Source organism: Anaerolineae bacterium (assembly GCA_016931895.1).
Classification (GTDB): Bacteria; Chloroflexota; Anaerolineae; order 4572-78; family J111; genus JAFGNV01.
This window is the reverse complement of record JAFGDY010000133.1, coordinates 1-40995: the sequence shown is the minus strand read 5'-3', so window position 1 is coordinate 40995 and position 40995 is coordinate 1. Positions and strand designations below refer to the sequence as shown.

Below are 40995 nucleotides of genomic sequence, written 5' to 3'. Positions count from 1 at the left end.
CGGTTGAGGGGGAGGGCGAAGTGGAGCCGGAGACTCCTCCCTGGCTGGCCGAATGGCCGGAGGCAGAACAGGCTGAGCCACTGTCCCCTGAAGCCGCGTCCGAAGAAGAACTGGAGATGCCAGATTGGTTGAGTGGGATCCAAGAGACGCCGGTTGAGGAGAAGGGTGAAATGGAACCCGATACTCCCCCGTGGCTGGCCGAATGGCCGGAGGCAGAACAGGTTGAGTCAGCGCCAACTGAACCTGCTGCTGAAGTGGAACCGGAGACCCCTGCCTGGCTGACTGAATTGCCTGAAGCGCCGGATACCGGCTTACTCTCATCACTCCCGGAACCCAAATCCGCTACTAAGGCGGAACCGGAAATGCCGGACTGGTTATCTGATTTACCCAAAGCGCCTGATACCGGGACCTTATCGCTTCGCCAACACGATACGCCTGCCCCGTTGTCTGAGGCTGAGGAGTCACCCGGCGGCGAATTCTCTACCGAGCCTGCTGCCGAGGAAGAACTTGAATTACCCGCTTGGCTATCTGAACTGCCGGAAGTAGAGGCAGAACACCCCCCGGCGGCCCCGGTTACGCCTGCCACCGGCGGTGAAAGGGAAATGCCTGAATGGTTGTCTGAGGTAGAGGAAACTCCTGCTGAACCGTCGCTTGAACCTATCCCTGAAGAAGAGCTTGAATTGCCGGCGTGGTTGTCTGAATTGCCCCAAGAAGTGACAAAAGAGCCGCCAGCTATTGGCCAGGTTGAAGCGGTTGACGAGGCAAAAACTGAAGAGACTGGTTGGCTGTCCGACATCAAGATTCCGTCCGTTGAACAGCCGCCGGCAGCCTCTCCTGCTGAAGACACTTTCGATCTTGAATGGTTATCTGAAACAACACCGGCCGGGATGGAACAAGTGCCTGCGGCTGAGATAGAATCAGATACCCCCTGGTTGGCTGATGAAGATGAAGATGAAGAGCCGCCGCTGCCGCCCTGGTTAGCTGAAGATGAAGAGCCGGAAACATCCCCTCCAACAGTATCACCCGCCTCATCACCCGGTAAAAGTACAGATAAAGAAGAACCGGCCTGGCTGTCTGCGTTAGACGAGCCAATGGTTTCAGAAAAGCAGCCAGCGACCCCGGAAAAGGCGGAAACGGCAGAGGAAGAAGCGGACCTCCCGGCATGGTTATTCGACTCCCCCGAAACAACATCTGCCGATGAAACCGGAGAGGATATGGCCGGCAAGCCATCTTCTGGCGAAGATTGGTTGGCCGGCTTGCGCGAAGCCACAGAAGCCGTGGAAGCCGTTTTGCCCTCAGAAGAAAGCAAGCCCGCTACATCCCCCCCTCCTATTTCGCCTCCCCCCACAATTGATAAGGCCGACCCGCACAAATCAGACGAGCCAAAGCCGGGCGGCCCTAAAGCAAGTCAAGCGTTGCCTCCCTCGTCCGGGGCAGACTCACCTGTCCGGGGACAGGCCCCCGGCTGGCTGCAAGCGTTAAAACCGGCTGAAACTGTCGAAATGGTGCTTGAGGCCGAAGATGGGCAGGCCGTCGAGTCGACCGGCGTTTTGGCCGGTTTAACCGGCCTGCTCCCCGCCGAAAAAATGGTAACGGCCATCCCCACTATCACGCCCAAACCGGCTAACGGCCACGCCGACGCCACGCTGCAAGCCGCCCAGGATTTTTACGCCATTGCCACCCAACCCCCTCAACCGGCCGTGCTGCCTACCTTGCCGGGGCAACTACATAAACGTTTTATTATAAATAATGTCATTCGCACGGGGCTTTTTATTCTGTTCATTATTTTGTTAGCCTTACCCCTGTGGCCGGGTTGGTCCAAAACAACACCCTGGACAGAACCCCCGCCCGAAGTCAGTGATGTTTTGGGCGACCGGCGGCGTCAGATGATCAGCGAGCAGTTGGGCATTATTGACCGGCAACAGCCGGGCGCGGTGGCCCTGGTTTCTTTTGATTTTTCAACAGCCACCCAGGGCGAAATGCAACCGCTGGCCGAGGCCATCATTGGCCGGCTGCGAGGGCAAGGGATGCGCGTTATCCTGGTCAGCCTGGAGCCGGAGGGAGCAGCCCTGGCCCAGACCCTGTTGGATAACCGTGATGATGCGTATGGCGTTGAGGTGATCAACCTGGGTTATCTGCCGGGCCAGGTGGTGGCTGTGCGCGAGCTGGCTACCGGCCGGAAACAGCTTTCCACCATCAAGGATTTTAAGGAGGGCGTATCCCTTGAGAATCGAAGCGATTGGGGCAACGTCCATAACCTGCATCAGATTGACCTTTTGGTGACTCTGGCCGACAACCCGGCCACGGTTAAGTGGTGGGTTGAACAAATGGAAATAGTCTCTTCCCTCGGCCAGGATAAACAATTTTTATTGGCCGCCACCAGCGCCACCGCCGCGCCGTTTTTGCAGCCCTATCGCCACAGCGGCCAGTTAGACGGTTTGATAGCGGGGATCAACGGGGCGGCAGCCATTGAGGCCAGCCGCCAGCAGTTTGGCCCGGCCCGCCAAATGTTAGACAGCCAGAGCATTGCCCATTTGCTCATCATCGTCTTGATTGTGGCCGGGATTGTGGCCGGCTGGATGCCCCGACTCTCTTCCCCTGAACCGGAAAAGCAAGCAGAGGAGACCACTTAATTGCCGGAAATACTCTTCTCCGTTATTGCCGCCGTGCTTACCCTAATGGTGTTTAGCTATATTTTTGGCGACAACGCTCTTTTTAAGCTGGCGGCTCACATCTTTGTGGGGGTAGCCGTGGGATACGCCCTCCTGGTTGTCTGGCATCAGGTTTTTATTCCCACCTTAACTTCCGGCCATATTGTCAGCGTATTGCCCGCCTTGTTTTTGTGTTTTTTGCTCATATTTAAAATTCGGCCGGCTCAGGGGGAGGTCGGCAATGTGTTGGGCAGTATAACCCTGGCTTTTGTGTTAGGGGTAGGGGTGGCCCTGGCTGTTGGCGGCGCGTTGTTTGGCACGTTGTTACCCCAGGTGGCGGCCACGGCCGGCCTGTCGCTCAACCCTAACCATTACCCCAATACCGAAACCGAAGTGGGCCTGGTGCAATGGTTAAATAACATCATCATTATCTTGGGCACGTTGGGCGTATTTTTTTACTTTACCTTTGCTGTAAGAGCGTATGGTTTTTGGGGCGGCCTGCGTGAGGGCCTGGTCAGATTTTTGGCGGGCATGGGGCGTCTGGTGATTATTTTTACTCTGGGCGCTTTATTTGCCAATACCGTCAATTCGCGGGTGGCTTTGCTTATCTCCCGTTTACAGTTTTTGGCCGATACCGCCAACTTACTGGCCAATTTTTGGGGACAGGGCGGATAACGCCCAGGTTAGTTAGGCCGGTGACAATTGTTTTAGCCGTGATAATCACTTAAAAATCTTTTTTCTGCTACGCCTAGCCAAATGACCGTTTCAAAAATAGAAAGCATTCTGGCGGCTGATTGTGGCAACACCACCACTACAACGGCGCTTATTGAAGTTGTTGATGGCCAACATCGCCTGCTGGCTACGGGGCAGGCGACCAGCACCTATGGCCCACCCTGGCGGGATATTACCCTGGGCATCCAAGAAGCAACCCGCCAAATAGAAAAAGAAACAGGCCGCACCCTGCTGGCTCCCGGCGGCTGGCCGATTACGCCGCGCGGCGCGGGCCGGCAGGGCGTAGACGTTTTTGTGATGGTGTCCAGCGCCGGCCCGCCGTTGGCGGTGGCCCTGGCCGGTTTAATGCAGGATATTTCCCTGGCCAGCGCCCGGCGGGCCGCAGCTACCACCTACACCCACATTACGGCCGAATTATCCCTGGACAGCGACCGCCGCAGCCGCCGGCGCAGCGCCGAAGCCCAGGTGCAAACCCTCCAGGCCGACCCGCCCGAAGTTATTCTGCTCACCGGCGGTACGGATGGCGGGGCCGAACGTCCGGTTATTGAGATGGCCAACGTTATCTCCATGGCCCTGCAAGTGCTGCCCGGCAAACGCAAGCCGGACATCCTTTTTGCCGGAAATATTGATACCCACGCCCGCGTGTCCGAAATTTTGGGCGCGGTGGCCTGGCTCAGAACCATTGCCAACATCCGCCCCACGTTGGATGCCGAAAACCTGGCGAGCGTTCAGGTGGAGTTAGAAAATCTTTACCTGCAACGGAAACTGTTCCAATTGCCCGGCTTTGAGAAATTACAGAATTGGTCCCGCTTGCCCCCAGCCCTGGCCAGCAAATCGTTTGAAAAAGCAATCACCTACATTGGCCAACACAATCACCTCAACGTGCTGGGGGCCAACATTGGCAGCGGCGCAACCATGATTTCCACCCAGGCCCAAGACGTTCGAGGCTCTACCGTTCGCAGCGACGCCGGCGTGGGCCATAGCCTGGCGTCTCTCTTGAATATTGTCCCCCTGGAAAAAATTCGGCGTTGGCTGCCCTTCGATCTGCCCCTGGCAGAATTGCGCCATCAATTGTTGAATAAATGTTTACAGCCCGCCAGCATCCCCACCACAGAGGAAGAATTATTTATTGAACTTGCTGTGGCCAGGGAAGCTTTGCGGTTAGTGGTAGAGCAGGCCAGGGCCGGTTGGCCCTTGCAGCCCTCAACCGGCCGGCGCGATGTGCAGTGGAATTTGCTGGTGGGGGCGGGCCGTCCCCTGACCCAAACGCCTCAGGTTTACCAGGCGGCGCTGGTATTGTTAGACGCGCTTGAACCCTGGGGTGTGGCCAGCCTGGCCCTGGACGCCAACGGCCTGGCCAATATTTTGGGCGCTGTGGCCGTAGCGCAGCCGGTGGCGGCGGTGGAAGTGATGGTCCGGCATGCCTTTTTGAACCTGGGCACGGTGGTAGCGCCGGCCGGCCACGGTTCCCCCGGCAAACCCGCGCTGAATCTTAAAATTGATTACGGCGAGGGCGACCCGCTGGAAACAGAAATACCTTACGGCTCTATCAAGGTGCTTGACCTGCCGGCCGGTCGCAAAGCCACCCTGGAGATACGGCCCACCAATAATTTCAACATGATCGGCCAGCGGGGGCGAGGGGCGCTGGCCGAAGTGGAAGGAGGCGTTTTAGGCATTATCATTGACGCCAGGGGACGCCCGTTACGTTTACCCCGGGATGATACTATGCGGCAGGAGCGTTTGAAACAATGGTCGGCAGAAATAGGAGGGCGGCATGCAGCTTCCGGGCAGAACAATTAATGCCGATAGCAGCATCATGATTAATCGCACCCTCCCCGCAAACGGAGAGGTATTGGCGCAGCGCGGCCAGCAGGTAGAGGCCCTTGATGTGGTGGCCCGCGTTGAGCTGCCCCACCGTTACCGCATCATTGACGTGGCCCGACAACTGGCCCAGCCCGAGGTGGATATGAGCCGGGTAATGCTCAAAGCCGTGGGCGACTGGGTGAAGGCAAAAGAAGTTATGGCCGTGGCCGGGGGTGGTTTGCCCTTTTTGCAGCGCAGCGCCCGCGCTCCGGCAGCCGGTTACATTGCGGCAGTTGGTCCCGGCTGGGTTCTTTTGGAAACAGAACGCACCATCATCGAGATACAGGCGTTCATTAACGGGGTAGTGACCAAAATCATCCCCTACCGGGGAGTGGTTATTGAGGCTCACGGGGCCATGATCCAGGCCGCCTGCGGTTTTGGCGGCGAAGCCTACGGCCGGCTGCACCGGCTGGCCGCCTCGCCTTTTGAGTCGCTCCCGGCCGGGGCCTTGAACCAGGGTGTTGAGCAGACCATTCTGGTAGGCGGGCGTTCGGTGGACGAAACCCTGCTGCGCCGGGCCGAAGCCATGCAGGTGCGGGGCATTATAGTGGGCAGTATCAATGCCGCGCTCCTAAATTTAGACCCGCCGGTTAAAGTGCGGGTGGTGGCTACGGAAGGTTTTGGCCACGCGCCAATGTCGGCTTACACCTTTGCCTTGCTCACTGCCTTAAACGGGCGGCACGTCTCCATGCGGGGCCAAACCCCTGGCCTGGCTTCATCAGTTCAGGGCCAACCGGCAGCGCCCCCGGTTATTTTAGCCACCACCAGTGGCCTGGCCTTGCCCAACGCAACCGGCGCGCAGCCGGCGCGGGAGATTAAGGTAGGCAGCCGGGTGCGCATTACGCGGGGAAGCTTATTGGGCGTCACCGGCCATATTGCCTCTATGCCGGCAGAACCGCAGCCTGTCCCCGGTGGGGTGGTTGCGCCGGGGGCTTATGTCACCATAGATAAGCAAGAGCATTTTGTTCCCTGGGCTAATCTTGAGCAAGTGCAGTAGGCTCCTTTTTACCAAAAAAGCCTATAGCGTTTTAACTCAAAAACCGATATAATAAGATAAATTACCAAACCCCAACCGTTGGTAAAGGCAGAGGCATGAGAGTAAAAATTTGGGGAGCGCGGGGGTCCGTTCCCACCCCCATCCGGCCGGAGGAAGTGCGGGAGAAAATTGTTTCGGCCATCCTCAATATCTCCAAAGTGGAAAGCGGCACATTTAGAGAAGAACTCATTGCCGCGGTATTAGATGACCAAATGGTCATTGCCCCCACGCACACTCACACGGGCTTATTGCGGTTGCAACAGGAACGTCGCCAAATTATTGAAACCTACCTGGATGGTTTATCGCCGTTGGGCAGCATGACGGCCGGGGGCAACACCCCCTGCATCGAAATCCGTTCAGACGACGACCTGTTCATCATTGACGCCGGTTCCGGTATCCGCGAATTGGGCCGGGAGTTGATGCAGGGCGTGTGGGGCCAGGGCCAGGGCGTGATCCACCTGTTCTTCAGCCATCCCCATTGGGACCATATCCAGGGGTTTCCCTTTTTCCGGCCCGCCTTTATCCCCGGCAACAAAATCTTTATCTACGGCGTGCATGATCTGGAAGCGGCTTTGCGCCGGCAGCAAGAGCCACTCAGTTTCCCGGTGTCGCTGGACTACATGCAGGCCGAAATAACCTTTATCCACCTGGAGCCGGGCGAGCCGCTTGAGTTTGGCGACCTGCGCCTCCACACCATCCGCAACCATCACCCCGGCGACGCCTACTCTTTTCGCTTTGAAAAAGGAGACAAGGTATTTGTTTACGCCAGCGATGCGGCCTACCCCAGCGGGGCCGACCTGCGGCCCTATCTTGACTTTTTTGCCGGGGCCAACGTGCTTATTTTTGACGCCCAATTTACCCAGCGCGAGTCTGACGAAAAAGAGGATTGGGGCCACAGTTCCTCGTTTATGGGCGTGGAGATGGCCCAGGCGGCCCGCGTTGAAAACCTGCTGCTCTTCCACTACGATCCCACCTACACCGACCAGGACCTGGAAAAAATTTTGGCCGACACCCTCAAGTTCCAGCAAAATCAATATCCCGGGCAAAAGCCGGTCAACGTGATGATTGCCCAGGAAGGCCACATGTTTGACCTCACCCCCACCCAAAGCGCCCAACTAAAACAGGTACCCGGCGGCAAAGCCGCCATCTTAAAAGCCACCGGCATTTTTGACGAGCAGGTGGTGGCCGAATTGAAACAACAGTTGGCCGAATTGGTGGAAAACGGCTGGCCCACTCAACTGATCATTGACATGTCTGAGGTGGAATTGATGCAAGTGGCCGGACTCAGGGCGCTGGTCAGGTTTCGCAAAGAAACCAGGGGCGCGCACCTGGCTTTGGCCGGCCCCTCCATCAACGTGCAGCAGCTCATTGAACTGGCCGGCTATCTTGACTTTTTTGCCATCTACCCCTCGGTCCATTCCGCCCTCAACGCTCTGCGCGTGCGCGAAACCCTGAACCTGCCCGGCCAAACCTTAAAAAACCGTTACTACATTGAAGACAAAATTGGCGAGGGTATTTTGGGCACGGTGTTCAGAGCCACCGACACCCGCCTTAACCAGCCGGTGGCCATTAAAATTCTATCGGCCTCTTTTAGCGAGGAAGCCATTGAGCAATTTTTGGACCAGGGCCGCCAGATAGTTGAACTGGATCACCCCAATATTGTTAACGTTTATGATTGCGACGAAGAACACGGCCTTTCGTTCATGGTTGAGGAGTTGGTTGAAAGCAAACTACTGCGCGACTTGATTGACGAGGGCGGCGGGCAGCCGGTTCCCTTTGACCTGGCCCTGAGCATTGCCCAAGACATTGCCCTGGGCCTGGAATATGCCCATAACCACGGCGTTATTCACGGCGACCTCAAGCCCAAAAACGTGCTGCTGGCCGGCCGGGTAAAGATCAGCGATTTTGGCCTGGGCCGCCTGGAAAGCGGCAAATCGTTGCTTAATTTTGACGTGCCCCTGGCTTTGGTCACCGCCCACTACCTGGCCCCGGAGCAAGTGCTGGGCCACCCCATTGACGCCCGCACCGATTTATACGCCCTGGGCGTGATGATGTACGAATTGTTCACCGGCGTGCGCCCCTTTGAAGGCAGCGATGAGGAAGTGCTGGAACACCATCGCCGCAGTATTCCCCAATCGCCCCGCGCCCTCAACCCCAACCTGTCCTGCTCGTTGGAACACCTCATCCTGAAACTGTTGGATAAAGACCCCACCAAACGTTACGCCACCGCCCGCCGGGTGCGCAGTATCCTGGCCGCCCTTGTGTCGCCCGTTAGCCGGGAACCCCTGGCGCGCCACTCCCGGCCGGCCCTGGTTGGCCGGGAAAAACCGCTCCGGCGTTTGGCCGAATTGTGGGCCGAAACCCAACAGGGCCGGGGCCAGCTTGTGTTCATTACCGGCGAGCCGGGCGTAGGCAAAACCCGGTTGGCCCAGGCCCTGGTCCAGCAGGTTGAGCAGACGACCATCCTGATCGGCCATTGCTGCCGGTCAAAAAAATATTCGGCCTACCAACCTTTTATTGACGCCCTGAAAAGTTATTTGTCCTGTGCCCCGGCCGATCATGATCCGGTAAAACAGGTGTTAGCCGAGATCTGCCGGTTTGTGTCCGAAATCCCTCAATTGATTCCGGCCGCAGCAACAGCCGATGCCCAATCCCCGCCGGCCGAAATTACCGGCGTGGCCGGCATCATTGCCCGGGCCGCCCAAAAACAGCCCTGGTTGTTTATTTTGGATGATTTGCAGTGGGCCGACCAGAGCAGCCTGCAACTCTGGCACTACCTGGAGCGTCACTGCGCGCAGATGAGCCTGATGATGGTGGGCCTTCATAATGAAGACAAAGCAGGCCGGAACGATGATCCGGCCCAAAATCAGTGCCTGGTCCAACTGCTGGCCGACCTGCCGCGTTATGTTACGTTCCACTCTATTTCTTTAGAGCGACTGCCTCAAGGCAAGGTCAAGGAAATGTTGGAAAATATCTGGCAGCAGCCGGTGCCCCTGGACCTGGTGGCGGCAATTTATCGCCGCACGCAGGGCAACCCCCTGTTTGTGGACGAGGTGGCCCGGGGTTTGTTGGAGGAGGGGGTAGTGGCCCGGCGTGACGCCCGGCGGCGCCTGGCCTCAGTGGTGGAGAGCGACCTGCCCAAAAATATTCACGAAGCCGTCCATCGCCGGATTGATCGTTTGAGCAAGGAAACCCAAACCCTTTTGTACCAGGCCGCCATCCTTGGCCCCACCTTCCGCTTTGCCGACCTGCACGAGATGAGCGACCTTTCGGAATGGGATGCGCTGGAAAACCTGGATATTGCCCTGGAGCGGCAATTCATCAGAGAAACGCCGCACGAGGGCGTGCTGCGCTTCAAACACCCGGAGATCCGGCAAGTATTTTATCAAAATCTGGGCGGGCTTAAACGGCGGTTGATGCACCGCGAGGCCGGCGAGGCCCTGGAACGGCGTTACGCCGCCGAAACCGAAACCATTGCCCCCGCCCTGGCCGGCCATTTTCACCAGGCCCAGGAATCTGAAAAAAGGTTAAAGTATAGCTTACAAGCAGCCACACAAGCCGAGGCCCGCTATGCCGGCCCCATAGCCTTGTTCTGGTATACGCAGGCCCTCGAAGCCCTGGATCACCTGGAGCGGAATGACAAAACTGAGCAGCAGCAATTTGAGTTGTTGTTGGCCAGGGAACAAATCTATAGCCGGCAGGGCCAGCGCAAAGCCCAAGCCGCCGATTTGGTGACTCTACAAACGTTGGCCCAAACGTCTGGTGATCCGGCCCGGCAGTCCGCCGTGCATAACCGGCGGGCGGCTTACGAACGGGCGGCCAGTCGTTTTGTCCAGGCCACTACCGAGGCCGAAGCAGGCTTGCAGACGGCGCGCCAGGCCGGGAATCCTGTTTTAGAGGGCGAAAGTCTGGAGCAAATGGCCCAGATTGCCATTAACCGGGGCGATTTTAAGGCGGCGCGCGAACATCTCCAGGCTGCCCAAAATATCTTTGCCAAAGCTGAATGTCAACATGGCCAGGCCCGGTGTCTCAATGCGTTGGGCACCGTCCACCGGCAATTGTATGATTACGCCCAGGCAGAAGATTATTACCAGCGCGCCCTGACCATCAATCGGGCGGTGAGCCATTGGCCGGGCCAGGCAGTTTGCCTGAGTAATTTGGGGGCGTGGTATCAGGAGACGGGCGATTACGCCGGCGCTAAAACGTTAGGCCAACAAGCTCTGGAAATCAACCGTTTGATCGGTTATCGGCGCGGAGAGGCCATTTGCCTGCACCGCCTGGCCTTGATTTATAAAGCGTTGGGGCATTATCAAACGGCTCAAACGTATCTCCAACAGGCCATGACCATCCGGCGGCAGATTGAGGATAACCAGGGGGAGGCCGAAGATTTAAGGGCTGTCGGCTTTATTCACCTGGATAACGGGGAGTATGCTGCGGCCCGGGAACACATTGGCCAGGCGTTGGAGATATTCCAGAGCCTCAAAATTCGCGCTTTTGAGGGCGATACATGGTTGGTGTTGGGGCTGGCTTTAGAAGGATTGAATGACCTGGTGAAAGCCAGGCATGCTTATCAGCAGGCGCAAACCATCCATACCCAGGCCGGCAAAGAGGCCGGCGTTATTGAGGCGCGAGCCGGTTTGGCCCGCTGTCTACTGGCCAAAGGCGAGGTGGGCCAGGCCCAAACCGAAATAGATGTCTGTTTGACCTGGCTCAAGCCCCACGCCACCCTGGGCATTCACGATCCCATTCGCCTTTATTTGACCGTTTACCGGGTTTTGCAAGCCGCCGGTAATACCGAGGCCGCCGCCGAAGTTTTGCAAACGGGCCTGGCCCTGCTCCGTCGCCATGCCGATAATATTGACGACCCCGAGTTGCGCGCTTCGTTTTTGGAAAACGTGCCGGAAAATAAAGAGCTTTTGGGGCTTAATAAATCACACTATTCAACGGATATTCAATAATCCCCTCGGCCCCGGCTTTTTTGAGCCTGGGAATGACATCTCGCACGGTTTGTTTGTCAATCACCACTTCCAGGGCCACCCAATCGGCGTCAGTCTGATTAGAAATGGTGGGGGTGTGCAGCGCCGAAAGCTGGCCGGAAACCTGTTCCAGTTTGGACTTGGGCACGTTCATCTTCAGCCCCACCTTGCCCTCGGCTTCCAGCGCGCCCTTGAGCAGCATAGCCACTATCTCTATTTTTTCACGCTTCCACCGGTCGGCCCAGGCTTGCTGATTGGCAATAAGTTTGGTGTTTGATTCCACCACCGTATCCACAATCCGCAGGCGGTGCGCCCGCAATGAAGCGCCGGTTTCCGTGCCCTCAACAATGGCGTCAACCAGATGCGGCACTTTAATCTCTGTTGCGCCCCATGAATACTCCACTTCTGCCGAAACGCCATGCCGTTCTAAATATCGCCGGGTGGCCTGCACCAGTTCGGTGGCAATGCGTTTGCCTTCCAGGTCTTTCACGCTGTGAATATCCGAAGCCTCCGGCACAGCCACCACCCAGCGATAAGAATCCGAGGTGGATTTGCTGTAAACCAAATCTTCCACTTCAACCACGTCCGCGTTGTTTTCGGTAATCCAGTCTTTGCCCGTTAAGCCCACGTCCAGCACGCCGCGTTCCACGTAGCGGGCCATTTCCTGGGCGCGGAACATCAAACACTCAATCTCCGGGTCGTCAATTTGGGGCACGTAAGAACGGCCCGACAGCGATATTTTATAACCGGCCTTGCCAAAAAGTTTTATGGTTGATTCTTGGAGACTGCCTTTAGGCAAGCCCAGTTTCAAAACACTCATTCTGTTAAAGATCCCTTTCTTGTTCAGTTACAAATTCCAGTTGCCCCTGCTTGATCCGGCGGTAGTAACAACTCAGCCGCGCTTTTCCGGCAGCGTTTTTGGTATGACATGCGCCCACGCCCAGAGGTTTGACCAGGTACAACAAAGAATTTTGTTCGCAATTCACCCGTATCTCCACAATGGCCAGGGTGTCGCCGGAGGTGGCCCCCTTGATCCATAACTCATCCCTGGAAGTGCTCCAAAACGCAGCCACCCTGTGCGCCAGCGTATAATTTAGCGCCGTTTCATTGGCGTAGCCTATCAGCAGCACCTCGCGCGTGTCGGCGTGCTGCACCACTACCGGCAGCACCGCCGCCCGCGCCTGGGCCACTTTTTTCAATTTGTTGAAGTCAAGCAATAGCTCGCTGCCCTCTTCCAGGCGTTGAGGCTCTATTTTTTGTTGGATCATTATTTAACGCTCTCCAATATCCTGGGCAGTTCCGCTAACGTTTGTATTTCAAACGTAGGCAGTATTTGGCCGTTTATTTGTCTGTGCGGGTTGAACCAACACGTATCAATCCCGTAATTGCGCCCGCCCTGAATATCCGAGGTCAGGCTGTCGCCGATGATCAACACCTCATTTTTGGCCGGATGGCGCATGCGGGCAAAAGCAAGGCTAAAAATTTGCGGGTCCGGTTTGGCCGCGCCAACTTCTTCGGAGATAATGATTTCTTTGATGTGCCTATAAATGGCTGAACCTTTGAAGCGGGGCCTTTGCACTTCGGCCAGGCCGTTGGTGATGATGAGGATATTATATTTTGGCGACAGTAATTCAACGGTTTCCTCTGCCCCTGCCATCAAAAAAGAGGCTGCGGCCAGGTTGGCCAGGTAGGCGGCGCTAAAAACTTGCGGGTTATAAGTAATGTTAACCGTTTCAAAAAGCAATTCAAAACGTCGCGTTCTGAGGCTGGCCTGATCTATTTTGCCCTGTTCAAACTCAAGCCAGATGGCGTGGTTGATGCGGCGATACGCATGCAAATACCGCTCCTCAAACGGATAGCCGAGTTGCCCAAAGGTATGTTGCAGGGCAAATTGTTCAGCCCGGTCGTAATCAAATAAGGTGCCGTCGGCGTCAAAAAGTAGCCATTTGTATTTCATCCCGGTACTCCATAACCTAACCGCTTCTGCGGGATTAAAGCAACCGGCCTACTGTACTATAGCCCGTCTCATTTCGCAAGCATAGCGCTGTTAAATTTCGGCAAAAGCCAAGGTAGGGATTGCTACGGCTAGCAGCCTGTCGGAGAGAAAAGATTTCCAACAAACGAGATCAATGTTAAGCTAAAGGCCATCAGCAAGAACACTGTGCTGGCTACTTAACTCATCCGTCAGGGCAACGAGGGTTTTCGCCGTAAAATTACCAATCTGAGTAGAGATTTATTCTTGACAAATGACCCTTTTCGCCGTATCATATCTGCATATCCCCCCTATTCTTTTGAGAATAGGGCGCGAGGCCGTAGCAGATGCTGCGGCTTCTGCATTTATACCCCACCATTGTTTATGTAGACGGATTTAACCTCTATTACGGTTCGTTAAGAGGAACACCTTACAAATGGCTTAATCTGCAACGGTTATGTGAGCTATTGCTACCCCAAAACGAGACTATCGCCATCAAATATTTCACCGCCAAAGTCAGCGCTCGGCCTCACGATCCTGACCAACCAATTCGCCAGCAAACCTATTTACGGGCGCAGAAAATAACCTTGATTTTTTACCCCCCAAAAAATAAACCGTTTAGACGTTATCCCCAAATAACTTCCTGGTTCTTCCAGAATTTCCGTGGTGTAGGGGCAGGTCTTGTGCCTGCCCAGGGCGACCACAAGGATTCGCCCCTATATATTGGGGTATGCCACGGAAAATCCCAAAGAGCCAACTTCCTTTGTCATCACCACCAGTACCAAGTAATTGGCAAACAAAGCCCTAATCCAGAAACCCTGGCCGAACCGCCAATTTGGCCAGGCCGCGTGCATTGGACAGCACGGTTCGTGCATCACCACAGCGTGGGGTCTTGAGAGGTTCAAGCAAATCAGAGTCGTTGGTGATGAGCACCGCGACATCAAAACGTTGCTTATGCCCACATTGACGAGATGAGCCGCAATGTTCACACCCGAACCTTTTTCTTCGGTTTTGATGACCTTAACCGATTTGGCCGGATTGCTTGCCAGAGGCATACTAATCTCGTGGGCCAGAAAATAACTTTTTATGGTATAATAATTGCCATATATCCTAACCTGGACAAGCCAGAACCAAAAAGTTTCAGACCTGCACTACGATTGGAGTGATGTAAAATACCTCAACTCCCCAAGTCGAGACGAGGTGATCGAGATGGCAACCATGCTGATGACAGAAAAATAGCGTGGTGATCATCCTGGCAATGTACAAGAAGTTAGTTGTTAAGGTAGTACTAATGTGCTTTATTCCTGGCTAGATTGAAATGGAGGAATTTGATGACTAGAATTTTCAGCATGTCCCGCCTCAAGGTTGTTGTTTTATTGATTACGCTCACCACTCTGGCTTGCAGCCTTAGTTCTGGGTTAGGTCAAAGTGGTGGTAAGCCAAATGCTGTCATTACCTATCCACAAAATGGTGTCAATGTGGTGATGGGTCAAGTAGTGGTAGTAGAATTTGGCGCAACCGATGTTCAAGGTGTGGCGCGAGTGGAGTTGTTGATTGATGGTCAGCCCGTTTACAATAAACCGGTTGAGCCGCCTGTCAATGTGCTACGCGATAGTTATCGCTGGACTCCGCAGGCTGTTGGCAGCCACGCGCTTGAGCTTCGCGCGTATAATGTAAAAAACCAGGCAAGCGACCCCCACGTGGTCACGGTAAGCGCCTCCCAGTCCGTCCTCCCCGAACAACCGTCTGCGCCGGGAGAGGGCGCGGTTGCGCCTACCCCTACCCTGGTTGCCCCTCCCAGCCTGGTCGAGCCGAGCCAGGCCGTCAGCGGCGCGCAACCGGTCAGCATTGTCAGCAGTAGCCCGCGCGCCACGATTATTGTGAAGGGGTTGTATGTCCGGGCCGGGCCGGGCACCAATTACCCGATTCTGGGCGTGCTGGCGTATGGTCAATCTGCGCAGATTACGGGCAAAAACCCGGAGGGAACGTGGTGGCAGGTTGTTTATCCCTCCGACAGCGACAGGCGGGGTTGGATTTCGGCCAATGCTCAATATTCCTCGCCCAGTAATGTGGCGCAACTGCCAATTGTGAATGTGCCGCCCCCACCTTCGCCCGGCGCTCCACCGACGCCACCGCCGCCGCCTCAAACCAAGCCGGTCATCTATAAATTCGTCGCCGACCGCACTATCATCAATCCTGATGAGGAGGTGGTGTTGAGTTGGGATTTAGAGGGCGGTCTGAACACGGTGGCCTATCTGGTCTATGAAGACCACCGCGACCCTCTGGTTTCTCCGGGTAAACAGGTTATTAAACTGAAACGTACGACCGACTTTACGTTATACACCAAAAATCCGGCTGGCGAAACCACGGCCGGGCTGCGCGTCGAGGTGATTCCTGGACTGAGCACGCCCAAATTACTCTATCCGGCCGACGGCGCCGTCTTTAATCATACCTCTCGCCAGACCATCCTGGAGTGGAAATCGGTGGCGAACGCCAGAAAATACCGGGTGGAGATTGATGCTCACGACATCTGCCAGGCCGGTAAATGGTGCAGCAATGTGGGGGGCAAAACCAAAATCGCCGAAACGAGCGACACCTGGTATGTTGACACCGCCCCCAATAATCTCACTTTATTCCGATGGCGTGTCTGGGCGGTAGATGCTCAAAATCGAGAAGGCCCCAAAAGCGAGTGGCGACACGTGTTCTATCAACCCTGTCCCACCCCCAACTGCGTTGACCCGCCCCGACCGCCGGTACCTATCACCCTCGACGGCACCATTTTTAGCGATAAAACCGTCCCCATCAACCTGCAATGGCAGTCGGTGCCGAATGCGAATGTGTTGCGGTACGGCATTCAAATTCAGCGGTACGAAAATGGGACGTGGCGCGACCTCGTTCTCGAAGGGGTGACGACGACCAGTTACCAACTGGCTGTAGGCAAATTTGGCTTCAATCTCAAAGAAGCCTATCGCTGGCAACTCTGGATAGTCAACACCGATGGCGTTTCCAGCTCCAGAACCGATTGGTTGTCTTTCTCTTACCAGGCCCCTCCTGTACCCCCTGGGCCGCCGACCCAGCCGCCGAAAATTACTATCCAACTGCCGCCGGTGCCGGCCAATCAGCCGATCAAATTGACCTGGGAGCCGCTCCCCGGCGAGAATATCCGGTACGTTATCGAAATCAAATCCAGCAGCGGCAAATCTAAAACGTTTGAGGTGACGACACCGGAGTTTATCTTTATTCCCGTGCAACTGATGGCGGAACTGGCGCAAGCGCCATTGCAATTGAGCGACCTCTTTGCCAGTCTGACCGGCGCGCCTCTTTTGGCCCAACAACCCGTAGAAACATGGCAATGGCGCGTGTGGGGCAGGAACAACGATGGGGATGGACCGCCCAGTGATTGGCAAACGTTAACGGTGCTGCTTGAGGGTGGAGACCCCGACACCCCTCCTGGCCCTGGCCCAATGCCGTCTACACCTCTTCCTGCTCCCGTCCTCAATAGTCCGGCCAACGGCTTTGTGTCGAATACGCCCCAGTTTAGCCTGGCCTGGTCAGCGGTGGACCAGGCTGTGGGCTACGTGGTTGAGGTTGACTTCTTTGACAAGTGTGGGCCGGGTAAATGGTGCGCCGACTCCGACCCCGGTAATCTGCAAGTCATCGGAGTGACTGAAACGACCTACGTGTTGAACTGGGACCCGAATCTGCAACGGGGTCGCTGGCGCGTAGCGGCGGTTGACGCGGCCAATAATCCCGGCGCGAAAAGCGATTGGTTTGAATTTGCTTACCAATCACAAGTGACCCCTCCCAATCCAAACGTCCTGCCCGCGCCTGGCAACCCTTACCCGGCCGATGGAGCCACGGTCAACGGCACCACCAATATCATTGCCCTGCAATGGGATGCAATCCCCAATGCCGCCGGATATAACTTTGAAATTGAGGGCGTAGGTGGAATTGCCTGCCCGGTTAATGCCTGTTCGATGGAGTGGAATGGAACCAATCCAATTCGCTGGCGAGCGTGGGCAATAGATGCCGCCGGCGCCGCGGGGACTCAAAGTCCCTGGTGGCAGTTTACCTATGTTTATACCCCACCGGAACCGCAGCCGCAACCAACCACCGAACCCACTACCGAACCGCAACCTCAACCAACCACTGAACCTGGCCCAACCATTCTCCCCGTCACCGAGACTCCCGGCAATCCCTTCCCGGCCGATGGCACCCAGATTGATGCCACCACCTCCCGTGTCGCCTTACAGTGGGGGTCTGTAGCCAATGCGGTGGGCTATGTGGTTGAGATTGAAGGAGTAGGCCAATTCTCGGTGGTTGACCCGGTGTATGCTTTTGAGTGGAATGGGGCAGCGCAAGGCCGCTGGCGAGTCTGGGGTATGGACGCCGCCGGCAATCCCGGCCCGCAAAGCCCCTGGTGGACATTTTTCTATGTCTTAAGCCCACCACCAACCCAGGAACCGCCGGCACCGCCAACCCAGGAACCACCGCCACCGACCGAGGAACCACCGCCCCCACCGACCGAGGAACCACCGCCACCACCGACCGAGGAACCGCCGCCGACCGAGGAACCGCCGCCGCCAACCCAGGAACCACCACCGCCACCAACTCAGGAACCATCGGCGGGGGGTGGAGGTGGATAGCCTCCTGACCCGGAATGGTTGATAGACAAATTTAATAATAATGAACCGTTCCGCAATTCATATTATCATTACTGGGGAGCAGGTTTTGAACTTACTCCCCAGTTTTGTATATTTAGTGCCAATGTCAGCCTGATGCTTTGAGATTGGGCCAGTCTTTGAGACTGGCCCAATCTAGCCACATTCAAACAATCAGCGTGCCAGATGCATTAGGGAGATGTCCATTCTGAATAGACTATCGGTTGCCTTAAATATTCGCCCCGGCGAGGGGCAACTGGTCATGCTGCTGCTGGTGCATTCGCTTTTCATAGGGATTGCCAAAGTTTTTACCAGCGCCGCGGCCAGCGCTTTATTCATCAATGCGTATAGCGCCCAGGCCTTGCCCTATGTTTATATCGGCGTAGCTGTCGCGGTCAGCCTGGTTGGATTCGTCTATACCAGGCTGGAAGAACATCTCTCCTTTAAGGCGCTGCTGGTGGCTAACTTGAGCATGTTATTGATGGGACTGGGCGCCTTTCGCTTGGTACTGGGGCTAACCGGGGCCAGGTGGCCAACGTTAGCCCTGATGATTTGGTTTGAAATGTTGTGGGCCCTGACCGGCCTGGAATTTTGGGGCTTGGCCAGCCGGCTGTTCAATTTACGCCAGGGCAAACGCCTGTTTGGCCTGGTCGGTTCTGGAGAGGTAACGGCCACGATTATCAGCGGCTTTGCCATGAGCTACCTCGTGGCCCTCATCGGCACACCCAACCTGCTGCTGGTGGCGGCCGGCGGCGTGGCCGGTTCGCTGGGGATGCTTCTCTATATTGCCCACCTGTACCACGACCAGCTTGCTGCCCCCGTTGATACCCTCCAACGTCAACGGTCTCAACCGGCCAAAGAGCAAAAATCATACCTGGATTTCTTCAAAAATCGTTACATCGTCTTAATTTTTGCCCTGTCTGCCACGGCCTTGCTCAGCTATTATGTTGTTGACAACGCCTTTTTTGACCGCGCCCAGGTTCGCTATACCAACGCCGACCAACTGGCCGCTTTTATAGGCAACTTTTTGGCGATGGCCGGAATACTCTCACTGGTCAGCCGGATTTTCATCTCAGGACCGTTTATGGAACGATACGGCTTGTTGGGTGGGCTACTCTCGCTGCCGACAATGGTCGCTATCGGCGCCATATTGGTCATCATCATTGGCACCGGCTGGGGACCAATTGCGTTTATTTTCTGGCTGACCACCGCCGCCAAGTTATTTGACAGTAGCCTCAGATATTCGATTTACCGCTCCGGTGGACTGGTTCTCTACCAACCCCTCCCGGCTCAACAACAATTACAGGTTCAAACGGCGGTGGAGAGCGTCGTCGAACCCATGGCCGGGGGGGTGGCCGGCATTCTCTTGCTGGTTTTAACCAACTATCTGACGTTTGGGGCCATCCAGCTTTATTATATTTTGCTCGTCATCCTGGTAGGCTGGATTATCCTTATCTTTTTATTAAACCGGCAATACGCCGTCGTTCTGACCCAAGCCCTGACCCGGCGCCGGCTGGAGGGTGATTTGCTGGCCCTGGCCGATGGGTCCAGCCTGGCCGTGTTGCAGCAAGGACTTAATAGTCCGCACGTGGGCCAGGTTCTCTACGCTTTGGATGTCCTGGAAGAAATTGAGCACGAGTCGCTTGACACATTTCTGCGTCGAGCCTTGCGCCATCCTGCCCCGGAAGTGCGGCTGGAGGCGCTGCGGCGTATTGAACGCCGGCAGGCGACCTCGGCCCTGCGCGCTGTCAGGTTGGTTGTGACGTATGAACAGGTGGTCCTGGTGCGAGCGGCGGCTCTGCGCGCTCTGGCCGCCCTGGGCGGCGCAGACGTGGTGGAAAATGTAAAACCTTATCTGGATGACGCCAACCCTCAAATCCGGCAAGGCGCGCTGATTGGCTTGCTCCGCAGCGGCGGCATTGAGGGCGTGCTCATCGCCGGGCAACAATTGTTGCAAGCCGTCGCCGCGCCTGATAGCGCGGAACGCGCCTTTGCCGCCCAAGTTTTGGGAGAAGTGGGCATTAGTAGTTTTTACCAACCCCTCCAGAATTTACTGCAAAACGAAAACGTCGTGGTTCAACGGGCCGCCCTGGTGGCAGCAGGTAAACTGCGGGCCCCGCAATTGTGGCCGTTGGTCATTCAAGCTTTATCTACGCCTAACCTGTCCACCGCGGCGTTTTCGGCCCTGGCAGCCGGAGGCGAGGCGGCGCTGCCACAAGTGCGGGCCGCTTTTGACCGCCCCGGCCAATCCCGCCAGACCTTGATCCGGCTGGCCCGGGTCTGCGGCCGTATGCGGGGAAACCAGGTCATCGCCCTGCTGCGCGATAAGCTGGATTATCCTGACCGGGATGTTCGTCTACAGGTGTTAAAATCGTTGAACGGGTGCGGCTATCGCCCTGAGCCGGAAGAGGCGGCCTTGATTCGTGACCGTCTCAAGCAAGAAGTCGCCGACACCACCTGGCTGCTGATGAGCCTGACCGACCTGGGTGAAGACGAGATCTTAAAACCCCTCCGGCGCGCCCTGCATCATGAATTGGCGCAAAACCAGGCCTGTCTTTTTTTGCTGCTTTCTTTTGTACACGACTCGGCCTCAATTCTACAGGCTCAAGAGGCCCTGCGGGATAGCTCGGCTGAAAAAAGAGCCTATGCCCTGGAAGTCATTGACCTTTTGCTGCCGGCGGAATTAAAAGCGATATTACTGCCCCTGTTTGACGAGACGATTTCTCCCCAGCGCCGACTGGAACAATTAACGGCTGTTTTTCCTCAACAAAAATTGGGCCAATCCCAGCGACTGGTCGAGCTGTCCCAACCAGATAACCGACTCGGCGACTGGATTACAGCCTGCGCCCTGGATGCCATAGCCCACCTCTCTCTTACGGAGGCCGCGCCGGTTGTCAGCAAAGCCCTCGCGGCGGCCAATCCCATGGTGCGGGAAACCGCCCTGTGGGCCCTGATCAAGTTGGCCCCGGCCGGATATTGGCCCCCCCTTACAGCCTGCAACGACCCCAGTCCCCAGGTGGCGCGGGTAGCGCAACATTTGCAAGCAGTTAGAAACGGAGCCAAAGTGACCATGTTATCAACCATAGAAAAGGTTTTTGCTTTGAAAGCCGTAGATATTTTTGCCGAGACCCCCGAAGAAGCGCTGGCCGAAGTCGCTTCTATCCTGGAAGAGGTAGAGGTCAAGAGTGGCGAAACAATTTTTGCCAAAGGTGAACCGGGCCATAGTTTGTATCTGATCTTTGAAGGTCGCGTCCGGGTGCATGACGACCAACAAACCCTGGCTGAACTGGGCAACGGCGACATTTTGGGAGAAATAGCCCTGTTTGAATCCGAGTTACATTCGGCCGCGGCCACGGCGCTGGAGGATACCCGCCTGTTGCGCCTGGACCAGTCCCCCTTTTATGAGTTGCTGGCCGACCGGAGTGAGGTTGCCCAGGGGGTCATTCGCGTCTTAGGCCGGCGGATACACCTCCTGAACCAAAAGTTGGCCGATTCGCAAGGCCAACTTGACCAAAAGCGCGAAAAACCCGGCAAGTCCAGGGATGTTTTGCTGGACGGCATCATGAGAAAGTTGTAAAGAACGGTTCAGCCTCGTCGCCTTGCGCCACATTAAGGTCGGCGAACAAATCACCATCAACTACAAAAGCACCACAGAAAAGCTGGCTTATCCATTATTTCAGTGCTACTGTGGGTCGCCCCACCGTTTAGGCTGGATAGAGTAGAGGCGTGATGCCCAAATTCAGTTGTTTTATTATTGGTGAAACCACCCTGCTCATTCAATGCGCCAAAATTCTGCTCCGGCGCGGTCACGAAATTTACGGCATCATCTCGCCCGATGCGACGGTCAATGACTGGGCCAGGGCTAATAACCTCCTTTGTGCTGAACCAGCCGCCGACCTCGTTGCCTTTATGAGCCGGCCCTTTGATTACCTGTTCAGCATCGTCAACTGGCGCATCCTGCCCAAAGAGGTTTTGGCCCTGCCTCGTCGTTACCCCATCAACTACCACGACGCCCCCCTGCCGAAATACGCCGGCGCGCATGCTACCTCTTGGGCAATTATGCAGCGAGAAACAGACCATGCCGTCACCTGGCATGTTGTGACCAACCTGGTTGACGCCGGCGACATCCTCAAGCAGCGGCCCATTCCCCTGGCACCCCATGAGACCGCCTTTACCCTCAATGCCAAGTGCTACGACGCCGCCATCACCTCCTTCACCGAACTGGTCGAGGAACTTTCCTCCGGTCAGGCATCGCCAATCAAGCAAGATTTGGCCCGGCGCGCCTATTTTCCCCTTTACCAAAGACCGGCTGCCGGCGCTGTTCTCTCCTGGAACCAGACCGCTCACGATATTGACGCTCTGGCGCGCAGCCTGGATTTTGGTCCCTACCCTAACCCGCTTGGCCTGCCCAAGATTGCCGTCGCTCAGGAGTTCATCATCGCGCCAAAAGTTGAGACGCTCACCTCCAGGTGCGGAGTCCCGCCGGGCACGATTACCGCCATCGAGCCTGACTCAATCAAAGTGGCGACCACCACTTACGACCTCGCCTTCCATCACATCCTGACCATTGACGGCCAGTCGCTCTCTATACCCGATGTCGTCGCCAGGCTCAAACTGGGTCAAGGCTCTCGCCTGGCCGAGCTTGCGCCGGACACAGCGCAACGCCTGACCAGGCTGAATGAGACCCTCTGCCAGCATGAGCCGTTTTGGGTGGAACGGCTGGCCGATTTACAGCCTGTCTCCCTTCCTTATGCCAGGCGAGGCCCACTTAAGCAAACTAAACAGACTCCCAAAGTCTTAACGCCGCTATCCATCCCGGAGGAGGTCGCCGCTTTTGCTCAAACCTGGCCCCGGGGAGAGCTTCTGCTGGCTGCGTTTGCCGTCTACCTGGCCCGTGTTGGCGGGAGCGGCTGTTTTGATTTTGGCTTCAGGGACGCCAGACTGCGGCGTGACCTGGCCGGATTGACCGGCTTTTTTGCCCCCCTGGCGCCGCTGCGGGTAAATATTGGCTACGAGCAAAGTTTTGCCGACATTTTCGACATCTTGCAGGCAGAGACAGCCTTAGTCAGATGCCGTCAGAGTTATGCCCGGGATATTATAGCCCGATACCCCACCCTGTCATCGTCGCCGAAGACAGTGGCAAGTCCGCTCGCCTGGCCGGTCATTGTCGAACAGGGTATAGACCCGGATAACGATGCCCCCCTCCCTGGCGCCGAACTGACCCTCGCCCTCGCCCCGGACGAGTCTCGTCTGGCCGGTTATTGGCTCTATGACCCGGAGATATTGGCCGAGGAGAGCGTCAAGACGATAGACCATCAATTTATGGCCCTGCTGCAAGCCATCGCGCGTAATCCCCGCCAGCCTATCGTTGACCTGCCCCTCCTGAGCGACGAAGAGCGTCGTCACCTCCTGGTAGATTTAGCCGGGTCAGACCTCCCGGCGATGGATTATCCCCGCCAGCGCTGTCTCCATCAATTATTCGAGGCCCAGGCCGGCCGCGCGCCTGAAGCCGTCGCCGTGCGTTTCGCTGACCAACAACTCACCTATCACGAACTGAATGGCCGGGCAAATCAGTTGGCCCATTACCTGCAAGCGCGGGGGGTAGGGCCGGAGGTGGTGGTAGGAATTTACGTGGAGCGTTCTTTGGAAATGATGGTGGGACTGCTGGGCATCCTCAAGGCCGGAGGAGCCTACCTGCCGTTAGAGCCGGCCTATCCCCAACGGCTGGCCTTCATGCTGGAGGACAGCGGGGTTTCCATCCTGCTTACCCAGGCGCGATTGCGGCCGGGACTGCCTGAACACCAGGCGGAGGTAGTATACCTGGACTCGGATTGGGACCTCATCAGCCGGGAGAGCGCAGCCAACCCGGTTAGCCCGGTCGAGCCTGAAAACCTGGCGTATGTGATTTATACCTCGGGTTCCACGGGCCGGCCCAAGGGGGTGCAGATTTGCCACCGCAGCGTTGTACACCTGCTTGAAACCACGCGCCCCTTGTTTGACTTCAACGAGGAGGACGTTTGGACCGTTTTTCACTCTTACGCCTTTGATTTCTCAGTCTGGGAAATTTGGATGCCTCTCGGTTGCGGCAGCCGGCTCGTCATCGTTCCCACCCAGGCCATTCAGTCGCCGACGCTGTTTTACGACCTGTTGCGTGCCGAGCAAGTAACCGTACTCAATCAAACCCCGTCGGCGATGCGCCAACTGATTCACGCCCAGAAAGAGACTCCCCCCACCGGGTTGGCCCTGCGCCTCATTGTTTGCGGGGGCGAAACCTTTCCCGGCGAAATGCTGCCCGCTTTGCTTGAGTGGAACGCGCCGGTCTGGAATTTTTACGGGCCGACCGAAGCCACCGTCTGGGCTGCTATTCATCAGGCTAAAGCCGCCGACGCTTTCCTGGCCTCAATTCCTATTGGCCGTCCCCTGCCTGATACGCAACTCTACATCTTGGACAGCCGGTTGCAACCTGTGCCCATCGGTGTGCCCGGTGAGTTATATATCGGCGGAGCCGGCCTGGCCCGGGGCTATCTCAACCGGCCTGACCTGACCGCCGAAACATTCATTCCCAACCCATTTGGAGGGATAAAGGCGGAAGGCGGAAGGCGGAAGGATGAAAATGGTCTTTCCTCATCCTTCATCCCTCATCCTTCATCTCTTAACCCTCATCCCCCCTCTCTGCTCTATAAAACCGGCGACCTGGCCCGCTACCTGGCCGATGGCGTCATCGAGTTTCTGGGGCGGCTTGACCACCAGGTCAAGATTCGCGGTTTCCGGGTGGAGTTGGGCGAGATTGAAGCGGTGTTGCATCAGCATCCGGCTGTGCGAGAAGGGGTAGTCCTGGCCAGGGAAGATATTCCCGCTGAAAAGCGGTTGGTAGCCTACATCGTTCCCGGCCAGTCGCCGGCCCCAACCGCCAGTGAATTACGCGCTTTCTTGCAGGACAGGCTGCCTGATTACATGCTGCCTTCGGCGTTTGTCATGCTGGACGCCATGCCCATGACGGCCAATAAAAAATTGGATCGCCACGCCCTGCCGCCGCCTGGCCGTTCTCGTCCCCCTCTGTCCGGCGGCTTCGCCCCTCCCCGCACTATCGTCGAGGAACTGCTGGCCGGCTGGTGGGCTGACCTGCTCGGTCTGGAGCCAATCGGCGCCCACGATAATTTCTTTGAGTTGGGCGGGCATTCCCTGCTGGCAACTCAACTCGTTTCCCGCTTGCGCGACACCTTCCAGGTCGAGGTGTCTCTATCCACTCTGTTTGAGACCCCTACGGTCAGCGGCCTGGGCAACGCCCTCATGCTGCTGCGCCAGCGCAGCGTCAATGCGCCGCCCATCCTGCCTGTTTCAGCGGCGGAAGCGCTGCCTCTTTCGTTTGCCCAACAACGACTATGGTTTCTGCACCAGCTAGACCCCGCCAGCGCTGCTTATAACGTGCCGACGGCTATTCGCCTCAGCGGCCCACTCCAGGTGGACGCGCTGGCGCACAGCCTCAACCAGCTTGCGCAGCGCCACGCCGCCTTGCGCACGACCTTTACCGTAGTGAATGGGGAACCGGCGCAGCGCATTGCCCCCACCTTGACCTTACCGCTGCCGGTGGTGGACCTTTCCCAACTGCCCGCAGCCGAGCGAGAAATTGAGGCCCATCGGCTGGCTACAGCAGAGTCCCGGCAACCCTTTGACCTGGGGCGAGGCCCACTTTGGCGGACGACGTTATTACGATTGGCTGAACAGGAACACATCTTCCTGCTAACTCTCCACCATCTCGTTTCTGATGGGTGGTCCAGAAAAATCATGTTCCAGGACCTCTCCACTCTTTATCGGGCCTGCGCCGCCGGCCAGCCCTCTCCGCTGGCCAACCTGCCCCTCCAATACGCCGACTTTGCCCTCTGGCAGCGGCAGTGGTTGGCGGCGAGACCGGAGAGTGACGATTTTCCCCTCCGGCCCCAACTGGATTACTGGCGGCAGCAGCTTGATGACCTGCCCACTTTGCAACTCCCCACCGACCGACCTCGGCCGACTACGCAAACATTCCGTGGCGCAACCTATACGTTTGTCCTGCCCGGCTCGCTGGCCGAGTCACTCCGCGTCTTGAGTCAGCAGGAGGGAGTTACTCTTTTTATGACCTTATTGGCCGCTTTTCAAACCCTCCTGCATCGTTACACCAGCCAGCTAGACATTCCCGTTGGCTCGCCCATTGCCAATCGCCGCCACCGCGAGGTTGAAAACCTGATCGGTTTTTTTGTCAATACCCTGGTGCTGCGCGCCGACCTGTCTGGCAATCCCACCTTTCGAGAGTTGCTGGCGCGGGTGCGCCAGGTCGCCCTTGATGCTTACGCCCAGCAAGACCTTCCCTTTGACCAACTGGTCGAGGTGCTTCAGCCGGAACGCGACCCTGGCCGGCACCCCCTCTTCCAGGTGATGTTTAGCTGGCAAAACGAGCCACCCTTGCAAGCCCTGGCCCTGCCTGGCCTGACCGCCGCCTGGCTGCCGGTTGACCCCGGCGCGGCCCAATTTGACCTTTCTCTGGAATTGATTCAAGAAAGCGAGGGCTTGAGCGGGGCGTTTGAATACAATACCGACCTGTTTGACCCGCCGACCATCGCCCGGCTGGCCGGGCATTTTCAAATGCTGCTAAAGGGTATCGTGGCCAGGCCGGATGAACGTCTATCGGATTTACCCCTGCTGTCCCAGGTCGAACGGCATCAACTGCTGGTGGAGTGGAATGGCCTGGCCAGCTACATCTCCCCCCCCGCTCGTTGCCTGCACAAGTTGTTTGAGAGCCAGGCCGAGCGCACCCCGGCTGCGGTCGCCGTGATTTGCCTTGGACACCAGGCACCCGAGCTAACCTACCGTGAACTGAATCGGCGGGCCAACCAACTGGCCCACTATTTGCAAAAGTTGGGAGTCGGGCCGGAGACGCCGGTTGGTCTCTGTTTCGAGCGTTCCCCGGAGATGGTGGTGAGCCTGTTGGGTATCCTCAAGGCCGGTGGGGCTTACCTGCCCCTGGACCCGGATTATCCTCCAGAACGACTGGCCTTTATGCTGGCCGATACCCAGGCCCCTATCCTGCTCACTCAACAGCAGATTGCGGCTAAAATCGAAAATCTAACATCTAAAATCGCGCCTCTCAGGGTCATCTGCCTGGACACAGCAGGGGCCGTCATTGCCCGGGAAAGCGTGGAAAATCCGATGAGCGGGGCTACGGCTGAGAACCTGGCTTACATAATGTACACCTCCGGCTCCACGGGTCAACCTAAAGGCGTAATGATTGAGCATCACTCTTTGGCCTGGTACGCCAAAACAGCCACGGCGATGTATGGGTTAACGGCCAATGACCGGGTTTTACAGTTTGCTCCCATCAGTTTTGACATTAGTGTGGAAGAAATATATCCCTGTCTAACCTGTGGAGCGACGTTGGCGTTGCGCGCCGAGGAAATAGCCGGCTCTATTCCTGCTTTTCTGGAGGCGTGTCGGCAGGGAGGCATCACGGCCCTGTTTTTGCCGACCGCCTTCTGGCACGAACTGGCGACCGGCCTGGCTAACGAGCCGTGGCGACTGCCAGCCTCGTTGCGACTGGTCAGCTTTGGCGGCGAAAAGGTGCTGCCAGAGCGAGTGGCAGCTTGGCGCCGGGCCATCGGCAACCGGGTGCAATTGATGAACGGCTACGGCCCCACCGAAACCACTGTCGTTGCGACGCTCTGCCAATTGTCAGACACCGCCGAAGCCGCCGCCTGGTCGGCCTCCTCGATTGGCCGGGTGATTCCCGGCGCGCAGGTCTATATCCTCGACCAAAATTTACAGCCCGCGCCGGTCGGCGTGCCTGGCGAGTTGCACATTGGCGGCGAGGGAGTAGCGCGTGGCTACCTCAATCAGCCCAAGCTGACCGCCGCCAGGTTTATTCACAACCCATTTACAGGGGATGAAGGCGGAAGGATGAAGGCGGAAGACGGGGAGATTAATTTCATCCTTCATCCCTCTCTCTTCTCTCCTCTCCCTTCTCCCTTCCCTCGTCTGTACAAGACCGGCGATATGGCTCGTTACCGGTCGGATGGTACCATCGAATATCTGGGCCGCTTTGACCAGCAAGTCAAAATTCGAGGCTTCCGGGTTGAATTGGCCGAAATCGAGGCCATCCTGGCCCAACATCCTCAGGTACGCGAAGCGTTAGTCATCGCGCAAGCAGACAAGGCCGGCCACAACCGCCTTGTTGCCTACATTGTTCCGGCTCAATCACCTTCGGCCACTCAACCCTTAACCTTCAAACGTGACCTCCACCACTTTTTGAAAGGCAAATTGCCAGAGTATATGCTCCCCGCGGCGCTTGCGCTCCTGGAGGCGTTACCGCTAACCCCAAACGGCAAAGTAGACCGTCGCGCCCTGCCGGCGGTTGACCTGTCCGATTCCGCGCCGGTGGAAAGTTTTGTCGCGCCGCGCAACCGGGTCGAGCAAATTCTGGCCGAACTATGGGGCCAGGCGCTTGGTTTTGAGCGGGTGGGCATTGACGACAACTTCTTTGAATTGGGAGGGGACTCTATCCTCAGCCTACAGCTTATCGCCCGGGCCAACCAGGCCGGCCTGCGGCTCACTCCCCGCCAAATTTTCGAGCGGCAGACGATTGCCGGGTTGGCCGAGGTGGTAGACACCGCCGTCGTCATCGAGGCCGAACAGGGGCCGGTAACAGGCCCGCTACCCCTGACTCCCATTCAATGTTGGTTTTTTGAGCAGAACTTTGCCGCGCCCCACCATTGGAATATGCCGGTGCTATTTGAGCTTGAGCCGTCTCCTGAACCAACCCTGGTGGCCCAGGCCATTCATCACCTCCTCTGCCACCACGATGCGCTCCGGCTTCGTTTTGGGCGCTACGACCCGGCCGGCTGGCAGCAAATAAACGCCGACCTTGAGGAGGATGCCAGCGTTGTCCCTTTAATCGAAACCGATGTGTCAACCCTATCCACGCCGGAGCAAGAGGCAGCCATTCGAGCCGTGGCCGAGGAATTGCAGGCTGGCTTGAACCTATCCACCGGGCCGCTGCTGCGGGCCGCTCTGTTTCAGCTTGGCCCGCAAAAGGCGGCCGGGTTGCTCATTGTTGTGCACCACCTGGCCGTTGATGGCGTTTCCTGGCGCATTTTGCGGGAAGATTTACAGATGGCTTACCGCCAGCTTGCTCAGAGTGAGCCGTTGCGGCTGCCAGCCAAGACCACTTCGTTCAAACAGTGGGCCGAACTGTTAAGCGAGTACGCCCAATCCGACGCCCTGCGCGCCGAAGCTGCCTACTGGCTAAACGAATTACCGGCCCAGGCGGCCCGGCTGCCGATAGACTACCCCCCCGCCGAAAATACCGAGGCCTCGGCCCGAGTGGCGTCGGCGTCGCTCGATATTGAGGCTACCCACGCCTTACTCCACCAAGTTCCGGCCCTCTATCGCAGCCAGGTCAACGAAATATTGCTGGCCGGCCTGGCCCTCACCCTGGCCCGCTGGCTGGCGGCCAGAGGTATGGATTTGAAGCCGCTATTGATTGACCTGGAAGGACACGGCCGGGAGGAAATTGGGCCTGGCCTGGACCTTTCGCGCACCGTTGGTTGGTTTACCACCCTCTTTCCCGTCTCCCTGCGCCTGGCGGTAGACGCTTCGCCAGAGCAGGCCATCCAATTGGTTCAACAAACCCTCGCTCGTATCCCCCGGCGCGGCCTTGGTTATGGCTTATTACGCTACCTCAACGGCGAGGCCGACCTTGCCGCCCAATTACGAGCTTTGCCTCAAGCCGAAGTAAGTTTTAATTACCTGGGTCAATTTGAACAGGCCCCGCCGGCAGGCGACTTTCGCCTGCTGCCGCTGTCCACGACTCGCCGGCTGACCGGGCCGGCCCGCGGCCCCGCCAACCACCGCAGTCACCCGTTAGAAGTTGACTGCTACATTGCCGACGGCCACCTCTACGTGGATTGGACCTACAGTGAGCTGGCCCATCAACAAACCACCATCGCCGCCTTGGCCGACAGCTTTACCACTATCTTACGCTCGCTGATTGCCGCCGGTCAAGCCGGACAGGGCCGGCGTTATATGCCGCTCGATTTTCCATTGGCCCGGCTCGACCGGCCAACGATCGAGCAATGGGTCAACAACCCCTCCATCGAGGACATTTACCCTCTTTCGCCCCTGCAACAGGCTATGCTGGCGTACACTCAGGCCGCGCCCGGTTCGAGCGTTTACCGGGTACAGTGGGCCTGTACCTTGCACGGCCACCTGGATATTGCTGCCTTTCGACGGGCGTGGCAGCGCGTGGTAGAGCGTCATCCGATGTTGCGGACTGCTTTCATGTGGCAGGGTTTGGCTGAACCGCTCCAGGTGGTGCATCAGCAGGCCAGCCTTCCCTGGGAGTACCACAATTGGCAAGAGATGTCTTTAACCCAACAGCAGGTAAAATTAGCCGAGCTGTTACAGGCCGACCACGCCCGCGGCTTCGACTTGACCTCTCCCCCGCTCATGCGATTGACCCTCATCCAAACGGGGGCCAAAACCTGCGAGTTTATCTGGAACCATCACCATTTACTGCTGGATGGCTGGTCAACTTATCCCCTCTGGCGCGACGTCTTTACATTTTACGAAGCGTTTTGCCGGGGTGAAATTCCGCCAGCGACGCTCCCTGCTCCACCCTATCGGGCTTACATCGCCTGGCTGCGAGAATTGGAAACCCTAAAGGTCTCAAAGACCTTTAGGGTCTGGAAACCTCAGAATGACTTACTGCGGCCTGCCGACTATGACGAACAGCAACTTCGGTTGTCCCCGGATACAACCAGCCGGCTACAATCCTTTGCCCAACAGCATCACCTGACCCTGAACAGCGTAACTCAGGGCGTGTGGGCGCTGCTGCTGCGCTACTACACCGGCCGGGATAGAGTCACCTTTTGGACGGTGGTTTCTGACCGGCCAACGGCAGCCGATTTTGAGATGATGGTTGGCTTGCTGATTAACATTTTACCCGCGCCAGTGGACATTTCTCCGGCGATGCCCCTTATCCCCTGGCTGACCCGCCTTCAGCAGCAACAGGTTGAACTGCGTCAGCAGCGTGAGCATGACCCGCCTTTTATCCTCTCTCCCGGTGAGAGAGAGAACTTTAACCCTTTGTTTGAGAGCCTGCTCCGCTTTCAGAATTACCCCGTGAGTCCCGTGCTCACAGGGGAAGAGGTCGCCCCAAAATCGGGTCGCCGCCCGGAAATCCGTAACACGCGTTGGATAGACCGGTGGCCTTATCCGCTCAACGTCGAAGTCATACCGGGGTCAAGATTGTTATTGCAGATTAGCTATCAACAGAATTCCTTTAAAAAAGAAACGATTCAACAGATATTGAACCGTTTCCAGCGCTTATTGGAAGCTTTTATGGTTAATTCCCAGCAATCCCTGGCCGCCTTGTTGGGTCTGCTTGAAACGGAAGGGACGTAATGCATGAGACTTCCGAGGTTTTGAAAACCTCGGAAGTCTTCCCAAAAGATGGTTACTTCTTGGTTACTTCAGCCTCCAACTTTTTCGGGATTTCGATGTTGAGTTGTTTAATCTCAGGCGTCAGAGCCGGGGACCAGCGGATGTTGTCGAAATCCTGCTGGGGATAGCTTTCTTTAATTAAGGCGATTTGCTCCTTAGGCAGATAGTTTACCGCCTCGTCAACGGCCGACAGGTACCCACTGCTGCGTACCAATTTACCGGCATTTTTAGGTTCAAGCAGGTAGTTAATCCAGGCGTAGGCCGCATTCAAGTTCTTGGCCCCGGCCGGGACGGCAAAAACGTCAATAAAACCTATTGCCCCTTCTTTGGGGGCAATGAATTTAATATCTGGATTTTGCCGGCTTAACAACCAGCCGGTGCCGTCCCATCCTTCGGCCAGGTAGGTCTCTTCCCGCAGCATCAGGTCAATATTCTGCTGGCGCGTATTCCAGTAAGTTCTAACATTACCCCGACACTTCATCAGGTAATCCAGCGATTTTTCCATAATTTTCTGCCACTCGGCCGGGTCATTGGCAGCGGCATATAAGTCGTCGCCCAGGCCGTAGGCTGTGGCCACAAACATAGCGTAACGATAGCGATACGTCACCCGGCCGGCGTATTTGGGGTCGCATAACTGAAGATAAGAGGTGATGGGTTCCTTGACTTTGGCCGTGTTGACAATCAAGCCGGTAGCGCCCCAGGTAAAGGGAACGGCGTAAGTCTGACCATCCAACGTGGCGTGAGTAGCTACCTTCTCCCTAAGGGTAGAATTTACACCGGCCAGCTTTGAAATTCGATTGATCTCAAACGGCTGGTAGATGTGGTATAACTGCTGGGCCACCAACACCTCGGCCGCTGTCGGTTGGGCCAAATCCCATCCCCCTCCGTTTTCGCGGAGTTTGCTTATCAATTCGTCGTTGTCTGAAACGTAGGTAACTTCCACCTTGGCCCCGCTAGCCTGCTCAAACGCCTGCTTTAAATCGTCAGGCGCATACCCTTCCCAGGTCAACAGGCGCAGGGTCTGCCCGGAGAGATTGGGCAATTCGGCCAGGCCGGCCACGTCAAAGCGGGCAGTAATGGCCTCTACGTCAACCTGACGCGTCCGATTTTCGGCCACAAGCCGCAAGTTTTCAACCATTTCGGCATTAATCTCCTCCAACGCCGGGGTGAGGGGGGGAGACCATTTGATGTTATCAATGGCTTCTGGCGGTAAGCTTTCTTTAATTAAGGCCGCGCGGTTTTTAGATAAATAATTGATGGCCTCCTCTACCGCTGGCATATAGCCGCTGACCTCGGCCAATTTGCCCGCATTTTTGGCCTCGTACATGTAGTTAATCCAGGCATAAGCTGCTTCCAGGTTGTCGGCCTGGGCCGGAATGGCCAGGGTATCAACCCACCCCAAACCCCCTTCTTTGGGAACGACATACTTGATTTCCGGTTTGGATTGGCTCAACAACCAGCCGGTGCCGTCCCATCCTTCGGCCAGGTAGGTCTCTTCCCGCAGCATCAAGTCAATACTCTCCTGACGACTGGTCCAATAGGATTTGACATTGGGGTCGCACTCAACCAGATAGGCCAGGGCCTCTTCCATAATCTTTCGCCACTCGTCCGGCTTATCGGCTGCGGCGTATAGGTCGCGGCCCAGGCCATAGGCCGCCCAAACTAAGGTAGCGTAACGATAACGATAGGTGATACGGCCGGCATACTTGGCGTCACACAATTGCCGGTAAGAAGTGACTGGTTCTTTAATTTTGGCGGTATTGACAATCAGGCCTGAGGTACCCCAGGTAAAGGGTAGACCGTATTGGCTGCCCTCCACCGTGGAATACTTAACCACCTGTTCCTTGAGGGAGCCAATCACCTTGTCCAGATTGGTAACCCGGGCCGTATCAATAGGCTGGTAAAGTTTATAAAGTTGCTGGGTCAGCCCCAATTCAGTTAAGGTTGGTTGAGCAATATCCCAACCCTTCTGCTCGTTTTGGAGTTTAGCCACCAGTTCGTCGTTGTCTTCAATGTAAGTTATTTCGACCTTGGCTCCGGTGGCCCGCTCAAACGCGACGACCAACTCATCCGGGGCATAACCATCCCAGGTTAAAATATGGAGCGTCTGCCCGGACAGGTCGGGCAAATTAGTCACGCCCGCCGCCTCAAAGGCGGGCGCTGGCGCAGCCGGCTCTGTGGCTACTCCTCCGGCCGGAGCGGACTCGACTACTGGAACGGCGGCCGGGGTGGCCGTGGGGATAGCTTCAACTGTCGCCGTCGTATCGCATTGAGCGGCGACCAACGCCATCATGAGCATGGCTATAAATAAGGTAACTCCCTTGTAGTTTCTTAACATTTTCTTTTTCCCCTGGACACGGTATGATATTAGATATTCAGATAGTGTTTTTGAATCTGCCGTAGTGGCGGCAGCTTTGGGGAGGTCAGGAACTAAGTTCCTGGCTTACCCGGTCAAAATCTTTGTCTGAAAAACTATAGTTTTGTGAGTGAATAAAAATAGAGGCAACTCATTAAAGTATACCATAAGGTAATGATTTTAAAAATAAATCCAATGGTAATGGCGCAGCTTCCCAGTGGAAAAATGATAAGAATGGGACTTGCCAAACAACGAGCGCCCTCCCGGCTCGCCGGGAGGGCGCTCGTGTTGTGCAGTACAGGCCGCAAAATTGACACTCTGATGGTTACTTGTGCGCCGCCTGGACCTTGATCATATACAGTTGCTGCTCCGGCTTGAGCGGGCAGGCTGAGATGGGCTGATCTTGTGGGCAGTTGGCGTCGGGCGAAGGCTGCCAGTCCACGTTGACCAGTAACAAGGCCTTATCGCGGGTAAAAGCCATCGCCGTGCCGGTGGGACCATCGGCCTGGTAGGTGGGATTTTCGGTCCAGCCGGCCAGCGCGCCGCGTAATTGATTCATCACTTCGGGCGCGCTTTTGAACTCTAAACCCGTGCCGCTGGCCTCAAGCGCACAGCCCAGGCCGCTTTCGCCGCTGATGAAATCGGTGAACGGCGCGGCAAAAGACTGAACAAAGCCAACCGATGCGGCGGTTATCAAATCTTGGTTCAACTGGTTGCACACCGGGCGGGAAACAGGCTTGTAAGCCATCTGGCTCCACACCCCCTGCGCCGCGATAAGCTCCAGCGTGTACAGTTTTTGTTCCGGCTTGACATCGCAGGCCGAGATAGGCTGGTCTGGGGGACAATTGGCGTCGGGCGAAGGCTGCCAGCTTGAGCTTACCATTAGCCACTGGTCGTCTTTGGAGAAACTATAAACAACGCCCGTTGCGCCGCCGGCCAGCATACCTTCATCCGCCCACCCGTTGAGCGTGGGACGAAGCTGGTCAAGCGGAGTTTGCGCCTCGGCCCACTGCGCCCCGGTGGCGGAGGCCGTCAGCGCGCAGCCGACGCCGCCGCTCTTGCCGCCGTCGTTAAAGGCCTTGCTGGATTGGGCGAATTTGACGCCCAGGGCCTTTTCCGCCGCCGCACCAATGGCGGCGCAATCAGGCGCGGGCGCATAGGCCGGGTCCTGCGTTTGCGCGTTCAAGGTATAGCTGGCATTGCCGCGCGTCGGCCCGACGTCGATAAGATACTCGCCATCGGCGGGGACGATCCAAAAGCCGCTGGTAGTGTCCGTGCCTTCTTCAGTGCCGGGCCAGGGCGTTCCCTCCGACGTCTTGAGGGAGAACGCGGCATTGGATTCTAACGCCGTGAGCTGAACCTGCAACAGTTCACCTTGCATCAAGCTCAACGGGTAATAGTCGCGCTGGCCGCTGACGACGGTGCCCGTCACTTGCACTGTCATCGGCCCGACATCGAAACGAAGAGGTTGATTGCGCGCAATAATGGGGGGCGGTGCCAGTTGATACCAGAAATCGGCCAGATAGCCCTGGGGGTCTGCCTGGAAAATCTGGCGGATGATTTCCGCTTTTCCGGTATTGCACTTCCACTCGTACACGGTGGCGCGTCCGGTCACCACAGCCGGGATGTTATCGGCGGTCGGATTCGCCTGGCAAAAGTCTTCCATAGCCGAAGTGGGCGTCTTGGATAGGTCAGCTTTTTCCCCGCACGGCAAATTGGCGCCCACGTGGCAGACCCACACCTGGCCGTTCATGCAGCGCCACTCCATCGCCATTTGGATATCCGGCGGCATGTCGGGTGGAACGATACCTTGCTCTATCGCGTTTTGCGCAACAGAAGCGGGCAACTTGGGGCCATTGTAGCGCGCGTCCGGGGCGTCAATTGATCCCACCGCCGCGCAATAGGCAAAGGGATCATCCAATACCGCCGCCACAGTTGGCGGTGCGCTGGTTGCCGCGGGCGGCGGCTGGGAGATACTGGGGGGCGCCGGCGCAGAACACGCTCCAACGAACAAAACAATAAGTAGAAAAATAACCAGGGTTGATTTGATGGGGGTATACATAATTTGACTCCTTATCAAGTTATAGATTGTTCACTATCGGCCGTAGGGTGGGAATACCTTTTACGCTGTAATATTAATCGCTGGATTAAAAAAAGGGAAATTCTTGTTGTATAATAAAGTATCTTGGCTGGTTTGTCAGCCCCAATAATTGGGGGGGTTTTTAACTGGACACCGATTATGCTTAATTCAACGTTTTGCCGGATTAAGGCAATCAAAAATAACCAATTTTTGGTATACCGTTTCCTTCCATTTCTGATAAAATAATCACAGGGCCAGATAAAAATCCAAATTCATTTGATAACCACATAAATTCAAAACGTGCGGCAGGAGGTCATGCGATGACATCGAAATTAAACCGGCGTTCTATCGGGTGGGTTGTAGCGACTCTGGTTTTGCTGGTCGTGGTTGCAGCGGTCGGCTGGTTTGTCTTCAGGCCGGACAACGAGGCCATCTACATTGCCGTAGTTGGGCCAATCAGCGGGGAAGATGCCAGCTATGGCGAGGAGCAGATTCAAAGCGTGACGCTATGCATGGAAGAGATTAATCAACAAGGCGGCGTCAATGGCCGGCCGATAAAATTTATCACTTTTGATGACCAAAGCGACGAAGCGCAGGCTACCGCCGCCGCGCAACAGGCGGCTAAAAGCCAGGCTGTGGTGGTCATCGGCCACATTTTTAGTTTCACTTCGCTCAAGGGCGGCGAAGTTTACCGGCAAGCGAGCCTCCCGGCCATCACCGGCGCTTGTATTCGCCGTATACGACGACGCAAATCGATCATTGAAAGAATCACTAAAGAATCTGCATAAGCATGGCAAATGACCCACCAGGCGATGCAACTTTGTTTTTTGATGAGAGCGATGATTTCCTGGGTGATACGGGGTTCGCGGTTCTTCTTCCGTGACTTGTAGCGCCAGTAGAGTTGGAATAGCTCCCGATGCCATCGGATCAGGGTATCAGGTTGGACGATATGCAGGGCTTGTTGCCAGAATTGGGTGCAGCGAGCCAGCAGCACCAGGCGAAAACGGTCGCCATTGGTCAATTGGGGACGTTTGATCTGGCGGTTGAGCACGATGAGTTGTTGGCGGAGCCATCGCGTTTTCGGCGATGAGATCGGCCTTGCTGCGGGTCATATCTGTCAGCGAGGCAGCGACGAGCATAGTGGTGGTCGGCTTGACCCATTGTTTGATCCGGCTACCGAAGTTGTTGCAGAAAGTGAAAAGGGATGTGAGCATACGGAAATGGTCTCCCCGTATCTTGTCGATTTTTTCGCATGATACTTGATTTGGATCATATCAGCACATCAGAACCGGGCGGATGAGCTAAGTAGCCAAGACAGATGCGCTGGAGCCGAGGTAGGACGCAAGCGATGTTAGCCCTACGCAATGTCCTGCTCAGGGGTCGCCAAGACAATTGCCTCTTGACCATGCCGTTCACTTGATGGTATCATAGTCACGCCAGATCGCTTGCCTCTGGCTGGTTAACGGCAATGGTTGAAATACCCCTACTTTGCCCGTGGAAGTGAAGGCTGTACAGATCATAGATGATGCAAATCAGGGAGCATGATCGTGTTCTCCCATTATCACCGGAGATTGCCGTATGCAAAAGACCAACACCCTCATCCGCACAAAGCTGCACTGGCCCTTCACCCGGTCAGAGTTGGTCCCCCGGCCTCGGCTTCAAGCGCGGATCACCCAGGGGCTGCACGGCCCGCTGACGTTGATAACCGCCCCCGCCGGTTTTGGTAAGACCACCCTGGTGGCTTCTTGTGTCGCCGGTTGTGATATGCCGGTAGCCTGGCTGTCTCTGGATAAGAATGACAACCAGGCCGGACGCTTCCTGAGTTATCTGGTCACTGCCCTGCAAGAGGCTGATCATACGGTCGGCGGCGAAGCTGCCCAACTTGTAGCCGCGGCCCCACAAGCGCCCCCCGAAGCGATCCTGACCAGCCTCATCAACAACCTGGATGCCGCCGGCGGCGAGATGGCCCTGGTGTTGGACGACTACCAGTTTATCAGTAACCAAACTATCCACGAGGGCATGACTTTTTTGCTCGACCACTGTCCCCGAACCTTCCATCTGGTCATTGCCAGTCGCTCTGACCCTCCGCTTCCTTTAGCCCGCTTGCGAGCGCGCGGCCAGGTAATTGAAATCCGGGCCGCCGAGCTTGGCTTTACAGAGCCAGAAACGGCCCAGTTCCTGAACAAGGTTATGGGTCTCGGCCTGGATACCGGAGCGGTGGCGGTACTCAAAAAGCGTACGGAAGGCTGGATTGCCGGCTTGCAGATGGCGGCCCTTGCTTTGCAAGGCGCGCGCTCCATGCGCGATCGTGAAGATGTAACCGGGTTTATCAAAGGTTTCTCCGGCACCAATCGCTACATTCTGGACTATCTGTTGGAAGAGGTTTTGGCCGGCCAGCCGCAGGAAATCCGGCATTTTCTTCTGCATACCTCAATTCTGGAGCGCCTGACCGCCCCCCTGTGCGATGCTGTGCTGGCTGACGAGGAAGGATTTAAGAGCCAATCAGTCTCCATTCTGGAGTACCTGGAACGAGCCAATCTTTTCCTGGTTTCTCTGGATGATAAGCGGATCTGGTACCGTTATCATCACCTCTTTGCCGATCTGCTGCGCGCCCGGCTTCATCAGGCGGAACCTGATCGGGTTGTGCGACTCCTGACACGCGCCGCCGCATGGTGCGAGCAGCAGGGGCAGGTTGCCGACGCCGTGGCTTACGCGCTCGCCGCCCCAGACTATCACCGGGCCGCCGGCCTGATCGCCAAAAACTGGCACCACACGGTGAACAAAGGGGAGATCGAAACCGTCTGGTCTTGGCTGGAAGCCCTGCCCAAAGACGTGGTCAAGAGCAGCGCGCTGCTTAACCTGGCCTATTGCTGGGTGCTATGGTTTAGAAGCCGGGTTGACGCGATTGAGCCGCACCTGACCGATGCGGAGAACGCGCTAAACAAACAGGTTGAAAGATTGGGCGCGGATGACGCGGCCTACCCCGATTTACCCGCCCATCTCGCCGCTATGCGGTCAATCGTTGCCCGCTACGACAATAACTTTGAGGTCGCGATTGCCTTTGCCGAACGCGCTCTCTACCTGGCCCCCGAGAATTTGCCGTCGCCGGATAACGCCCTGCTGCGGACGGTGATTTTTATGGCGCTGGCGTCAGCCTATGACGGCGCAGGCGATCTGGAGAAAGCTGGCGATGCCTATGCCGAAACCATCCGCTGGAGCCGCCTAGGGGCAAATGCCGCCGGGGTGGCCGGCATGACTCACCGGCAGATCGGGATATTGTGGTTGCTGGGGCGTTTGCGGGCGGCGGACGAGGCGTGCCGGGCGGCCTTAAGCTACTTTGAGGAACAGGGAATGGCTCGCCTGCCGGTGGCCGGGATCCTGCACTTGAGGATGAGCGAAGTATACCTGGAGTGCAACAAACTGGAAGCCGCGGAAGCCCACCTGGCCCGGGGAATTGAACTGGGTAAGTGGAGCGGGCGTTTTGACGCAGCGCTGAACGCGGCGCCGGCGCTGGCGCGTCTGAGGCAAGCGCAAGGCGACGCCAACGGCGCGCTGGCAGCCGCGCAAGAGGCGGAAGCGGCGTTGGGCGAATCGCCATCCCCCTTGTGGCGAGCTGAACTGCTGGCGCTCAGGGCAAGGATACTGGTCCGGCAGGGAGCGCTGACTGAAGCCACACGATGCATTGAGGGGGCAGCACGCCTGGCGGAGCAAGATCGAGGATTGATCAGAGAGATGGTGAGGCTCGCCGGGGCCAGGGTAATGCTCGCTCAACGCAATCCCGACAAAGCCGTTGCGGAATTGACGCAAGCGCTCGCCGCGGCGGAAGAAAGCGGCCGGTTTGGCGCGGCGCTTGAATTGCGCATCCTGCGCAGCCTGGCCTTTCTGCGTCGGAGCGATACACCAAAAGCGCAGGCAGACCTTGAGCGCGCTCTGGCTTTGGCCGAGCCGGAAGGTTATGGGCGTATCTTTATTGACGAAGGCGGGCCTCTGCAAATGTTGCTTGCGCAGTGGCTGATCCATGCCGGCGCCGGCCCTTTAAAGGATTACGCCACCCGGCTGCTCTCCCAATTTGATGCCGAACCGCAGGCGGCCGCGCCAACCCCGGCCACCGGCGCTCTCCCGGTAAGCTATGGGGAGAGCCTTGTTGAACCACTGAGCCGGCGTGAGGTGGAAGTTCTCCAACTCATCGCCCTGGGCCAAACCAATCAGGAGATCGCCCGGCAGCTTATCATCTCTCCGGGCACCGTCAAAGCCCACACCGCCAGCATCTATCGCAAGCTCGATGTCGCCAACCGCACCGAGGCGGCGGCGCGCGCCCGGCAGTTTGGCATTCTTCCCTAAAAATTCCCCCATTCTGTAAATACCCCGGCGCGGTAAACGAGTTTACCGACCCCTAAACCCTGCAAATAAACCCTGGATATCCCGTTTGGCAGATGCGGGCTTCCTGGCCGTGTGCTAAATTATAGTCAGTACTCAGCAGGAGGCTGTTATGCCGGAATATTACGAGATCAAAATCAAAGGCCATTTAGACCAACGCTGGTCGGAATGGTTTGCAGATTTACAATTGACCCACCTGGCCGGCAATGAAACCTTGCTTTCCGGCCCGCTGCCCGACCAGGCCGCTCTCCACGGCCTGCTTGAGCGCATCCGCGATCTCAACCTGACCCTGGTCTCGGTTACTTGCGGCCATCCACCCGCCGGACCTTTAGACAAGGAATAATGCGGCGCGTTTTCCGGCGCTACCGTTTTGACTATTTTAAGTTTACATCAATGAAAGGAAACGACAATGAAAACCAACCAAACCTCAAAGACATTTGCTTGTGAGACCTGCGCCTTGAGGCAAAAGGCTGAAGCCAACCCCACATCCTTGATGGCGCGGCTGTGGCGCTGGCACACCGGCTGGTGCCCCGGCTGGAAAGCTTACCAGGCTCATCTGACTGAACAAGCAAAACCATAAGTAAAGGATTTTCTAATCGAAAGGAGAATATTATGACAACCATAAGAACTTTCATCAAAAAGCACCCGGTGTTGACCTACTTTGTCCTGGCGTTCGCTCTCTCATGGGGCAGCGTCATCCTCGTACTCGGCGGAATCCCGGGTCCCAGGACAGGCAACGAGGAACTGTTACCATTCGCTATGCTGGCGATGTATGTTGGCCCCAGCGTAGCAGGCGTTCTGTTGACCGGTCTTGTTTATGG

General features: G+C 56.8%; 19 protein-coding genes. 14 read left to right on the top strand and 5 right to left on the bottom strand.

What is annotated here, in order from left to right; genetic code table 11:
- The 5 genes from JW953_10180 to JW953_10160 form a co-directional block, all read left to right on the top strand.
- The coding region (locus JW953_10180; protein MBN1993060.1) for a hypothetical protein at positions 1 to 2633 on the top strand (2633 nt) is incomplete at its 5' end.
- Positions 2634 to 3326, top strand: coding sequence for a hypothetical protein (locus JW953_10175; protein MBN1993059.1), 693 nt, complete (start codon positions 2634 to 2636; stop codon positions 3324 to 3326). It abuts the gene before it with no gap.
- A gap of 81 nt (positions 3327 to 3407) precedes the next feature.
- On the top strand, positions 3408 to 5183 hold the full coding sequence (locus JW953_10170; protein ID MBN1993058.1) for a glutamate mutase L: 1776 nt from the start codon (positions 3408 to 3410) through the stop codon (positions 5181 to 5183).
- Entirely contained in the window at positions 5158 to 6243 is a 1086-nt protein-coding gene (locus JW953_10165; GenBank protein MBN1993057.1) for a hypothetical protein, read from the top strand. The genes JW953_10170 and JW953_10165 overlap by 26 nt, the downstream gene beginning before the upstream one ends.
- Before the next feature lie 95 nt (positions 6244 to 6338).
- Positions 6339 to 11240 carry a tetratricopeptide repeat protein gene (locus JW953_10160; protein MBN1993056.1) on the top strand — a complete coding sequence of 1634 codons (4902 nt, stop codon included), beginning with the start codon at positions 6339 to 6341 and terminating at the stop codon, positions 11238 to 11240.
- Here JW953_10160 and JW953_10155 read toward each other — a convergent pair.
- From JW953_10155 to JW953_10145, 3 genes are read right to left on the bottom strand one after another with little or no spacing between them, the layout of a single operon-like run.
- Positions 11206 to 12078 carry an ATP phosphoribosyltransferase gene (locus JW953_10155; protein MBN1993055.1) on the bottom strand — a complete coding sequence of 291 codons (873 nt, stop codon included), beginning with the start codon at positions 12076 to 12078 and terminating at the stop codon, positions 11206 to 11208. The genes JW953_10160 and JW953_10155 overlap by 35 nt on opposite strands.
- Positions 12079 to 12082: 4 nt before the next feature.
- The gene (locus tag JW953_10150) at positions 12083 to 12526 is read right to left on the bottom strand and encodes a phosphoribosyl-AMP cyclohydrolase (GenBank protein MBN1993054.1); all 444 of its coding nucleotides are present in this window, start codon (positions 12524 to 12526) and stop codon (positions 12083 to 12085) included.
- A complete protein-coding gene (locus tag JW953_10145) occupies positions 12526 to 13215 on the bottom strand; it encodes a YjjG family noncanonical pyrimidine nucleotidase (protein MBN1993053.1) in 690 nt (229 codons plus the stop codon). Before JW953_10145 ends, JW953_10150 begins: the two co-directional genes overlap by 1 nt.
- A 1346-nt stretch (positions 13216 to 14561) precedes the next feature.
- On the opposite strand from JW953_10145, the gene JW953_10140 reads away from it, so the two are divergent.
- The 3 genes from JW953_10140 to JW953_10130 all read left to right on the top strand — a co-directional run bounded on the left by JW953_10140 (position 14562) and on the right by JW953_10130 (position 31322).
- Positions 14562 to 17876: an SH3 domain-containing protein gene (locus JW953_10140; GenBank protein MBN1993052.1), complete on the top strand. Its 3315-nt coding sequence runs from the start codon at positions 14562 to 14564 to the stop codon at positions 17874 to 17876.
- Between the two features lie 214 nt (positions 17877 to 18090).
- A complete protein-coding gene (locus JW953_10135) occupies positions 18091 to 21468 on the top strand; it encodes a HEAT repeat domain-containing protein (protein ID MBN1993051.1) in 3378 nt (1125 codons plus the stop codon).
- 152 nt (positions 21469 to 21620) lie between these two features.
- Positions 21621 to 31322 carry an amino acid adenylation domain-containing protein gene (locus tag JW953_10130; protein ID MBN1993050.1) on the top strand — a complete coding sequence of 3234 codons (9702 nt, stop codon included), beginning with the start codon at positions 21621 to 21623 and terminating at the stop codon, positions 31320 to 31322.
- Positions 31323 to 31374: 52 nt separating this feature from the next.
- Here the strand turns inward: JW953_10130 and JW953_10125 are convergent, their stop codons facing one another.
- Both JW953_10125 and JW953_10120 read right to left on the bottom strand, forming a co-directional pair.
- Complete coding sequence (locus tag JW953_10125; GenBank protein ID MBN1993049.1) at positions 31375 to 33699, bottom strand: extracellular solute-binding protein; 2325 nt, start codon at positions 33697 to 33699, stop codon at positions 31375 to 31377.
- A gap of 343 nt (positions 33700 to 34042) precedes the next feature.
- Positions 34043 to 35779 (bottom strand): hypothetical protein, encoded by a 1737-nt coding sequence (locus JW953_10120; protein MBN1993048.1) that lies wholly within the window; start codon positions 35777 to 35779, stop codon positions 34043 to 34045.
- Positions 35780 to 36117: 338 nt separating this feature from the next.
- On the opposite strand from JW953_10120, the gene JW953_10115 reads away from it, so the two are divergent.
- The 6 genes from JW953_10115 to JW953_10090 form a co-directional block, all read left to right on the top strand.
- Positions 36118 to 36585, top strand: coding sequence for an ABC transporter substrate-binding protein (locus JW953_10115; protein ID MBN1993047.1), 468 nt, complete (start codon positions 36118 to 36120; stop codon positions 36583 to 36585).
- Positions 36586 to 36713: 128 nt separating this feature from the next.
- A complete protein-coding gene (locus JW953_10110) occupies positions 36714 to 36887 on the top strand; it encodes a hypothetical protein (protein MBN1993046.1) in 174 nt (57 codons plus the stop codon).
- Between the two features lie 488 nt (positions 36888 to 37375).
- On the top strand, positions 37376 to 40138 hold the full coding sequence (locus tag JW953_10105; GenBank protein ID MBN1993045.1) for a helix-turn-helix transcriptional regulator: 2763 nt from the start codon (positions 37376 to 37378) through the stop codon (positions 40136 to 40138).
- Positions 40139 to 40286: 148 nt separating this feature from the next.
- Positions 40287 to 40517, top strand: coding sequence for a hypothetical protein (locus tag JW953_10100; protein MBN1993044.1), 231 nt, complete (start codon positions 40287 to 40289; stop codon positions 40515 to 40517).
- Positions 40518 to 40583: 66 nt separating this feature from the next.
- On the top strand, positions 40584 to 40754 hold the full coding sequence (locus JW953_10095) for a hypothetical protein (GenBank protein MBN1993043.1): 171 nt from the start codon (positions 40584 to 40586) through the stop codon (positions 40752 to 40754).
- 32 nt (positions 40755 to 40786) lie between these two features.
- A partial coding sequence (locus tag JW953_10090) for a hypothetical protein (protein ID MBN1993042.1) occupies positions 40787 to 40995 on the top strand: 209 nt, incomplete at its 3' end.

Coding starts and splice junctions, on each gene's coding strand:
- JW953_10170 (MBN1993058.1), top strand. CDS start 3,408: ATGACCGTTTCAAAAATAGAAAGCATTCTGGCGGCTGATTGTGGCAAC.
- JW953_10165 (MBN1993057.1), top strand. CDS start 5,158: ATGCAGCTTCCGGGCAGAACAATTAATGCCGATAGCAGCATCATGATT.
- JW953_10160 (MBN1993056.1), top strand. CDS start 6,339: ATGAGAGTAAAAATTTGGGGAGCGCGGGGGTCCGTTCCCACCCCCATC.
- JW953_10155 (MBN1993055.1), bottom strand. CDS start 12,078: ATGAGTGTTTTGAAACTGGGCTTGCCTAAAGGCAGTCTCCAAGAATCA.
- JW953_10150 (MBN1993054.1), bottom strand. CDS start 12,526: ATGATCCAACAAAAAATAGAGCCTCAACGCCTGGAAGAGGGCAGCGAG.
- JW953_10145 (MBN1993053.1), bottom strand. CDS start 13,215: ATGAAATACAAATGGCTACTTTTTGACGCCGACGGCACCTTATTTGAT.
- JW953_10140 (MBN1993052.1), top strand. CDS start 14,562: ATGACTAGAATTTTCAGCATGTCCCGCCTCAAGGTTGTTGTTTTATTG.
- JW953_10135 (MBN1993051.1), top strand. CDS start 18,091: ATGTCCATTCTGAATAGACTATCGGTTGCCTTAAATATTCGCCCCGGC.
- JW953_10130 (MBN1993050.1), top strand. CDS start 21,621: ATGCCCAAATTCAGTTGTTTTATTATTGGTGAAACCACCCTGCTCATT.
- JW953_10125 (MBN1993049.1), bottom strand. CDS start 33,699: ATGTTAAGAAACTACAAGGGAGTTACCTTATTTATAGCCATGCTCATG.
- JW953_10120 (MBN1993048.1), bottom strand. CDS start 35,779: ATGTATACCCCCATCAAATCAACCCTGGTTATTTTTCTACTTATTGTT.
- JW953_10115 (MBN1993047.1), top strand. CDS start 36,118: ATGACATCGAAATTAAACCGGCGTTCTATCGGGTGGGTTGTAGCGACT.
- JW953_10110 (MBN1993046.1), top strand. CDS start 36,714: ATGCCATCGGATCAGGGTATCAGGTTGGACGATATGCAGGGCTTGTTG.
- JW953_10105 (MBN1993045.1), top strand. CDS start 37,376: ATGCAAAAGACCAACACCCTCATCCGCACAAAGCTGCACTGGCCCTTC.
- JW953_10100 (MBN1993044.1), top strand. CDS start 40,287: ATGCCGGAATATTACGAGATCAAAATCAAAGGCCATTTAGACCAACGC.
- JW953_10095 (MBN1993043.1), top strand. CDS start 40,584: ATGAAAACCAACCAAACCTCAAAGACATTTGCTTGTGAGACCTGCGCC.